This window comes from Roseofilum acuticapitatum BLCC-M154, from assembly GCF_030068475.1.
Classification (GTDB): Bacteria; Cyanobacteriota; Cyanobacteriia; order Cyanobacteriales; family Desertifilaceae; genus Roseofilum; species Roseofilum acuticapitatum.
The window spans coordinates 1-55886 of the sequence record NZ_JAQOSP010000147.1; the positions used below are offsets into that span (position 1 = coordinate 1).

The window sequence follows — 55886 nt, forward strand, 5'->3', positions numbered from 1 at the left end:
GGCAAGATGCCCGCACTCCTCGAATTCTTTGATCTGACTGGAGTGGGAGCATCTTGCTCCCTGGATTTTTAATTAGGGTATTTCCGCTTCGCGGACATGAATAAGCGAACTTGATATGAAGAAGCGGGCAAGATGCCCGCAATCCTAGAATACCTTGATGTTAATGGAGTGGGAGCGTCTCGCTCCCTAAATTTGGAATTGGGGATGATCGGTTTATTGCTTATGTACATAAATACAGTGGCGCGTGGCTTGGCTTAAGGGTGTGACAAAGGCATCAATCCCGGTTAATTTTCCCTTTAAACTGCGTAAAGTTTGCTTGAGAATTTTTTCTTCTTCGGGACTCCAACGGCCTCGATATAAAATAGCTAGACCTCCTGATTTTAAAAAGGGAAAAGCATACTGCAAACAAATTTCTGCTTTTGCAACGGCTCGGATTAAGCAAAAATCATACTGTTGATTGTAGGCGGGTTGATGGGAGATTTCTTCTGCTCTACCGACCTGAGCTTTAACGTAGGGTAAATGAAGAGTGGCGATCGCCTCTTCGAGAAATAAAATCTTCTTTTGGGTACTATCGAGCAATGTTAACTGCAAGTGTGGATAAACCGGTTGCAACGCAAAAGCCACTGGAAGCCCCGGAAATCCTCCCCCTGTACCAATATCCAGACCTCGCAGGGGGCGATAATGCTCCGCATCGCTGGCGCGATCGCATGGCCAAGGTTTGAGAGCTAGATCCGACAGTTGAGAGGAAGAGAGACAAAAGGCTAGAGGGCGAATGGAGTCCCATAAATGCTTTTCCCAAAACTCCGTTGGTTCTGTAATTCGGGTTAAATTCATGTGGCGATTCCCCGCCAAAATTAAGCCATAAAGCTGTTGAAATTGATTAAATTGGCTGGGGGTGGGTTGCCAATTCATCGTCTGTTGCCAAATCTCCAGAGAAGGAGGTAGGGAAGGAATAGATGGAGAAACCTCTAAAACCACGATCGCACTATACCTAAACGTTTTGCTCTGTTCAACAGCAGCTTATCACAGCTTCTAGATCTTGACTGCCGTTAATTCTCCCTGGTTTAAGTGCCAACAGCGATCGGCTAAACTCACTAACTCATCAGGATCGTGGGTAACAATGATCAAAGTCCAATGGGTCTTAATCTTAGCCAATAATTGCACCAACTGCCGACGCATCGACCAATCTAAACCTGCGGTTGGTTCATCCAACATTAAAATACTCGGCTGACGAATAAGTTGCACTGCTAAAGCTAAACGGCGCTGTTGACCTCCACTTAAAGCATGGGGAGAAGTTTGCAATGAGAGATGATCTAACCCCACTTCCATTAATGCTTCCTTGACTCGCTCTGAATCTAACTCTGGATGACCCAAGCGCAACTCTTCCAGAAGGGTACTGCCGCAAAAATGCCGTTCGGGAAACTGAAATACTAATCCCGCCAATTGTTGCATATCCTCCGCGATCAAGACTTGCTCGCGCCAGCAAATTTCTCCGGTAGTGGGATAGACTAAACCGGCTAAAATTTCCATTAATGTACTTTTGCCGGAGCCACTTGGGCCGATAATTAATCCCAATTCTTGGGGGCCGAGTTCTAAATTAATGGCTTTGAGAACTGGATCGGGAATGGCTGGGGGATGATAGGTGAGGTTTCGCAGATAGAGCATGGGACATGGGGGAATGGGAACTTTTGATTAAAGATGCAACATCATATCGAGTATACTATCCGACTAGAATACAACTGACTACTGTTCAGTTAAACTGCTATGAAAAACCGGCTTAATCTATTTCAATTTTGCTCCAGCTTGGCGATCGCCAGTTTCCTGCACTTAAGTTTATTCACTTCTGCTCTACAAGCGGGCGATCCCTTCCGCCCACAAAATCCCCAAGCCATTGGCGAGCAGACGGAAGCAGCATTTAAGGCAATTTTCATTGGTGGAGATTATCCCCAAGGGCAACAGTATTTACAACGAGCGAGACAGACAGAAGCCAACGATCCCTTAGTTTATGCAATGATGGCTTCTATGGCTTATATTGAGCAAGATTGGGAGCAGTTTGGAGATTATGCCACCCAAACCCGTGAAGTAGCAAAGGCTTTAGTGCAGCAGAACCCTTTACGAGGTAATTTGTATATAGCAGTGGGTCATTTTCTGGAAGGGGGCTATGCTGTCGCTAAAGATGGGCCAGTGAGGGGTGCGACGCAAGCGTTAGGCAAGTTACAAGACGTTCTTAAATTTATCAAGGAAGCGGAAAAGATCCAGTCCGACGATCCAGAGTTGAATTTAATTAAGGGGTATATGGACTTAATTTTAGCCGTAAATTTACCCTTTGCCGATCCTCAGCAGGCGATCGCCCGTTTAGAAAATCTAGGCCATCCCCCCTATCTCACCTATCGGGGCATTGCCATGGCTTATCGGGATTTAGGCAATTATAACAAGGCTCTTGAATACGCCAATTTAGCCCTAACGGCCACCCCGAATCATCCCGAAGTTCATTATCTCAAAGCCCAGATTCTCAAAGAACTCGAACAATGGCAAGCTGCCCAAAACTTTTTTAATCAAGCCCTAGCTCGGCCGCAAATTTTACCCAAATATTTAGTTGCCCAAATCTTTTTTGAATCTTGCCAAAATCAGCGTAAAATTGACCAAAAACCGCGCAATTGTGATGCTCTGCGCGATCCCATCAAAGAAGGTAATCAAATTTGGGGCCCAGAACGCTTACCCTCTTTAGATTAGTATTGCTGTTGGGGATGGGGCATAAACCCCAAACCCCATAGCAGAGAAAACTGCTGGTGTTAAAATAGGGCATTAGTGTAGGGTGGGTTAGGCGGCTAAAACCTGGACTATGATAGCAATCTATCAATCCGCCGTAATATCAAGTTCGCTTATTCATGTCCGCGAAGCGGAAATACCCTAATTAAAAATCCACGGAGCAAGATGCTCCCACTCCAGTCATATCAAAGAATTCGAGGAGTGCGGGCATCTTGCCCGCTTCTTAACAAATTTTCATGTCCGCTTGCGGAAACCGGACTTGATATAACCCACCATTTTAGGGTTGTCACCGCACTTAAGCCGATTACCCATCCTTAGAATGTGCCACCATTCCAACCCCACATACTACGTTCAGCACCAGCAAACTCAATATAGGTGCGATTTGGGGGGACTCCTAATTCATCACTGATGGTTTGGCAAAAATCCTGACTCATACTCTTGCTTTGAGCCGCACTCATGCCGCCAATATTCTTCACTTCAATGTAGCATACTGGGTCTAACGTGCCCGCAAATGTCATCGGCACATCCGATTCAAAGGCCGTCATCACATAGGATTCCGGTTTACCCAAATGTTTCGCTAATTTAGCCGATAGGGTTTTGAGCAAGTTATCGATGGTTTGGCGCTCTGGAGATGGAGCAGAGGTTTTAATTTTGATTAAGGGCATAATTTTAACTTAAGCTTCTCTGAGGATTGCGATCGTCATAATGCGTTTAACCGCCATAATTCCAACCCGTGGTTTCGAGTAATAGGGGTTCACCTTCCCGGTGAATTCCAGCCGCAATCACCTCCCCTACAAATACCGTATGATCGCCTTTTTCCACCGATCCGACAACCTGACATTCAACATAACCTAATGTATCGGTAATAATCGGACATCCGGTTTCACCCAAATAAAATTCGACAGATTCAAACTTATTTCCCACTCGACGTTGAGGCTTAAAAAATTGCTGGGCTAAATCCTTTTGTCCCGCTTCCAGAATACTCAAAGCAAATACCCCACTCGATTGAATCATGGCATGGGATTTCGAGCTAGTATTCACACAATTGACCAGCAAAGGAGGTGTAAAAGAGGCTTGCATCACCCAACTGGCAGTAAAACCATTGACTTCTTCCCCATCTTTTACGCCACAGATATACAATCCATGGGGGATTTTCCGTAACATGGTTTTTTTAGCCTGTTCATCTAACACAGCAATTTCTCCAAATATGTTGTCTACCCCAGTTAGTTTAACAAAAAGTAGGGTCGTAAGATTTTCGGGAGTGGGAGCGTCTCGCTCCCTAGTCAGGAACAGCGAGGTTGAGATTTTTGGGAGTGGGAGCGTCTCGCTCCCTAGTCAGGAACAGCGAGGTTGAGATTTTTGGGAGTGGGAGCGTCTCACTCCCTACCAGGAACAGCGAGCAAGATGCTCGCATTCCTAAAGCACCAAATTAGATCAAACGGTAAGGAAAGGGAGCAAGATGCTCCCACTCCTCGCATTGCCTCAAATTAGAGACTAAGCACTGAGGATGGAGTCTTGAATTGTCTTATTAAAGATGATCCGACCGGGAGTGGTGCGAATATACTGACAAATTCGTTCCCCTTTGGCTGTTTCTCGCACTCGACGATAGCGGTAAACACGGGTTATAGTTCCGTCTTCTAGCTTTTCTTCAGAAACGACTTCATCATCCTTTTCGGGGGATTCCACTTCCCCATCATAACGCACCCAAATATAGGCATGTAGGTCTACCTGGCTTTGATCGTAGGCGCGAATGACATCATCTAAAGAGGCAAAATAGCGATCGCCTCCTTTCTGGGCCCAAGGATTTTCCGCCGTTAAATAGTAACATCCCAATACCATATCCTGAGACGGCGTAATAATCGGCCGTCCCGTCGCTGGAGACATGACATTATTAGACGCTAACATCAACAACCGCGCCTCAGATTGGGACTCCAAAGACAACGGCACATGCACCGCCATTTGGTCACCATCAAAGTCAGCGTTAAAGGCTGGACAAACCAACGGATGTAACTGAATCGCTCGCCCTTCCACAAGCATCGGTTCAAAGGCTTGAATCCCTAACCGGTGCAGTGTCGGAGCGCGGTTGAGCAATACCGGGTGACCTTCAATCACCTCTTCTAGAACATCCCAAACACTCGGATCTCCCCGTTGAATTAGCTTTTTAGCTGCCTTAATATTATTGACCAATCCTTGACGAATTAAGCGATGAATCACAAACGGTTGAAACAATTCGATCGCCATTTCTTTCGGTAAGCCACACTGATGAATGTGTAACTTGGGCCCGACCACAATCACAGAACGACCGGAATAATCGACCCGTTTTCCTAACAAGTTTTGCCGGAAACGACCCTGTTTTCCTTCAATAATATCTGACAGAGATTTGAGCGGTCGGTTATTCGCTCCCACCACCGTGCGACCGCGCCGACCATTATCAATCAGAGCATCCACCGCTTCTTGTAACATCCGCTTTTCATTACGGACAATAATCTCCGGTGCTAAAATTTCTTGCAATCTTGCCAACCGGTTATTGCGGTTAATCACCCGACGATAAAGATCATTTAAATCGCTAGTAGCAAACCGTCCTCCATCCAACTGCACCATGGGGCGCAAATCGGGCGGAATCACCGGAAGCATACTTAAAATCATCCATTCCGGCTTAGAACCCGTGGCAATAAAGTTATCAATGACCCGCAAACGTTTAATTAACTTTGCCCGTTTTTGCCCCTTAGAATTGAGGATATCTTCCCGCAGTTGTTCCGCTACCGTTTCCAATTCTATATCTGCTAATAATCGCTCAATAGCTTCTGCACCAATGCCGACTTCTACACCAATTAATTCTGAATCTTCAGAATACAACTGGTCTTCAATATCCATCCACTGGTCTTCATTCAGGAGCTGTTTATAACTGAGGGATGGAATTTCTTCATTAGTCTTTGCAACCTCTGGAGTATTACCCGGATCGAGGACAACATAGGCATTAAAATACACAATTTGTTCCACATCCCGCAGGGGCATATCCAGCAGAATCGCCATATAACTGGGTATGCCTTTTAAGTACCATACATGAGCCACTGGAGCGGCTAATTGAATATGACCCATGCGATGGCGACGGACTCTTGATTCGGTGACTTCTACGCCGCAACGCTCGCAAACAATCCCCCGATGACGAACTCGTTTATACTTTCCACAATGACATTCCCAATCTTTAGCCGGCCCAAAAATCCGCTCGCAGAAGAGGCCATCCATTTCGGGCTTGAGGGTACGATAGTTAATGGTTTCCGGTTTGGTCACTTCCCCAACCACTGACCCATTGGGAAGGGTGCGCTCTCCCCATTGCCGAATCCGGTCAGGAGAAGCAATACCAATTTTGACGTAATCAAACCGTTGTTGCTGATTTTTCATTGCTGCTGCTCAATGAGGGTGAATAACGCTGCCTTGAGAAACTGGACTAGCCCAATCTGCTATTATAGCGCTTCGTGGTAGGAATAGCGAATGGGTAGTGAATCGCCTAAAATAGCTCTATAGAACCCCAATCTGTAGGATACAGAGAGGTCAAAATGGTACAGACACCCGCCAAACTCGAAACCGAAACGCTCTTGCTGACATTACCCACAACTTTAAAGCTCTATGTCACGCAAGCACAATTTGAAGCTCTAGCTGCGAGTAATCGAGACTTACGACTGGAAAGAACTGCAAAAGGAGAATTAATTGTGAATCCACCTACAGGTTGGGAAACTGGAAAACGTAACTTTAGTATTATTGGACAGTTGGGTCGTTGGTATGAAGAGAATGGTAATTTGGGAAAAGCATTTGGTTCTTCTACCGGATTCATCTTACTCAATAGTGCAATTCGTTCTCCTGATGCATGTTGGATAAGTCAAGAGCGGTGGGATACTTTGACGGATGAACAAAAGGGAACATTCCCCAATATTTGTCCCGATTTTGTGGTGGAATTACGCTCAAAGTCGGATACTCTCAAATCCTTGCAAGAGAAGATGCAAGAGTATATGGAAAATGGGGCAAGATTGGGTTGGTTAGTCGATCCCCAAAATCGAACTGTGGAAGTTTATCGAGTGGGTTTAGAAGTAGAAATATTATCGAATCCAACCGAGTTATCTGGTGAGGAAGTTTTACCCGGTTTTGTGTTAGATTTACGCCGAGTTTGGGGTTAGAGTTTAGAATCAGATAAAATAAATCCATAGGATACAAGAGGTCAAAATGGTACAGACACCCACCAAACCGGAAACCGAAACGCTCTTACTGACATTACCCACAACCCTAAAGCTCTATGTCACGCAAGCACAATTTGAAGCTCTAGCTGCGAGTAATCGAGACTTACGACTAGAAAGAACTGCAAAAGGAGAATTAATCGTGAATCCACCTACCGGTTGGGAAACTGGAAAACGTAATTGGAGTATTTCAGGCGAATTATATTTGTGGTGGCGAAATACCGGCGAACCGGGACAAGCATTTGATTCTTCTACCGGATTCATCTTACCCAATGGCGCGAATTTCTCTCCTGATGCCTGTTGGATTAGTCAAGAGCGCTGGGATGCTTTGACAGATGAACAAAAGGGAACATTTCCCAATATTTGCCCGGATTTTGTGGTGGAATTGCGTTCAAAGTCCGATACCCTGAAATCCTTGCAAGAGAAGATGCAAGAGTATATGGAAAATGGGGCAAAATTGGGTTGGTTAATCGATCCTAAAAATCGAACGGTGGCAGTTTATCGAGGGGGTTTAGAAGTGGAAATATTATCTAATCCAAGTGAGTTATCTGGTGAAGAAGTTTTACCTGGTTTTGTGTTAGATTTGCGCCGAGTTTGGGGTTAGACGCATTAAGGGGAGATTTTTAATAGTTTTCAAGCAAGCAAAGGGCTGTATGCAAAAGTTAAATAGATCGAGTTATGGCTAAGTGGAATCGGGTAATTCAGATCCTCAAAAATCAATTACGAGCCATATTGCCAAATCCTACTCCTCGTCGGTTTCTCAATCCCTATTATCGGTTTCAATCCCTGGAAGAAGTAGCTTTAGCGGCTCAATGTGGGGTAACTATTGATGTTAATCAAGCTACGGTGGATGATTGGTTAAGATTGCCCTTTTTTTCGATTCATCAAGCCCGGTTTTTGGTGAGTCTCAGGCAAGCTGGAGTGCAGTTTTACCGCTTAGAAGATCTGGCGGCTGCTCTGGAATTGCCGGTAGAAAAATTACGCCCCATTGAGCCGATTTTGCAGTTTTGCTATTACGATTGGGATTTATGTTGGGATGTCAATCAAGTTTCTTTACCGGAACTTTTACAGGTTCCTTTTATGGAGCGCTCTCTAGCTGAAGCTATTATTACCCAGAGAAATCAGCAGGGTGAGTATCAAGATTGGCTGGATTTTCAACGGCGATTGGGTTTATCGGGAGAAGAAATTAGCGCTTTGCTTCCCTATTTACGCTTTGTGGTCTCTCCTTCAATCAATGATGAATAAGGTCTAGACGGTTGAGGGGCCAAAAGCGAAATGCAGCACGACCGATGATATTTTCTTGGGGTAAAAAGTTCCAAATATGGGAATCATTGCTATCGTTGCGGTTATCTCCCATGACAAATAGTTGTCCTTCGGGGACTTTTTCCGGCCCCCAATTATATTCTGGGGGTTCAGCAATATAGTCTTCTTGAATGGGTTCATGATTGAGGTAGACTTTCCCTCCAGAGACTTCCACGGTTTGACCGGGTTGACCAATGACTCGTTTAATAAAGGCTTGATCTTGGCGGTATCCTTGTGCTTGCAGTTGGGGAGGGGGTTCAAAGACGATGATATCGCCGGTTTCGGGGGGGTGGAAATGATAGGAGACCTTTTCAATGACGAGGCGATCGCCGACTGCTAAGGTAGGAAACATAGAATCTGAAGGAATAAACCGGGGTTCAGCAACCGCCATCCGCACCACAAGAGCAATAATTACGGCGATCGCGATAATGATCGCATTTTCCCGATTTTGATGCCACACTTTCCCCAAACCTGAAGGTGAGGACTTTGAAGGGTCTGTCATTTCAACTCAATAGGTCACAGACTGTTCATTGTACCCAACTGTGGGTTATTCTCGCAATTATTCACCTTCCCCTCCATTTCAATAACGAAAGGATCGGGGTTTGAACCTCCTTTTTGGGAAAGTGACAGAAGAGGGTTATGGTGTTTCCCGGACTTGATAGGAGCGCTTTATGAATTCAAATCCCGATCGCATACTGATTGCGTCCTTTATGTTTCGCTTCATACAAGGCTCGATCCGCTAAATCGAGTAATCTAATCAGAGGAGCATTGAAAGTAGGCGTGGTACAAGCAATCCCTAAACTAATGCTAACAATCGGTTCAGATAACTCTGTGCCGATATGGGGAATTTGCAAGTTAGCGATCGCCTCTTGCATTTGTTTGGCGACAGTAATCGCTCCTTGTAGAGGCGTATTCGGTAAAATGGCGGCAAACTCTTCCCCCCCATAACGGGCAATCAAATCAGCCGGGCGCTTGAGAGCTGAAGATAGGGCTTGGGCGACTTGTTCCAGACAGCGATCGCCAATTAAATGGCCATAAGTATCATTATATTGCTTGAAATAATCAATATCACAGATAATCAGAGACAACGGCAGCCCTTCCCGTTGCAGTCTTCGCCATTCCTGTTCTAAATAGCGATCGAAATAGCGACGATTCGCCACTTGGGTTAAGGCATCCACATTCACCAGACGCTCTAGTTCTTGATTGGCTTGTTGTAGCGCATGATACAATTGGGACTGTTGGATGGCGATCGCAATTTGTTCAATAATCTGGACTAACATCTGATATTCCCCAGAATTCCATCCTTGGGAAGCTCGATGGCGATCGACAATCAACACCCCCCAAACTCGATCCTGTTGATAAATGGGGACACTCAATTGGCTTTTAGTCTCCTTTCTCTTCCCCTCTGTTGGATCGTCAATCCTCGTCTTCTGGCGATCGGATTCTGGATCAGCTAACAGTTGTATTTCCAGGATTTCACCTATCGGTAAAGTTTGGCGATCGGCAAAAGGGGCGATCGCCAAAACTTCATATTTTCCCTCCGATACAAAACGACAAATCATCACCCGACTCGCACCAAGCAACCCCTGAAGACTCGCCACAGTCGTATTTAAAATTTCCTCTAAATTCAGAGAGTAATGAATTCCCTGAATAATTTTAACTAAAATCAGCTCCTTTTCCGCTTGGCGTTGACTTTGTTCCCGTAAGTGCTTCAACTCCAAATGAGTTTTCACCCGTGCCAACAATTCCGGAGGATGAAACGGTTTAGTCAAATAATCAATCGCTCCCTTCTCAAACGCCTGGAGCAAATGATCGATATCTTGACTTGCTGTTAAAAAAATAATTGGAATATCTTTAAATTCTACATCTTTTTTCAGGATATCACACACCCCAAAACCATCCAAATCCGGCATCATTAAATCCAGTAAAATCAAATCAGGTTTTGCCGTTTTTACTCGCTCTAGGGCTTGTTGCCCCCCCATCGCAAACGTCAGCTTATAGCCAACCGGAGATAACAAGCCTCGCAAAACTTTCAGATTACTGGGATTATCATCCACAACCAACAACAAACAATCCTCCGGCTTCATTAATTGAGCTTCAGAATTAGGGAGTATCATCAAAATTCCTGTACCTCCTCTGCCATATTCTCTAAAAGAGTTTTAAATTCCAGCACCGTTTTGGGGATGATATCCCAATCAAAGCTATCCAGTTGTTGCTCTAAATTTTGAATATAATTGATCAAGGGAAAATAAGAATATTGTATACTAATATCCTGTAACTGACCAACAAACTGCTCAACTTCTTCAATTTCTAAAGTTTGGCATAAGCTTACCCAAGACTGCTCTTCAAGAATTCGTAAATTTTCTAACAATTCAGTCAGATTAACTGAAACCCCCTCAGCCTGAACTCGATCGAGGACTGGAGTGACTGAAGCTATATTTTCAGACTCCGAAGCACCAACCAACTCTTGAGTCAGTGGCAGCAGGGACTTAAGTACCTTAACTAAATCCACTTTCCTAACCGGTTTGAGTACAAATCTTTCACAAATAGCTTTGAGTTTTTGTTCATCTTTAAACTCAGAAGAAGCAGTAACCATAACAATCGGAATATCTTGGGTTTCTTCATGAGATTTCAGAAACTCGCTAACTTCTCGACCATTCATATGAGGCATTCTTAAATCCAGTAAAATGATATCCGGTAAGTATTGAAAGGTTAGCTCAATTGCTTTTTCCCCATCTTCAGCAAACCATAAAGTATGATGACTCTCTCTAAAATATCCTCGAATTAATTCTCGATTCGATTCAATATCATCAACCACTAAAATAGTCGAGGGCTGAAACTGATTTAAGTCACTGTCCATATCTTCCTTCGTACTTCCGGCCGGACTGGAACTAATCGGAACATTAGGGAAACGAAAAATAAACAAACTTCCCTGACCCAATTCGCTCTCTAATTCAATAGTTCCCCCCATCATATCCACTAAACGACGGGTAATCGCTAATCCTAACCCTGTACCGCCAAACTGACGGTTACTTTGCCCTTGACTTTGGGTAAAGGCATCAAAAATCCGTTGTCGATCGTTTTGGCTAATGCCAATTCCCGTATCTCGAACGCTAATTTCTAAGTGGATAGTATTTTGGTCAGGGTTAAAAGAGTGTTTTGAAGTAATTTCAACCCGTCCTGATGCAGTAAACTTAAGAGCATTACCAACAACATTAAATAAGATTTGTCGCAAGCGAACTTCATCAAAAATCACTGCATCAGGTAACTGGTCATCCAGATAAATTTGGAGAGTAATCCCTTGGACTTGGGCTTTATGCAGGAAAATATGATAGACATCCTGAAAGATGTTTCTTAAATTCGTCACTTCTGGGTTAATTTCGAGCCTTCCCGCTTCGATTTTAGAGAGATCGAGGATATCATTAATCAGAGAGAGTAAGGTTTTGCTACTGGCAGAAATCGATTGTAAGTATTTTTGAGCAATAGGTTCTTGGATTAAAGGTTTAAGCAGTTCGGTAAACCCCAAAACCGCATTCATGGGGGTGCGAATTTCATGGCTCATGTTCGCGAGAAATTCACTCTTGGCGCGGTTGGCACTATCGGCTATGATTTTTGCTTCTTCTAACTCTTTATTTTTCTGAATCAGTTCTTCTCGTTGTCTGACTTCTTGTTTGAGTAACGAGGCTTGAGCAATGGCAATACCAACTTGTGCAGCTAAGGCTTCAATAAGTTCGATCTCCTCTTTTGTCCAATGGCGATAACGATCGCATTGATGTAAACCAATGACTCCATTCATTTTCCCTTGGTAAAATGTCCCCACAGTCAGCATAGATTTAAGCTGAATTTCTTCGCACAGATCGCTCAAATTCTCAAGCAATGGATCGGTATAGACATTATCAGAAGCGATAGCCTCTTCCTGACTCATCAGGTGTGCCATGTGGGGATTCCCTTCTACGGGAACAGAAAAGTTTTTTAGAGAAGCATAATCCCCTTGCCAATATTGAGCTAAAACCGGTATAGCGATAGTCCATTCAGAGTTATACAAATGAATTAAGCAACGATTTACTTTAAAGGCTTGACCAATTTTTTGGGCAGCGACTTCAAAAATGGTTTCAATATCTAGACTTTGGCGAATAGCCGTGGTAATATTTTGCAGTAATAGAACTTTGTTCAGTTGATAAACCAGAGCGGCTTGTTGTTCTTTGCGCTGGGTAATATCGCGAATGACAGCCAACACGCTCTCGCGATCGAAGGGAATCAAGCGACATTCTTCAGAGTAAACCTGACCTTTAAGGGTGATTTCATATTCATAACTGTGAATTTTTTGGGTATCGAGGGTTTTTTGAATATAGTTAATTCTCTCTGGATTCGCTAGTTGAGGAAGGAGTTTGATTATATGCATTCCTGGAAATCGATTTTCCGGTTCTAAACTATTGAGGTTGACATTCATCACATCCAGGAATTCGCCCTTTGCATTCAAGCGGAGCATTAAGTCAGGAATGGCATCCATTAAAGCACGATTAGTGGTTTCGGTTTTCCTGCGCTCTGTAATGTCTGTGACTGTACCGAAATAACCGGTGATTTCTCCATTATCGTTGCGAACGGCGATCGCATTTCCCCAAACCCAAACCACTTGACCATCGGGTTTCTGAAAGCGGTATTCGAGATCAAATGGACGCTCTTGTTCCGTAGAAGCCACCCATTCTTGAAAAATCATTTCCCGATCCTCTGGATGTAGCGCCTGTTGCCAGGCATCTCCCAAATAGCTCTCCGGTTGATAATGTCCTGTAATTTCAGCCCACTGAGGATTGACATACAGACATTTACCGTTAGTATCCGTTTGAAAAATACCCACCGGAGAATGGGATACTAATATCCGAAATCGTTTTTCGCTATTTTCCAGAGCAATTTGGGCAAGTTTGCGATCGCTGATATCTTGCACCAGATAGCAAAATCGGGGACGCTCTGGCTCGATACAGCCAATAAAACTAACGGTAGCCAACAAGAAATAGGAGCCATTTTCCACCTGATGTTCATACTCAAATTGCACTGCTTTTTGGGTTTCCATGGCTTCTTGGTAATGCCCTATCCAGGTCTGAATATATTCGGGTGAAGCACCCATAATACTGGCTCGCTGATTCGCCATTGCTTCTGGTGTTGTACCAAAGAAATCAGCCGTTGCCTGATTATCCGACAGATGTAAAATATCATCTTCGAGTAATTCAACAACACCCATCATGATGGGAGAACTGTTATAAAAACTACGGAGCATTTTTTCTCGTTCTTCCAGTTTTAATTCTGCTTGTTTGCGCTCAAAAACTTCTTCATGCAGTTGCTGATTAATCCCTTCAATCAAATCAAGTTTGTCTTTCCGATTCTGGAGGATCGCGATCCCCATAGCTATAGTCCAACTGGTTAATAGGCCTCCGGCTAAAAATTGAGTAGGGAAAGGAGAATGGAGTTGTTGAATCCACCATTTTTTGGGATACAGTCTAAATTGAAGCGTTTGACTATAAAGATCGATGGTTTTGATGGCTTCATAATCGGTATCAACTGGTTGAGACAGGGGTTTTTCGTAGATGATTCGATCCTGGTCGGCAATAATTAATTGATAATGCTGATGACGGAGGGGGAGCAAAAGATGATCGAAAAATAATTCTAAATTCAAAAGGGCAACGATATATCCATTAAATTGACTATATTCGCCGGGTTGTTCATGTTCTAAAAATAGCGGATCAATAATTAAAAATCCCTGGTCTCCTTCAGGAAGCAAATAGAGTTCTGTAAGGGTCATTTTTTTGCGGTAGTATGAGTCCTGTAGAGTGAGGTAATAATTGGCAGTTTGATTTTGAGCAGTCTCGGCTATCAGTTCGGGGTTTTCTGGGCTGATACTCCAACGGATCTGATAACTAGAATCTACCCAGGCGAGGGCTTGTAGACCGGCAAAATCTTGAATATAATTGAGAGCATCTTTTTCCCACAAAACTTGAGCGGTTCCCCCCGCCACTTCCCAACGCTCTCCCATGCGCTCTAGGGCTAAAATTTGTTCTTTGAATTTGGATTCGAGATGGGTTTGTAAACTTTCTGCTTCTTCTAGAATAGAGTCTTGAACGAACTGCCGGTCTTGAGTTTCTAATTTTGACCAAATGCCTAGGACTCCTAGAGATAGGAGACAACCAACGAGCCACGGTAATTTTAACTTGAAATATTGCCCAGCCACATTATCAGAGAATTGAAGCTAATGATATATTCAATAGCTTATCGAATACCACACCCAATGACAACTTTGGAACCTGGGTGTGGGTAGGACTCAGAGTTTTTTTATGGGGATACGGTGTCTAAATACCCGCGAGAGACAAAGGGGAGATCGAGGAGGGTTGCAGATTGGTCGGCAACTTGGACGGTGAGGCCTTTTCCTCCAATTTTGGTGCGAATATAGGCTAGGGCGATCGCTCCTTCTGAAGTAGCAATACAACTGGTAATTTTTCCGGCTTTTTGGTCTCCGACTTGGATGGGGGTTCCAGGATCGACGGGTTGAGCCAGTTGCAGACCCCAAAGCTGTTGTTTTACGCCTTGATAGGTGTTTAAGCGGGCGATGGTTTCTTGTCCGATATAACAGCCTTTTTCAAAGGATATGGTGTTCCATAATCCGGCTTCGAGGGGGTTGTAGTCTTCGGTTAATTCGCGATCGGGTGCGGGACGGCCGTTTTGAATGCGTAGGGTTTCCCACTGTTGATTGTTGATGGGTTTTGCGCCCTGTGCGATCAGTTTTTCGGTTAAATTCTGACCTTCTTCCAGGTCAAGGATGAGGGTATATCCAGGGGTGGCTAATCCACTGCCTACGGCGATTCTGAGGGGGATGTCGCCTAGGGTGACTGGCTGGTGGGTTCCTGGGGGAGCATCGCTTAAGGGGGGGATTCCTACGGCTTCTAAGAGGCGATCGCTCTCGGTTCCGATTAAGCTTAAACAGGCAGTCTTATCCGTAATATCAACCAGTTCTACTTGATCCATAGGAAAAATATACCGATCCATCCATTGCAGAAGTTTTTGGCGGCGATCGGCAGAAACCAGTAAAATAACGCTTTCTTCGGTTACATAAGCAGTAGCTAAATCCAGGGTGCGAGCGGTGGAGGTCACAAAAACACTATCACAGCCTTGTCCGGGTTGTAGCCGTTGGAAATCGTTGGTGCTTTGGTTGTGCAGAAACCGCAGGCGATCGCTCCCTCTGACTTCAATTCTACCCCAATGGCTGCGATCGTAGAGTAAAATTTCTGTTTCTTCAGACATCATCATTACGGATACTTCTTCAAAGGTCACCTTTCATCATAATCAAATAGGGCGGGTTCATCACAGTTATTAAGGGGTGTTCTAGATCTGGGAAAAACCCGCCGCTACAGCGTAATTAGGTCATCTTAGGTAAATTCTCAAACATTTCTGCAATCACTTGCTTGGTTTTCTCTTCCAATGTCGTCCAATCCACATTTCCCGTATCATCAATTAAGCTCGTATCAATCTCGACTTCCTGTGCATCGTAGGGAGAATGGGTCATGGCATATTCTAGAAAACAAATGCGGAAACATAGCTCCCACAAATTCACGCGCACTTCTTCACCCTGATATTTTAAGCACAGCACATGACCCGGATAGGGGTCTTGAACCTCTTCATAGGTTCCTTCCCAGGTTGAGCTTTCCAGAGCCTGACGCAGATTATCCACCACCCTCAACAGGGAGGGTTGCATCAGCAGTTCGGCTTGTTGCCAGGCGATCGTATCCTTAAACTTAGGTCTCATGAAATCGGCTAAAGGCTTTTGATTATTGTTGAGGACTCCAGGCTCAATTGTCAATCAGTGGGGTGATTCAGGTTCGTTCATATTGTAAATTGATGTTAAATGCACTACACTCCTATTAGGAGGGAGATTTGACGATGGAAATAGAAAAATATAGAACACTCATTCAGTCAATTGTGAAAAAACATAGTCTCTGTAATAGGGACGATCTGGAAGTAGAGGCTCAACTTGCTTTCGATATTGAGCGCGATCGTTATATCATGTTTCATGTTGGATGGTGTGGAGAAAGACGAGTTTTTGGATGTGTTATTCACACCGAGATTAGGGAGGGAAAAATTTGGATTCAACGAGACGGAACTGAAGTCGGTATAGCCAACGAATTAATTGAATCAGGAGTACCTAAGTCTGATATCGTCTTAGGCTATAGATCTCCATATATGCGTAAATTTACAGGATTAGCAGTGCGGTAGTGATGAAGAATGAAACCTAAAAATCATTTTTTTTGAAGCTATCTTATAATGAAAATAAGGGAAATAGATTCAAAATTGCCCTAAATACACATTAATCGGAGGTTGTCATGCTAAGTATAGAATTGGATAAGGAAACGGAAGCTTATTTAGTGGAAATTTTGGGAAAGGAAAAAACGACCAGCGATGAATTGATTAAACGCTTGGTTAAAGAACGTTGGCTGACTTTGCAACCGCGCCAAACTATTGTCGAAAGACGTGGGGGACATCCCGAACATTTGCTAGAAGATGCGCCACCTGATTTGTCAGAACGGGCAAATCGGAAAAAGGCAATTGCTAATTATTTACAGAAAAAATATCCTCAATTCGATCCACAATGACTTATCATCCTCTAATTATTGTAGATAGTGGCATTTTAGTAGCTTACTACAGTGCCAGAGATCGCTATCATCAACAGGTACGAGTCTTCTTTGAGAGATGTACCAGTCACCTCGTAACTACAACGGCTTGCGTTACTGAAGTGGTATGGCTTTTAAGTCCTAATTGGCGTACACAAAATGAGTTTCTTCGGGATATGGCTAGGGAACTTTATGAATCTATTCCACTGCTTCCTGAAGATTTTTTGCGGATTGCTGAACTGAATGAACGGTATGCAAGTTTGCCGGGAGATTTTGCAGATTTGTCTCTGATTGCTATTTCTGAAAGGCTGGATATTCCGGCTATTGCTACTTTGGATAGCGATTTTGATGTTTATCGGCGTTATCGAAATCAAGCTTTCGATCGGGTGTTTAGACCTGAATTGTCCTAGCGGATGAATGAATGGCGATCGGAGAAACTGGCCTGCAACCTTTGGCGATACTTTAAGGTAAATGATGTCAGAAAACATAATTCATAATTATTGTAAGAATATATCTTTGAACTTAGCAAGGTATCCTCGACCTTTCAGCCGTTGGAAACGGCTGAAAGGGCAATCAATACAAACTCCCCTTCTGTTTCCATTCTAAACTAGCAGAACTATCCAACACTTACCAGGGTCTTAACTCATTCTCACTATCTAAGCAGAGAGGCTTAACGAAATTTTTCTGTTCTTGTGCCCAAATCGTGTTAAAATCTGGCTCAAGCTAGGGGTGCCCGATCGCGAATCGGGCTGAGAGTACACCCTTAGAACCTGAGTCCGGCTAGTACCGGCGGAGGGAAGCTGTCACTTCGAGGACTTATACATATGCGAACTGAATGGGTAGCCAAACGGCGGGGACAAGCTAATGTCACGCAGATGAATTATGCGCGTCAAGGCGTGATTACCGAAGAGATGCACTATGTAGCTCAACGGGAAAATCTGCCCCCTGAGTTGATTCGGGATGAAGTTGCGCGGGGACGGATGATTATTCCGGCCAATGTGAATCACACCAATTTAGAGCCAATGGCGATCGGAATTGCTTCTAAATGTAAGGTGAATGCTAACATTGGTGCATCTCCCAATTCTTCCAATTTACAAGAAGAAGTTGATAAGCTGAATCTGGCCGTTAAATATGGTGCAGATACGGTAATGGACTTGTCTACAGGAGGCGGTAACCTAGACGAGATTCGCACCGCCATTATTAAAGCTTCTCCAGTTCCCATTGGTACAGTTCCCATCTACCAAGCCCTAGAAAGCGTCAACGGTAGAATTGAGAAACTCACCCCCGATGACTTTCTGCATATCATCGAGAAACATGCCCAGCAAGGGGTGGATTATATGACCATTCACGCGGGCATTCTAATTGAACATTTGCCTTTAGTGAGAAGTCGAATCACCGGTATTGTTTCCCGTGGTGGTGGTATTATTGCTCGCTGGATGTTACACCATCATAAGCAAAATCCCCTCTATACCCATTTTGATGATATTATCGAAATCTTTAAGAAACATGATGTTTCCTTTAGTTTAGGGGATTCTCTGCGCCCCGGTTGTACCCATGATGCCTCCGATGAAGCTCAACTAGCGGAGTTGAAAACCTTGGGCCAACTCACCCGTAAGGCTTGGGAACATAATGTACAGGTCATGGTTGAAGGGCCCGGTCATGTGCCGATGGATCAAATTGAGTTTAATGTGAAGAAGCAGATGGAGGAGTGTTCGGAAGCTCCCTTCTATGTGCTGGGGCCCTTGGTGACCGATATTGCCCCCGGTTATGATCATATCACCTCAGCCATTGGAGCGGCGATCGCCGGTTGGCATGGAACCGCCATGCTCTGTTACGTCACCCCTAAAGAACATTTAGGACTTCCCGATGCCGAAGATGTACGCAACGGCTTAATCGCCTACAAAATCGCCGCCCACGCCGCCGATATTGCCCGCCATCGTCCGGGAGCCAGAGACCGAGACGATCAACTCTCCGCGGCTCGGTATAATTTCGACTGGAATCGTCAGTTTGAACTCTCCCTTGACCCCGACCGCGCAAGGGAATATCACGACGAAACCCTACCCGCAGACATCTACAAAACTGCCGAATTCTGCTCCATGTGCGGCCCCAAATTCTGCCCCATGCAAACCAAAGTCGATGCAGACGCACTCACCGAACTAGAGAAATACTTAGCTCAAGAAGCGCAAAAGAAAGAAGTCGCTTCAGTGTAAGTGTAAGTTGAGCTGAAATTTAAGTTTTCACCCCCATACCCCCAGTTGCTACAACCTGGGGGTTTTTTAGTTTTAAGGGACAAGGCAATAGTCATTTTATAAATTGATCTTATGTCATATCAAGTCCGGTTTCCGCAAGCGGACATGAAAATTTATTAAGAAGCGGGCAAGATGCCCGCACTCCTCGAATTCTTTGATATGACTGGAGTGGGAGCATCTTGCTCCCTGGATTTTTAATTAGGGTATTTCCGCTTCTTTGATATGACTGGAGTGGGAGCATCTTGCTCCCTGGATTTTTAATTAGGGTATTTCCGCTTCGCGGACATGAATAAGCGAACTTGATATAACTCTATGAACCTACTGAATTCACTCCATCCTAGAATTTTAATCTATTACTCTGGAAGATAATCTTCATCCAGGAGATTATCTAAAGTCAACTCTGGTTCAGCCGGAAATAATTCCGGATCTAGTTCATACTTTCTAATAATATCCTTCCTCGAATTTCCATAACATTCTGTCCAGACCTCAAATAACAAAACTTTCAGGCTAGGACTATCTTCTAATAAATATTGAATTTGCCTACGTTGCTCTACAACCGTTTGTCGCCATCCCCTGGCATTGTTCGCTTTTTCCGATTCCCAGTATTTCAGCTTTAAGAGATGTTCGATTAAAGTAGTTAGCCTGCTTTTTAACTCCTTTTTCTCTCGCTTCCCCATGCTTTCCACTTCTTCAATCAAACTCTCAAAATCAATCTGATCGAGCTGTCTTTCTTGGAGTAACTGCACTGTCGTCTGTACCCACAAATAGAAGTCTCGATCATAAAGTTCAGATAGATTAGAATCAGGTTTTACCTGTACCTCTGAATCCATAAACCCCTATGTCTAAGCTTGAACGGTTTGACTGGCGAGTTCTTCTAAACGCAGTTGCTGATCTTGGGTAATGCAAGCCTGAATTAAAGTTTCAATGTTGCCTTCTAAGGCACTTCCGAGGGAGAAGTTTTGACCCAGACGGTGATCGGTAATCCGGTTATCTTTGTAGTTGTAGGTGCGGATTTTTTCCGATCGCGAACCCGTCCCTACCTGCGATCGCCGCATATCCGTAACTGCACTTTGCTGTTCTTGCAGTTTTATTTCATACAGCTTTGCTCGCAGAATCTGCATCGCCCGTTCTCGGTTTTGCAACTGCGATCGCTCTTCAGTACAAAACACCCGAATCCCCGTCGGCTTATGGAACAAATCTACCGCCGTTTCCACCTTGTTCACATTTTGCCCACCTGCACCGCCGGAACGAGCTGTACTAATTTCTACATCTTTAGCATCAATTTCTACTTCCACCTCATCCACCTCCGGCATGATCGCCACCGTCGCCGTTGAAGTATGAACTCTTCCCCCCGTTTCCGTCACCGGAACCCGTTGCACCCGGTGAACGCCTGCTTCAAACTTGAGCTTACTATAAACCTGCTCTCCTTTCACCTCTAGGATCGCCTGCTTAAAGCCCCCCATTTCTGCCGGGGACTCACTCACCAGTTGCACCTTCCAGCCTTGCACTTCTGCATAGCGGGAATACATTCTCACCAAATCTCCCGCCCAAATACTGGCTTCATCTCCCCCCGTTCCCGCACGGATTTCCAACATAATATTCTTCTCATCATTGGGATCGCGGGGCAGCAACAAAATGGTCAACCGATGCTCTAGCTGATCGATTTTCATCTCCAACTCTTGCACTTCCAACGCAGCGATCTCTTGCAGTTCGCGATCGCCACTTGAATCCTTATAAATCTCCCTCGCTCCGATCAACTCCTCCTGAGCCTTCTTCCAAATCTCATAGGTATTCACCACCTCCTCCAGAGACGAACGAGCCTTTGCCACCTTTTGCACCTCATCTGGGTTGGTAGCAATATCTGGATCGGCTAACCGACGAGTCAATTCATTAAACGTCTGTTCAACAGAAGTTAGTTTGTCAAGAAGATATGCTTCAGCCATTGTTCAGGTGTCCAAGATTGAGGTTGTTTACGGTTACCGAGCGGAGTCGAGGTACAGCAGGGAATAATACATGGACTGTAGGTTAAACCCCTACAACCCACAAAGACCAATCGCAATGGCTGCTACTTCTTACTTCCCATCCAGTTATACCGTTTCTGGAACCGTTCCACCCGTCCTTCGGTGTCAATAATCTTCTGAGTTCCCGTAAAAAACGGATGATTTCCAGACCAAACATCTACATGAATTTCCGGTTGAGTCGAACCCACCGTCATCACAAATTCGCCATTACAGTATACTTTGGCTTCCGGATACCATTTAGGGTGAATATCAGATTTAGGCATGATGATTACACTTTCAAAAAAACAATTAACTTTAAGTGGGTTTAAACCCTATTATACCTCGAATTTCAATTACTCCCCTCCCACAGGAGAGGAATTCTCTCCCCTTCTCCTGCCAGAGAAGGGGTTGGGGGATGAGGTAAAAACCATACCTACCCTTACCGTTTCGAGTATTGGGGAGCTTTTCTAGCTTTGCGTAAGCCATATTTTTTCCGCTCCTTTGCCCTTGGGTCACGGGTCAGATACCCTTCAATTTTCAAGGGTTGGCGATTATCTGGATCGAGTTCACACAAAGCTCTCGCCACACCCAAGCGAATCGAATCTGCTTGTCCCGTTAATCCACCCCCTTTCACATTCACCAGAACATCATAGTCATTTTCCAGACCCAAGGTTTCCAAAGGAGCTTTAGCTGCTCCCAGATATTGGGGATTAAACTGGAGATATAAATCTCCCGGTTTACCATTAATTTTCAATTCCCCTTGACCGGGAACCAAACGGACGCGAGCAACAGAGGATTTTCTCCGTCCAGTTCCCCAATAAACAGCCCGATCTTTTTGACTCTCAGTAGCTTGCATTAGTTATCTTCTCCGGGTACAGTTTTCAATTCTAAAACTTCTGGCGTTTGTGCCTCATGGGGATGTTTGGGCCCTGCATAGACTTTTAACTTGGTAAAGAGCTTGCGTCCTAAAGCATTTTTCGGCAGCATACCTTTGATTGCTTTTTCCAAAATTCGCTCTGGAATTCGCCCTTGCAATTTGGCAAAAGTTTCCGTTTTCATCCCTCCTGGACGGCCAGAATGGCGGCGATAGAGTTTTTGCTCCCGCTTTTTACCGGTCACCTGAATTTTTTCAGCATTGACAATGACGACAAAATCGCCAACATCCATATGAGGGGTAAAGGTAGGCTTATTTTTGCCCCGCAAAATATTGGCCACTTCTGTGGCTAAACGGCCGAGACGTTGGCCCTCGGCATCGACCACATACCATTTGCGGTCTAGACTCTCTTGGGGAGGTAAGTAGGTTTTAGTCATAATTAATCGTTTGTGTTCATAGAGAGCGATTGGGTTTAACCCAATTTAAACTGGGGTTGGGTGTCAAACCAAACCTCTGGGGGAAACGGAGGGTCTGGGTAGCCGACGCGCAGCAAACATAAGCCTTGGGCTGGAGCTGCATATTTGACTAAATCTCGCCGTTCTTCTTGCCACAGATGGGTAAATTCTGTGGGGGTGATTTCTGCTGTCCCGACTTTGACCAGTAATCCCACCAGAAGCCGCATCATGCCATAAAGAAATCCATTGGCTTGGACTTCGATCGCCAGAAATGGCTCTTCGACAGTGCATTGGGCCGTTTGGATATCTACCCAGGAGTGTTTGCGACTCGATCCAGCCCGATGAAAGGCGGATAGGTGATGACGACCGAGTAAAGGGTCGAGGGCGGCTTGAATTCGGTTGGCATCCAGGGATTGATAATAATAATGCCAAGTTAGATGCCGCACAAATAGGTTAGGGTTAGCTTGGGTATAGAGGGTATATCGATACCGTCGCCAAAGGGCAGAAAACCGGGCGTGCCAAGTGGGAGGAACCTCGGTAGAACCGCGAATCAGGATGTCTTCGGGTAAGCGACTATTGAGAATGATCGCCCACCGTTGGGGAGGAATGGGCCCAGAGACATCAAAGTGGGCCACTTGAGCCGCAGCATGGACTCCGGTATCGGTACGACCTGCTGCTACAACGGGAACGTACTGGCCAATTACAGAGGCGATCGCCTTTTCTAGTTCCTCTTGTACGGTTCGTTCTCCTTTTCCTTGACGCTGCCAACCTTGGAAATGGGTTCCCAGGTACTGAATCACGAGAGCAATCCGTTGACGCTCATCGGTCAAATTATCCGAATCTTTGAGTTGCCAACGGGATTTCATTCGTTTTTCCCTGTATTCCCCATCACCTAAATTGGGTCTGACTTAGACTAATTCGATAATCGCCATTTCTGCATTGTCCCCCCGACGAGGAACCGTGGGCAGAATGCGAGTATATCCACCTTGGCGATCGGCATACCGAGAAGGCACTTGTTCAAACAGCGCATGAACCAATTGCTTTTTCCTCAGCATATGTTCTTTGGGGTCTGAACTCCCACTTAGGTATAGATAGCCCAAAACCTGACGACGGGCCGCCAGGGTTCCACTTTTGGCCAAGGTAATCATTTTTTCCACTTCACTACGGACAGCTTTCGCCCTGGCTTTAGTGGTTGTAATCCGACCATGACGGATTAACTCAGTCGCTAAGGATCTCAGTAGAGCCTTACGCTGATCTGCGGGTTTTCCCAATTTGGGGACACGACAACGATGACGCATAACACTTTTCCACGTTTCAAAGTTTAGACAAGATTGAACCCATGACTGAAGTTAGGATTTTGCCTTTTCATGGGGCAAAGTAATTCCCAACCTCTGTTGCAGAGCTTCAATCACTTCTTCGGCTGATTTAGCTCCAAAGTTTTTGATCTCCAGCAAATCTTCTTGGGTGTAATCTAGTAGATCTGATACATTATTTATCTGCGCTCGTTTGAGACAGTTGTAAGCTCTCACCGATAACTGTAATTCTTCAATCGGAATCTGACTATTGGGATCATCGGTCAGTTCTGGTTCATCCTTGAGTGGCTCAAAGGTAATATCTTTGAGGGGACTAAATAAATCAACCAATATACTTGATGCTTGAGATAGGGCTTCTTGGGGAGTAATACTCCCATTGGTGGTTACATCAAGGATCAACCGGTCTTGTTCTAAGGAACCCCCAACCCGTGCATCTTCAATCATATAATTGACTTTAGACACGGGCATAAAAATTGCATCGATCTGGAGAAAGTCCAGGGAAGTTGGATCTTGGCGACTCCGGTCTACGGAGCGGTATCCGGTTCCGGTTTCAATCCGAAACTCCATCTCTAAGGTTGCTCCCTCCGATAGGGTGGCTACCTTTTGATGCCCATTGACTAATTCCACATCTGACGGTAAATCAAAGTCGCTTGCTTGCACTGTTTTTGGCCCCGCGGCCACTAAACGGCCAATTTGGGGTTGATTCGAGTGACTTTTAACAATGATTTCCTTCATGTTCAGTAAGATCTCTAAAACATCTTCCCGAACGCCTGGAATGGTTGCAAACTCATGATTTACGCCAGCAATTCTGACTGAGGTCACGGCTGCTCCCAACAGGTTAGAAAGCAATACCCGTCTCAGGGCATTGCCTACCGTGGTTCCTTGACCTCGTTCTAGGGGTTCTAGAATAAATCGGCTGTACTGACTTTGATCTTTTTCGGTATAACTTTCAACACATTCAACCTGAAACTGCCCCACAGAGCCACCTCCCTTCGCCTGCTTCCTAGGAGGGCTATCTTATGACCTTCCTAGCTGTTTTTTCTGTCATTGATGAGGCTCAGGCGCGCCCAATCTGCTCAATGTGCAGAGGCGATCGCCATTACCCTAGACTCGTCGCCGTTTTGGAGGACGACATCCATTATGAGGAATGGGGGTGACATCTCGAATGAGAGTAATTTCCAAACCTGAACCTTGTAGGGCACGGATAGCGGTTTCTCTCCCCGATCCGGGGCCACTGACCATCACTTCAATTTGCCGCATTCCTTGGTCGATTGCCCGACGAGCAGCGCTATCAGCGGCCGTTTGTGCCGCAAAGGGAGTTCCTTTTTTGGCTCCCTTAAATCCACTCGATCCGGCTGAAGCCCAAGAAATCACATCTCCGTTTGGAGCAGTAATCGAGACAATCGTGTTATTGAATGTCGATTGAATGTGGGCTACACCATTAGGAATATTTCGCTTTTGTTTTTTAGGGCCTGTTTTTTTCGGTCGTGCCATAATTGTGTTGCACTCTATTGGTCTTTATCTCAGAGTTTTTTGAGGCTCCCATAGGGGGAGTTCCATCAACAACAGACTATTTATTTCTTAGCTGCTGCTTTCTTCTTACCGGCTACCGTGCGGCGGACTCCACGACGGGTACGGGCATTGGTGCGGGTACGTTGTCCCCTTACGGGTAATCCCATACGATGCCGTCTTCCCCGATAGGTTCCAATGTCCATCAGACGTTTGATATTCATTGCCTCCCAACGTCTGAGATCCCCTTCGATTTGATATTGGGTTTCTACAGTTCCTCTTAGGGCAACAATATCTGCGTCCGTTAAATCTTTAACTCTAGTATCTGGATTCACTCCAGTTTCCGCTAAGATCTTCTGAGAACGGCTTAATCCGATCCCATAGATATAGGTCAGACCTATTTCTACCCGCTTATCTCGCGGTAGGTCTACACCAGCTATTCTGGCCACGCTTTTTCTCCCTCGTCTTGAACAACTTAACTAGGTTATCCCCCTGGGGGGAGGGTCGATCTGTTCTCCAACTCATTCCATGGGTCTTCGGTTTGAGTTAACCTTGACGTTGCTTATGTTTTGGGTTAGAACAGATAACCATTACCCGACCTTTACGGCGGATAACTCGGCATTTCTCACACATTTTACGGACGGAAGCTCGCACTTTCATGTCCTATTTCTCAATGTCTACAAATATAACATCTTATCAGTTTTACTTAGGTTTTGTCAAACCCAACAAGGGAGAGGGCCAGAAAAGTCTACTTCTTACGCAATCGATAAGTGATTCTCCCTTTAGTTAAGTCATAGGGAGTCAATTCTACTTTTACGCGATCGCCTGGCAGAATTTTGATATAGTTCCGGCGAATCTTACCCGAAATATGGGCTAACACATTAAACCCATTATCCAGATCTACCCGAAACATAGCATTGGGCAAGGATTCTGTAACTTGCCCTTCCATCTCAATTAAATCTTGTTTAGCCAATGTAATCCATCCTCAATTCAACAGGTCTTTAGTATAGGAATTCCATTCCCATGACTATGCCCCGAAAACAAAATTTCCGGGGTCTTTACATATCTTATCAAACTTTTTTTGTCAAACTCAATTTTGTGAGCGGTTATAGCCTAATGTCCCATAGTCAAAGCATGTTGTAAGTCTTGAGTCACCTTTTCCACCGGCTGATTTCCCCGAATCCGTCTCAGTTTACCACGAGCGCCATAGAACTCAATCAAAGGTTGAGTTTCCTCATGATAAACCTCCAAGCGATGGCGAATGGTCTCCGTTGTATCATCAGCCCGTCCTCTAGACAAAAGCCGCTCAATTAAAATCGCTTCTGGAACCTCCAAGAAAATGGCATAATCACAATCCTTATTTTTGGAATACAACATCTTTTGGAAGGTCTCAGCCTGGGAACTATTGCGCGGAAACCCATCTAGAATCCACCCGCTTTGGGCATCTTCTTGACTCAACCGCTCCTCTACCAAATCAAACACCAACTCGTCAGGAACCAAAGAGCCTTGATCCATATAGAACTTAGCTTTCAACCCCAAATCCGTTTGGTTGGCCACACTATTACGGAGGATCTCTCCTGTAGAAATATGGGGAATTTTTTCCCGTTTGGAGAGTTCAGCGGCTTGGGTTCCCTTGCCAGAACCTGGAGGGCCAATAAAAATCAACCTTGACATGACACTACTGTTTCACCATCCCTTCATAACGTTGAGAAATCACATAGGTTTGAATTTGCTTTGCGGTGTCGATCGCCACCCCAACTAAAATCAGTAAAGAGGTAGCACCTAAACCTTGAAATGTTGGGACGCGAGTCAAGCCTTCAACCACTGTGGGCACAATAGCCACAATGCCTAAAAACAAAGCGCCCAAGAAGGTCAACCGATTCAGAACCCGTTCAATATACTCACTCGTTGCTTTTCCGGGACGAATTCCAGGAATACTCGAACCCATTTTTTTCAGATTCTGAGCCACATCCACTGGATTCATAATCAAAGAAGCATAGAAATAGCTGAAAAACAGAATCATCGTCAAGTAGAAGGGAACATAAAACGTTCCTCCTGGACTCAAATATTGAACCGCATTCCGCAGCCAGGCGACTCCAGTTAACTCAGCTAGGGTAACTGGTAAAATGAGGACGGCTGAAGCAAAAATAATCGGCATCACTCCACCTTGATTCAAGCGCAAGGGGAGATAACTACTTTTTTCTAAATACAGCTTTCTACCTACCTGACGACGAGCGGAAATAATGGGGATTCGGCGGGTTCCTTCCTGAACAAAGACAATACCGACAATCATCACCAGAAAGACCATCACCAAAATAACAGTCCGTCCGACGATGCCACTATCTCCACTAGAAGCCAATTCAATGGTTTGTCCGATGGAGGTAGGTAAGGTAGAAACAATATTGACAAAAATCAGTAATGAAGCACCGTTGCCGATGCCTCGTTCTGTAATTACTTCTCCAAACCACATGACCAACATGGAGCCAGCGCTCAGGGCTAAAACGGTTTGGATAATAAACATGGGCCCTGGATTTAAGGCCACCCCAGGGGCATTATTGAGCCATAACCCAATCCCCACACTTTGAAGGATGCACCATCCTAGGGCAACATAGCGGGTAATTTGGGAGAGTTTACGCCGTCCGGCTTCACCCTCATTTTTCTGTAATTCTTCTAGGGTGGGTAGAGCAGCAGTCAGGAGTTGGATAATGATGGATGCATTAATAAAGGGAAGGATACCGAGGGCAAAAACACCCAGTTGGGAAATCCCTCCCCCAGAAAACAGGTCTAAAAATCCAATAATTGGACTACCTTCAATATTGCGGCTAAATTGATCTCGGTCAATACCAATGACGGGGATATAAACCCCTAATCTAGCCAAAATTAATAAGCCCAGAGTGACGAGCAACCGACCTCTGAGGCCGGCTGCTTGAGCCATCTGGATAAAGGTTTCTTGAGCGCTTGGGGTTTTGTCTCGACTAACGGTCATTAAGGGACACCTCGATGACGACGGTAAATAGGTGGGTGAGTTTTGGCGAAATCCTCTATACTCTGCATTGCTGACGGGATAATGATCCGCATCGCTTCGCGATCGCCAGTTGGAATGCAAAGTTTGACGAGATCTGCCTTATTCTAAAACCTGACAACTCCCTCCAGCACCTTCGAGTTTAGTCCGAGCATTAGCCGTAAATTGGGCTGCTGTCACTTGCAGGGGTACGCTAATTTCTCCGTCTCCCAAGATTTTCAAGGGGCCGTCATTGGTGGTCACAATCCCTGCGTCCATCAATGATTCTAAAGTCACTTCGGTATTTGCTGGCAGGGTAGCCAGTTGACGAATATTAATCGTAGTGTACTGTTGTTTGTTAATAACTGTAAAGTGCTTCAGTTTGGGGACGCGGCGATACAGGGGCATTTGTCCCCCTTCAAACCCAGGGCGAGTCCCCCGACCTGAACGGGACTTTTGCCCCCGCATTCCAAATCCACAACTGGCTCCCTGGCCGGCCGAGATTCCCCGACCGACGCGACGGCGACGTTTACGGGAACCTTCTTGAGGGGCAACATCTTCTAATCTCATGGTGTTTATCCTTGCGCTTACCGGTTTACTCTCTGGTGAGTCCCTGGTTGGGATCTAGATATAGAGCTTTTCGATCTCAATTCCCCGTTCTTGGGCCACCTCGGCAAAGGTACGGAGACCGGAGAGGGCATCAATGGCAGCCCTAGCATTATTTAGGGGATTATTGGAGCCGAGTTGTTTGGCGAGGGCATTCTGAACGCCGGCCAGTTCTAGCACGGTACGCACTGATCCCCCAGCAATTACCCCAGTACCTGGAGCGGCTGGACGCATCATGACTCTAGCACCCGTAGCTTCTCCGGTGGACGGATGGGGCAGGGAGTTAGATTTGGTCAGGGGAACGGTAATCAGATGTTTTTTGGCATCGGCAACTCCTTTTTTGACGGCTCCGATGACATCACTGGCTTTACCGACTCCGACTCCGACTTGACCGCGTTCATTGCCGACGACCACGATCGCCCGGAAGCTTAGTTTTTTACCCCCTTTAACGACCTTAGTCACCCGGCGGATTTGGACTACCCGCTCTTGCCATTCACTTTCTTTTTCCCGATTGCGGTTAGCTTTGCGAGATTTGCCTTTTTTTTCTTTTTCTTCCATGGTTTTTGTGGGTCTATCCTAAAAGTCTAATCCAGCTTCACGGGCCGCATCGGCTAAGGCTTTTACGCGGCCATGGTACAAATTTCCACCTCGGTCGAAGACCACTTTGGAAACGCCTTTATTGATGGCTCGCTCGGCGATCGCCTTACCCACTTGGGCAGAAGCCTCACAAGTTCTTCCCACATCATTCAAAGCGGCTTTAATTTCGGCCTCCAAGGTGGAGGCCGCCGCCAGGGTATGATGCTGAGTATCATCAATCACCTGAGCATAGATATGGTTGTTGGATCGAAAGACCGCTAACCGGGGGCGCTCAGGAGTGCCCATGACCGATTTGCGAATCCGATGGTGTCTACGCTGCCTGAATTCTTGTCTGGTTCGTTTCATGGTTATTTCTTACCTGACTTACCCGCTTTACGTCTGACGATTTCGCCCTGATAGCGAATCCCTTTACCCTTATAGACTTCGGGAGGACGGACATCACGAATTTTAGCGGCGGTATTGCCCACTGCTTCTTTGTCGATGCCGCTAATGATCACAAAAGTGCCTTGATTAACAGCTTTACCCGTATTATCAACGATGGCAAAATCAATCCCATCTGGGGGATCAAAATCGACCGGTTTGCTGTAGCCCACATTTAAAGTGAGAGCTTTGCCCTTAGCTTGGGCACGATAGCCCACACCTTGCAGTTCTAGGCGTTTTTCAAATCCTTTCGATACCCCTTCCACCATATTGAAAACTAGGGTACGGCATAAGCCATGGGCTGCCCGACATCTACGGGAATCATTACGCCGCTTAACCATCAAGGTATTGTTTTCTTGTTCAATTGTGACTTCTGGAGGCAAAACGCGCTCTAGCTGTCCTTTCGGCCCTTTGACAGAGACTTGTTGACCATCAAGGGTAACGGTTACTTTGTCAGGAATATTAATAGGACGTTTACCAATTCGAGACATAATCTTTTACTTGTTGTCCTTGTTCATGGGTCTAATCATTGATTCTTGCTCTGAGGCAAGGGTCAATGAGGAATTTACCAAACATAGCAAAGCACTTCTCCACCAATACCTTGGCGACGGGCTTCACGGTCAGTCATAATGCCATGGGAGGTTGAAATAATCGCTATACCAATGCCCCCTAAAACACGGGGGAGTTCTTTGCGATTTTTATAAACCCTTAAACCTGGACGACTGACTCGTTCTAGTTTGCTGATAATTGGGCTTCGGTTTTTGCCTTTATATTTGAGGGCAATCCGGAGCTGGGTTTGGACTCCTTCCCCCACTGTCTCAAACTCGGAAATAAAACCTTCATCTTTTAAGACTTGGGCAATACTCCGGGTGATCTTAGTGGCTGGAACTTGAGTGGTTTGATGCCGCGCTAAATTCGCATTGCGAAGGCGCGTGAGCATATCCGCGATCGTGTCGTTTACGGCCATCGTTTACTCTCTCGATAAAACTCCTTTAGTTTTCCCGGAAAGGCATTCCCATTTCCCGCAGTAGGGCGCGTCCTTCTTCATCGGATTGAGCGGTTGTGGTAATGGCCACATCCATCCCTCGAATTTGGTCAATTCTGTCATATTCTATTTCGGGAAAAATCAGTTGTTCCCGCAGACCCAGGTTATAGTTCCCGCGCCCATCGAAACTTTTAGGACTAATGCCTCGAAAGTCACGGATACGCGGTAGAGCCAAGTTGATTAACCGGTCTAGGAAGGCATACATCCGATCGCTGCGTAGGGTTACCATGACCCCAATGGGCATTCCTTGTCGAATCTTGAATCCGGCGATCGCCTTTTTGGCCCGAGTCACTACGGGCTTTTGTCCCGTAATCAGGGCCAGTTCATTCAGGGAGGCCTCTAAAGATTTAGCATTTTGAGATGCTTCTCCGAGTCCTCGGTTAACGGTTACTTTTTGAATTTTGGGTACTTGATGGATATTCGTGTACCCAAATTGCTCCATCAGTTTAGGAACAATCTTTTCTTGATATCGGGTTTTGAGGGGTTGTACCATAGCGATTTCCTGCCAACTTAATCAATGATTTCCCCAGTTTTTTTGAGCATCCGTACCTTCTTCCCTTCTTCATTGAAGGTATAAGAGATACGAGAAGCTACTTTTTCCTTGGTGGAATAGAGCATTACATTTGAGCTATGGATGGGCGCTTCAAAGGTCTTGATTTGTCCCGATTCTCCTTCTTGTCTCGGTTTAACGTGCTTAGTTCTAATATTCACGTTTTGAACCACGACTTTACTGAGTTTCGGGAGCGCTGCAAGCACTTCTCCAACTTTGCCCTTATCCTTGCCCGCAATGACTTGCACGGTATCGCCTTTTTTGACATGCATTTTCAAGGCAACTGATTTCTGTTTGGGTTTAGCCATTACAGAACCTCCGGTGCTAGGGATACAATTTTCGTGTAATTCTTATCTCGTAATTCACGAGCTACTGGGCCAAATACACGGGTTCCCCTAGGATTACCATCTTTGTTAATAATGACGGCAGCATTATCATCAAAGCGGATACTCATGCCACTGTCGCGGCGTAATCCTTTTTTGGTTCTCACAATCACAGCGCGAACCACATCGGATTTTTTAATTGCCATATTGGGGTTGGCATCTTTGACGACGGCCACAATTTCATCGCCAATGCAACCATAGGTTCGGTTGCCACCGAGAACCCGAATACACATGATCTTACGAGCGCCACTGTTATCGGCTACATTGAGATAGGATTCTTGTTGAATCATGGGTTTATTCCTGGATCAGAATAGGGAATCAACGCTCTGAAATATTGGGTGACTAACGAGACTCAAGGATCTCACTAACAACCCAACGTTTGGTTTTGCTCAGGGGGCGAGATTCTTTAATTAAGACGCGATCGCCTTCTTTACATTGGTTGTCTTCGTCGTGGGCTTTATAATGCTTAGTCTTGACCACGGTTTTACCGTATTTGGGGTGAGCGCTGCGATTTTCAATCGCCACGACCACGGTCTTTTGCATTTTGTCACTAATAACTGTGCCCACTCGTTCTTTGACGGCCATAGATTATGACTCCTATTTGTCCTCTACAGGTGTCTGACTCTCTTGAGTTTGAGCCAGTTGTCTCTGCCTCTCAATCATCAAGAGTTGGGACTGGCGGTGTTTAAGGTGTTTAAACTGATGAGGTTTAATTTCTCCCTGGCCGGTCGCTTGCTTGAGCCGCAACTGAAATAAATCTCGTTTAACGGCTACAATTTGCTCCCCCAGTTCCTCATCGGTAAGGTTTCTTACCTCGTCAATTTTAGGTAATGGCATCTTTTCTAACCCTGGGAATCACGCACCAAAAATTTAGTCTTGATCGGAAATTTATGGGAAGCCAGACGCATGGCTTCGCGGGCGGTGGCTTCGGGCACACCGGCAATCTCATAAATAATCCGTCCGGGTTTAACCACAGCTACCCAATATTCTGGGTTTCCTTTCCCGGAACCCATCCGGGTTTCGGCTGGGCGCATGGTTACCGGTTTGTCCGGGAAAATCCGAATCCAAATTTTCCCACCCCGCCGGATATACCGGGTCATCGCTCGACGACCGGATTCAATTTGGCGGGCAGTAATCCAATGAGGTTCTAGGGCTTGGAGGGCAAAGTCTCCAAAGTTAATGACATTCCCACGGGAAGCCAACCCTTGCATTCGACCTCGGTGTTGTTTGCGAAATTTTGTTCTTCTTGGACTTAACATGGCCAGAACTCAATTCAATAATGGGTCAACAACAACGATTAGTTCTCGTTGGAGCGGTCTTCAAACTGGGGCCGACGACGATTTCCTCGACGACGGTTGGGGCTTGGCCCAGGTGGGGGAGTTTCTTCTTGTCCAGGAATAATTTCGCCTTTGAAGACCCAAACCTTAATACCCAAGATTCCGTAAATGGTTTGAGCGGTGCGGTAAGCGTAGTCAATATCAGCCCGGAGGGTATGCAGGGGAACTCGTCCTTCTCTTGTCCATTCTGTACGGGCAATTTCTGCACCGTTCAGACGGCCACTGACTTGAATTTTGATCCCTTGAATGCCTGCCCGTTGGGCCCGTTGAATGGCTTGGCGCACGACTCGACGGAAGGATACCCGACGTTCGAGCTGTTGAGCAATATATTCGGCTAACAGGCCAGAGTCAGCATCTACACGGGTGACTTCAACGACGTTAATGCGAATTTGACGATTGCTGTCGCCAATTTCTTTTTGTAAGCTGGTGCGTAAGGACTCAATGCCTTGACCTCCTCGACCGACGACTACACCGGGACGGGCGGTATGGATTTCTAGGTCGATTTGATCGGCTTTGCGCTCGATGCGGACGTTGGAAATCCCGGCATTATTGAGTTGTTTTTCTACATATTTACGAATCTTAAAGTCTTCTTGTAAGATTCCTGGGTAGTGTTTGGCATCTGCGAACCACCGAGAACGGTGTTCTTGGGTGATTCCTAGCCGAAACCCAGTTGGGTGTATTTTTTGTCCCACAGAGTGAATCCTCTCGATCGATCAACGGTTGAGCTAACTGTTTGCCGCTTCAGGGGCAACAGCTACTGTAATATGACAGGTGGGTTTACGAATTTGATAAGCCCGTCCTTGGGCCCGAGGGCGAAAGCGCTTGAGAACTGGGCCAGCGTCAGCAACGGCTGTGCTAATCACTAGGCTTCCAGGGTCTAATCCTTGGTTATGTTCGGCATTCGCCACGGCCGAGCGCAACACCTTTAAGACGGGTTGACAGGCACGGTAGGGCATGAATTCGAGGATGATTAGTGCATCCCGATAGGTTTTTCCCCGAATTTGGTCTAATACTCGACGGACTTTATGGGGAGACATGCGGATGTACCGTGCGATCGCACGAGTTTCTACAGAAGTATCGATTGCCATCGTTTTTCTTTCATCCTGAGTCAATAAGGGGGAAACCGATGATTCCTAGGAGGAATATTCATTATCGGCGAGCTTTTTTGTCGCTCTTTGCATGGCCTCGATAGGTTCGAGTGGGGGCAAATTCTCCTAATTTATGTCCGACCATTTGTTCCGTTACAAATACGGGAACATGCTGGCGGCCATTGTGAACAGCAATCGTATGGCCAATCATCTGGGGAACAATGGTGGAGGCTCTTGACCAAGTTTTGATAACTTGTTTTTCGCCTTTATCATTGAGTTTTTCAACTTTAGTTAACAGATGGTCGGCAACAAACGGGCCTTTTTTTAACGAACGAGCCATAAGACTTTGAAGGTTATGTAATCAGGGGAGTCAATCAAAAGATTAAAAACCAAAACTAAAAACGATCATTTTTAATTTTTAATTTTTAATTTTTAATTGATTAGGCTTGACGACCTCCGCGACCGCGTTTGGAAGTCCGACGGCGACGGCGCACGATCAGGCGATCGCTGCCTTTATGTTTCTTCCGTGTTTTTGCACCCAAGGCGGGTTTACCCCAGGGGGTTACTGGGCCGCTGCGACCGATGGGAGCGCGTCCTTCACCACCACCATGGGGGTGATCGACAGGGTTCATGACGCTGCCTCGAACTTGAGGGCGGCGACCTTTCCATCGCGTCCGTCCGGCTTTACCGAGGCTGATATTACGGGCTTCCACATTGCCGACTTGGCCAATGGTGGCGTAACACTCTCGACGAACCATTCTGACTTCGGTGGAGGGTAAGCGCAGGGTCACATAGTCCCCTTCTTTGGCCACGACTTGGGCGGTCGCTCCAGCCGCTCGCACAATTTGCCCCCCTTTACCAGGAACGAGTTCGACGTTATGAACGCTGGTTCCCAAGGGCATGTTACCCAAGGGCATACAGTTCCCCACTTCGATGGGAACGGTTTCACCGGAAATCACGGTTGTACCTACGGCTAATCCTCTGGGATGGAGGATGTAGCGTTTTTCGCCATCGCTGTAAAACAGTAGGGCTAGGCGAGCGTTGCGGTTGGGGTCGTACTCGATCGCCGCGACTTTAGCGGGAATGTTAAATTTATTCCGCCGAAAATCAACGAGACGATAGCGCCGTTTGTGACCGCCCCCCCGATGGCGACAGGTGATCACCCCTCGGTTATTCCGTCCTTTGACCCGGTGGTTTTTCTGGATCAGGGATTTTTCTGGCCGATCTTTAGTGATCTCCGCAAAATCGGAAACGCTCTTCTGACGGGTACTTGAGGTATAGGGTTTGTAGGATCGAATGCCCATAACGGTTCATCAATTAAACTTCTGGGAACAAGGTGATCTGGTCGCCAGGGGATAGGGTAACTATGGCTCTTTTATATTGAGCTTTGTATCCCGTGAAGCGACCAACACGCCGTTTTTTACGGGGGGCGCGATAGGTGTTGACTTGGGTGACTTTGACCTCAAATAGGCTTTCGATCGCCGCTTTGATTTGGGGTTTGGTCGCCTGGGGTAGGACTTCAAAGACGTATTTGTTGTCTTCTAAGAGTCGGGTTCCTTTTTCGGTGACGATCGGACGGCGGATCAGGTCAGGTAGGGCGCGGTTGGCTTCGATGGTTCTATTGCTCACCATAGACCTCCTGAATTTTTTCGAGAGCGGAACCGGTAGCTATGATTTTGTCTGCATTGAGGATGTCGTAGACGTTGAGTTGTTCGGCCAGAATTAGCCGCACTCTGGGGACATTACGGGCAGACAAATAAAGATTTTCATGGCGTTCGGGGATGATGAGCAGCACTTTGTCTTCTGCTGCGGCTCCCCAACGGGCGATCGCCTCTAACAATTCTTTGGTTTTCGGCCGAGGTAAGTTATCGCCGAATTCTTCGACCACAATTAAGTCATCGGTTCTTCCCATTAAGGCGGTGGTTAAGGCCAAGCGCCGCTCTTTGCGGTTCATCTTGGTTTCGTAACTTCTGGGTTTGGGCCCGAAGATTACCCCACCTCCCCGCCACAGGGGAGAACGAATGGAACCTGCTCTAGCGCGACCGGTTCCTTTTTGCCGCCAAGGTTTGCGTCCGCCCCCTCTGACTTCAGCGCGGGTTTTGCTGCAAGCGTTTCCTTGGCGGGCATTATTAAGTTGACGCACGAGGGCGCGGTGGACAATGTGAGCGCTTGTTTCTTCTTTGGCGACCTTGAGTTCAAGGTCGGCCATGCCTACCTCTGACCCTTGCCAGTCTTTCCTTACGCAACTAACCATAGTTTCGATCTTTCCTTTTCTACTTGCTTTGATCCTTTGGATAGAGAGAAGCCCTCTCTTTCTTTATGGATCAGCCGCCCACTTGATTAGCTGGAGCAATACTCAGGAGCGTTCCGGGTTTGCCAGGAACTGAACCTTTGATCAGCAGTAAGTTGCGATCGGCATCTACCCGCACAACGGTTAGTTTGCGAATCGTGATTTGGGCATTACCTTTGCGCCCTGCCATTCTTTTTCCTGGATAAATTCTTCCAGGGGTGGTTCCTGCTCCTGTCGATCCAGGAAGGCGGTGATTTTTTGAACCGTGGGACATGGGCCCCCGACGGAAGTTATGACGCTTTTGATAACCGGTAAACCCGCGACCGATACTGTTCCCCACTACATCGACCAACTGGCCTTCTGTAAAGAAGTCGGCTTTGAGTTCTTGACCGAGTTCATAGCTGCTGACGGTATCGCTGCGATATTCTCGCAGATGCCGCAGTCCGGTTTCTCCTGCCACAGCGCCCGATTTTTCTAAGTGCCCGATTTCGGGACGGTTAAGCCGCCGTTTCGGTACAGTATCATAGCCCAGTTGGATGGCGCTATAGCCATCAGTTTCTGGGGTTTTGATTTGGGTTACGGTGCATGGCCCAGCTTGCACAACGGTGACCGGAATGGCAATTCCCTCTTCCATGTCGAAGATTTGGGTCATGCCGAGTTTGGTTCCGAGAATACCTACAGACACAGGTTGGGTAGTCTCCTTTTTGTTTACAGACAACGATTTAGTCCCACTCCAAGGGAATGGGAGCGATCTATAATTTTCCCTAACTGTTACTCAGACAAATGCCGGTCTCACTTCAACAGCAAGACTCAGGCAGTTGGCTGAATTATTTAGATTCGCATTAAGGGGATTAGCCTTAAGACTTTAGACAACCGGCTTTTTCATGACCGGTTCTCGTTTATAGCGCCTGGACTTAAGCGGGTTAAGGCTCAGTATCCTTTATGGAGACTTGAGTCTCCGCTAAGGGTGACTCATGAAGATGAGCAACCTTAATTTTGGCGACAATATACCACTATAGAGTATCTGGCGGTGTTTGTCTAGAGTGATTCGATCTTTTTTTTGGGGTGGGGGGCGATCGGCTATCTGCTATTATGTTCAATTTTACAATGAAAGCCAAACCCTACGATAAAGGTTGATTTCGTTAGTAAGCAAGGAATTGCCAACAGTCGGAACGGGTTAAGACGTAAATCTATTTTAGAATCAGCACAGGTAATTTATGGACTCAGTTTTCTTGCTCTGTAGTCTGTTCAGCCGCTTCTAATTGCTCTAATCGCCGTTGCACTTCTGCTAAGGATAATGTCCCTTCTCGTTTACCTCGTTGACGAGAGCGATCGAGATAGTCCATAAATTCTTGATTTTGTGAGAGTGCTAAGACTTCTCCTTGAAATTCATCGACTTCTCCAAAGAAATAGTAAGGTTTTCCATCCTTACAGATCACGACATTGTGGCGATCGCCTAACTGTGCAAAAAAATCTTGTACAGTGAGATCGCACTCTTCTAGATTAATGGTTTCAATCATAACTCGATCTCCTCCGTGCCAATAAACAGTTTATTATGGTCTTTGAATCCAATAGCAATAATATAGACAATTTTAACGCTGTTATCTTCAATATCATAAAATACTCGAAACTTTCCTACCCTCAATTCCCAAGTTGCCAGAGGATTGTCTTGTAGGGGTTTGCGGTTGCGAGTTTCCAGGTTAGGCTCATAGCAGAGTTGAGTCGATATTGCCTCCAAGATAATATTTCGGTCTCGTGCTGTAAACCCTTGCAGGTGTTCCCATGCATCAGGTGTAAACTCTAATTCAAATGCCATATCCATTATTCTATAAACCCGCATTCCCTAATCTTTGATTGTAGCGCCTGGCACTCTTCAGGAAGGGGGATACCCACTTTGGTGGCTAACGCCTCGGCTTGGTAACAATAACTCAGGGCAAGGTCTAGATTGCCCAATGCTTGATGGAGTAAGGCAAAGTTTTTGAGAATGTAGACTTTATTTTTAGCATCACCGATATCAGTAGCAATATTCAAGGCAGCTTGCAAGGTTTCCTCTGCTTCTGAATAGGATTCCAGTTGGATTAAAGCTTCTCCTAGGTTAGACAGTGCTGTTGCTTCTCCAGAGCGATCGCCAATTTCTCTAGTTATAGCTAAATATTGTTCAAAATACTGTTTAGCTTCTAAGTATTCTCCAAGAGAACCACAGACAGCCCCTAGATTACCAAATGCCCTTCCTTCACCGCAGCGATCGCCAATTTCTCTAGCCATAACTAAATGCTGCTGATGATACTCTCTTGCCTGTTGGTATTGTTCTAGAGCATAGTAGATAGCTCCCAAATTTCCCAGTGCCCCTTCTTCAGCATAGCGATCGCCAATTTCCCTAGTAATCGATAAACACTTTTGAAAATAGTCGTTTGCCTGTTGGTATTGTTCTAGAGAATAATATACAAGTCCTAGATTACCTAGGGATCTCCCTTCTCTAGAGCGATCGCCATTTTCCCTGGCAATGGCTAAATCCTGTTCATGAAAATCTAGTGCCCTGTCATATTGTCCTAGGGAATAGTACACAAGTCCGAGATTACCTAGCGCTTTCCCTTCTCTAGAGCGATCGCCATTTTCCCTGGCAATGGCTAAATGCTGCTGATGAAAATCTAGTGCCTTGTCATATTGTGCTAGATTGTAGTATGCAGAACCTAAATTCTCATAACAAATCATATCTTCTTTAGGGGTTAATTTTCCTAAGAGGCTTTTATAAACTTCTATTTGTTCCCAATAATATCCTAAATCTCCAAGTCTAGACCCTAAATTAATGATTTGCCAAGCCTTTTCCCAATCGCCTAGTTGAGAAAAATGATAAAAACTCTCCAAGTATCCTTGCAACTTTTCTAAATGACTTGCACCGGGTTTAGGTTGATACTCAGTTAACCACATTTGAGCAGCAGCATACTCTACTTGTTTCCAATTTTCCTCTTCTTGTAGAGATTCTACAGCAACCCCACGAATTAGATAATGTTGCTGCAATAGCCCCTCTGTCCGTGTTTCCTGCACCAATGCTCGCAACTGCAAGAGTTGCAATGCTTGCCACGTTGTATCCTCTCCCCACTCTCTTCCCATCGCCAAATAAAATGACTCTTCCACCGGTTTCCGATAGACTGCTCCTCGCACCAATAAGCAATAAGCAACTCTTTGATCTTTCTTCAATCGGGATAACACCTCTCTTACCCGTTCTTTTACACTTTGCTCCAACGTTTGATGTCGATTGTTAGAATCTTCCTCAGTAAAACTCTTACCAAACTTTCGCCAATACCGCTTGACATTCCCTTGAAACGGTTTAGCCAACAGTTCACTAACCACTACTTCAATAACTAAAGGATGTCCTTCAAACGCTCTCCCTATTTGCTGGAGATAGCCCAAACTCTCCTCATCTTCCGGGAAATCAATCCCCTTATTCTCAAACCACTGGCGAAATAACTGCTGCTGTTCCATTTCCTCTAACCCTTCCAAACATTCCTCCTGCCAAAAATGATGCTGTTTACATTGCTCAAACTGAGTTAACCTATCCTGAGACGTGATTATCACTCGACTCTCACAACTCTCCCCCACCAACAGCGCCTCAAACAACCGCCACCATCCCTCATCCGCAAACACACTATCCACCATTCGCCCCGTTTTCGACTGCAACAGTTTTTCCATGGAGTCAAACAGCAACAAATACCCTTCCTTCCGCAACTTCGCCACCACCTGATTAAACCCCTGTTGGCTTGGCGTTTGTGGGGGTAGGGGTTTCCCTGTCAACGTCTCCCAGAACTGGACTATAAAGCCGTCAAACCCCTGTTGCCAGCTCCCATCATCAAAATTGATCCGAATCGGTTTTAACCCCGTCTGAGCCAATTCTGTGACCGCTATACATTCCGCCAGCGCCGTCTTCCCCTGCCCCGTAATCCCGGTTACGATTAAAATCCGGCACTCTCCCCTGAGACTCTCCCCCAGTCTGCCACTCTCCTCCCGTCCCACCCAAGTCTGGGGACTGTAAGCATAGGGGTTGAGCCGAAACTCACGAGGCGCTGGCGTTTCTGTTTTGTTCTCTGAGCTTTCCCCAGTCTGTTCTGTCTTATATCCTGCCTCTTCCAACCAAGTTGGTATATCCTCCCAATTCTTCAGCACGCCCTCTTCTTTATCCAACATCACCTCAACATAGCGATAGAGTCCCTTAGATAAAGCATCTCTAACGGTTCCTACCTTAACCCCTCGCGCCTCAGCTATCTCCTCTGGAGACTTCCACAATAACAACCCTCTAAGGTCGCACTGCTCTATAGGCGTTAAAGTTTTGCGCTGATGAGGCAAATAGTTTTGCTTGGCTTCCCTCAATTTCTCACATAAAGTCTCTAGGTTCCACTGCTGCACCGCTTCTGTAAAGAGCTTATGGGATGGCGTTTTCGAGGACATCTTCTGAAAAACCCGATCAAAATCCTAACTCAAATCCTAACCTAAATTGAGGTAATCGACGAGAAAAGTTAGGAAATGCATCTGTAGATACCTTTTTTTATCGGCTTTAGGGTGGACATATCTAATCAATTTATGGACTCAAGCACCATGAAAAAAAGATCTGAAAAAATCGAAAGTCAACCTAAAGCACACCATCTGATACAATCGATGGAAGACGTGGAAACGGTGATGAGTATTGACCCCAAACGGCAAATGGTGCAAGCTGTATCCCCTGTTCCTTCAGGAGTTAATTCAGAATTATCTTTACTCCTACATCTAGAGTTTTTTCTGCTTCTTTGCTTACATTTGTTGGTTTTATGTCAATTGAAGCGGCGCTAAATGAGGGTCATAAGAAGCCGGTTTCTGTATCCTAAAAATGGAGCTGAAAGAGTGGGTATTTGAATCAGGGGACTGATGGCTGGGGCGATCGCTCCCCGGCTTGAATCCATCCCCCCACGGGAAAAATGCCGAACTCACGTTAAAATAAACCAGGATTACATCAGGTCAGGTGAGAGTATGGCACTAATTATCACGGGTAAGAAGCTCATTCGAGACTTAGAAAGCGAAGGCGCACTGGGCATGTATGTGCCACTAGAAGGAGGAGAGGAAGGACGCTATATCCGCCGCGTAAGAGCAGCAGGTTATACAGCACTATCCCTTGATGCACGAGGGTTCGGAGATTTATCAGCTTATTTAACGGGAGTGCATGGAGTACGGCCTGCCCATCTGGGTAAAAAGAGCAGTGGTAAAAAAGCGGCTGTGGGTGATGTCTATTTTATTCCACCGATTATTCAAACCCAGGTCGCTCAACTGCCTCCAAAGTCAAAAGGGCTACTGTTGTGGATTATCGAAGGCCATATTCTATCGTCAGAAGAACTCGGTTATCTAGCGACGTTGCCCAGTTTACAGCCTAAAGTAAAAGTAATTGTGGAATTAGGGGGCGATCGCGATGTTCGTTGGCTCCCCCTGAAACAAGCCCTATCAGGTTCCTAGCATTACCTGCTCATAACCCTATATCAAGGAGATCGCATCGATGGCAGAAGAGATTCTCAGAAACCGCGACTATACTCTGATTATCGATAAAAGTAATAGTATGTCGCTGCAAGATCAGCCTGAAGGTAAAAGTCGGTGGCAAGCGGCCCAAGAGTCTACATTTAAGGTAGCCCAATTCTGTGAAAAACTCGATCCAGATGGGATTACGGTTTATTTGTTTGCTGCTAACTTCCGCCGCTATGATAATGTCACGGCTAGTAAGGTAGAGCAAATCTTCCAGGAAAATACTCCTTCTGGAATCACTAAGTTCGATCAAGTGCTTGAACATGCTCTGAATAATTATTTTGAGCGCAAAAGTGCCGGTCAAGCCAAAGAGAACGGGGAAACCTTTTTGGTGATTACGGATGGTATTGAAGGGGAGGAAGAAAAGAAAGGGGCGATCGCCTTAATTCGAGATGCATCGACTAAAATCGATCGCGATGAAGAGTTGGCGATTTCCTTTATTCAAGTGGGCAAAGATCCCAAAGTGACGGAGTTTCTCAAGGCTTTAGATGACCGGATGATCGAAGTCGGTGCGAAATTCGACATTGTGGATACTGTTATCATGGAGGAAATGGAGTCCATGACCCTGACCGATGTGCTAATGAACGCTATTTATGATTAGGGTCAAGGGGAAAGTTTAATTTCCTAGAGTATTGGGGAGGTTTGGCAAACCATGGGTTCTATTGATGATTTCTTGAATGACTTGAAGGCTCAACATCAGCAGAAACAGTCCGGAGAGCGCCAACCTCCCCCTGCCGATCCCTCCCCTAAGCAGAGTCAAGAGAATGAGCCGATGGATGATGTGCTGGCAGATATTAAGTCTCAGTTTGTACGTGGGAATGATACAGAGGGAGAGGATGTTGGGTTAGATGAGCTTCGTCAACGGTATCAGCCAGAAAAAAACGCGCCTTCTGTAAAGTCTGAGGCTTCAGAATTAGATTTAGACCAGATTCGACAACGTTACAAGCCAGAAAAAAACGCGCCTTCTGTAAAGTCTGAGGCTTCAGAATTAGATTTAGACCAGATTCGACAACGTTACGAGGCGCAAAAAAAACAGGGTTCTGCACCGTCGAGTGGTGCAGAACCAGATTTAGAGCAAGTGCGTTTAAGGGCGATGCAAATGCGATCGCAACGGGAAGCGGCAAAAGCTTCGGCTGCTCAGACGGATGATGTTCTGGATAATATGCGCGATCGCTACATTCAAAATCGTGCCATTGAACGCCAAAAACGAGAAGCCGCAGAACGGGAGGAAAAACTCCGCCGTCAACAACGAGAAGCGCTCAAACCCCGCGCCAGGGAATGGTTGGCACGGCTCGATCCCTATTCGGATGAGGGGTTCTGGTTTGACAGTTTTGCCCAAGGATATGGCGATCGCCTGGAAGCTGCCGTAGATTATCTGCAAGCCCTGGAAGACACATCTCGGTAGGGATAGGGAGATGGGGAGATGGGGAGATGGGGAGATGGGGAGGATCTCTGATTAGCCATTACCCATTGCTTGTAATGCGTTGTATTTCTGTTATAATACAAAATAATCCAATCTTAACTTGTTACCAATGCCTATTCCCTATTCCCCATTCCCCATTCCCTAGCGCGAAGCGCTATATTTTATAGTGACTGTAAACCTCCCCATTTTGGCGACAAGGCCTTATCTTAAAAGGGTGACTCAACTGTACCCTGCCCTCAACTCAATCCGGGATCATCGCTGGTTCAAGCTCATTTGCGGAGCCAGTTATCAACATATCCCTGCCATTCGGAATCTGACGTTGGCTTATACCCTAGCGGGAGCCGACTGCATTGATGTGGCGGCCGATCCGGCTGTTATTGCTGTCGCTCAAGAAGCTATCTCTGCCGCTCGTCGTCTCAAAACCGAAACCTGGCAACGTCAACTCGGTCAACCCGGTAAAGACCACGATCCCCTAATCATGGCCAGCCTCAATGATGGAGAAGATCCCCATTTTCGTAAAGCCGAATTTGACCCATCCTGTTGTCCTTCAGACTGTCCTCGGCCCTGCGAACGGGTTTGCCCTGCCCAAGCCATTCAACTGGCAATTCATCCAGAGGTCGGTGTAATTGACCAACGCTGCTATGGTTGCGGCCGGTGTGTACCCGTTTGTCCCCACAACCGGATTGTGACTCGCTCCTACATTTCCACCCCTCAAATCCTTGTGCCTCAACTGATTGAACAAGGTATTGATGCGCTAGAAATTCATACCCAGACCTCCCATCATACAGACTTCAAACGTCTTTGGCAAGCGATTCAACCCCACGCGGCATCCCTGCGGTTAATCGCCATTAGCTGTCCAGACGGCGATCGCCTCATCGACTATCTTTGGTCTCTCCATGAACTCGTTCAACCCCTGTCCTGCCCTGTGATCTGGCAACTCGATGGTCGTCCCATGAGTGGGGACATCAGCTCCGCAACCACCCACCGCACCATCAAACTCGCCCAAAAAGTCATCGACTCCGGCTTTCCAGGAGCCTTACAACTAGCAGGTGGAACGAACGACTATACGGTTCCCAAGCTCAGAAGCTTAGGACTCTTGGGAACCCTAGAGACAAACAAGCTTGGATCGAACTCATACCCAGGGAACGATCCAAAATCCCCCATTATAGGTGTTGCCTATGGTAGCTATGCTCGCGTCCTACTCTCGCCCATTTTGGAACCCTTGGAACCATCCGAAAGCCCAACGGATCAATCCTCCCAGGGATTGGCCTATCCCCATCTAGAAGACCATCCTGACCTTCTGTGGGCAGGAGTTGAGTTAGCCCATACCCTAGTCTCCCAGCTCAAACCCCTGCCCTTGTAAGCCAATCCTATCCCCTTATCAAATCCTGATTTTATGAACGCTTTTGAACTGCCTCGGATGCCGGAATCCGCAAACCCTCAAATCGCCAAACAACCCTCAAAGGATATGGCCGACGACTTAAAACAATTGCTCGATATTTTACCGGTAACCATTCGCCAAACCTTAGAAGCCCATGAAAACTGCGCCCAACTGATTGAAATTGTCCTAGATTTAGGTCGGCTCCCCGAAGCTCGCTTTCCCAAACAAGTGGCTGAATATGTTACTGATACCCCTGTAACCCGCGAAGATATACAATACTGTCTAGATCGCGTGGGTCACTTTGGCGGGGATAACCGGGCAGGAATCGAACAAACTTTACATCGGATCAGTGCCATTCGTAACCGTACCGGAGAAATTATCGGCTTGACCTTGCGGGTGGGTCGAGCTGTATTTGGAACCATTGGCATGATTCGGGATTTAGTCGAGCGCGGACAATCTATTTTAATGCTCGGTCGTCCTGGTGTAGGAAAGACTACTGCTTTGCGAGAAATTGCCAGGGTATTGGCGGATGAACTCCATAAGCGTGTGGTGATCATTGACACTTCTAATGAAATTGCGGGTGATGGCGATATTCCCCATCCGGCGATCGGTCGCGCTCGGCGGATGCAAGTAGCTCGTCCCGAACTTCAGCATCAAGTGATGATTGAAGCTGTGGAAAACCACATGCCCGAAGTGATTGTCATTGATGAAATTGGCACAGAACTCGAAGCCTTAGCCGCTCGCACCATTGCCGAACGGGGTGTAATGCTTGTCGGCACTGCCCACGGGAACCAACTGGAAAACCTGATTAAAAACCCCACCCTTTCCGATTTAGTCGGAGGTATTCAGGCCGTTACCCTAGGGGATGATGAAGCTCGGCGACGGGGATCGCAAAAAACCGTTTTAGAGCGCAAATCTCCGCCTACCTTCGAGATTGCCATTGAAATGCAAGAGCGTCAACGGTGGATTGTCCACGAACAGGTGGATCAGATGATTGATGGACTCTTGCGGGGGCGACAACCCACACCCGAAGTGCGTACCGTCAATGAGCAAGGTGAGGTCGTCATTACCCATGAAACGACTGAGAATGGGTTAGCTATTCAACGGCCCACTGGTCGCCGTTCTGGGCCTAATGGCAAGTCTAATCCCCTGACTCCCATTCCATTATCGAGTAGTGGAGCAGGAGAAGGTCAAGGTTGGTCGAAGGCCCAGAATGTTAAAGGTTGGCGCAGTCAGGGGCATATGTTTCCGGTCTCCCATGACACTAAATATGCACCTTTTCCCCAAGCTGTAGTTCCCGAACAAGAATCCTTTGATCAAATGCTGGAAGATTCTTTAAGTCGTGCTGGAGGAACAGAGCGACCCGCAGGGCCTAATGGAGAGGATTGGCCGTTGCATATTTATCCCTATGGTATTAGTCGTCATCAATTGGAGCAGGTGATTCGCACGTTGAATTTGCCGGTGTTACTGACTAAGGATATTGATGGTGCGGATGCAGTGTTGGCCCTGCGATCGCATCTGAAAACCCAAGGTAAACTCAAGCAAATGGCCCGGTCTCGCCATCTTCCGGTACATACGCTCAAGTCCAACACGGTTCCTCAGATGATTCGGACTCTGCAACGACTGTTGGATCTCGATGCTTCCCATGTGAATCAGGCCGTCGATCTCAATCTATTTGCCCGCAGTGGTGCAGAAGATGAGTTAGAAGCCCTCGAAGAAGCTCGCTTGGCCGTAGAACAGATTGTGATTCCCAAGGGGCAACCGGTGGAACTATTGCCCCGCTCTGGAAAAGTCCGCAAGATGCAACATGAGCTAGTGGAGCATTATCGGCTCAAATCTGATAGTTTCGGTGAAGAACCGAATCGCCGTCTGCGGATTTATCCCGCTTGAAGCTTTAATACTTTGTGCCTAAGTGAGGGAGAAAAATTTTTCTCCCTTACTTGACCTAATCAGCTAACTTATGATATGTTTATGAATCGGTAGGTAATTAACCTACTTCCCATCAGTTTCACCTGGAGAGGTGGCCGAGTGGTTGAAGGCGCGACACTGGAAATGTCGTTTAGTGGTAACGCTAACGGGGGTTCGAATCCCCCCCTCTCCGTTCCCTGCTTGGGTGAGTACATCAGATTTAAAGATTATGGTCTCGACTATACAAATTGAGCATCAACCCAGCCGCGAACACCTCGATCGACTGGGAATCTGGGATTGTACCATCTGGGAGAAAGAAGTCTCTGAGTTTCCCTGGACATATGATTGCTCGGAAACCTGTTACTTACTCACCGGAGAAGTGATTGTTACGCCTGATGATGGGGAACCGGTACAATTTGCCCAGGGCGATTTAGTCACCTTTCCTGCTGGACTCTCCTGTACGTGGAAAATCCTCAAACCGGTTCGCAAACATTATTTTATGGAATAAAGGTTGATATGGTAGGAATATCGGATCTCTACACTCAGGTGCAAAACCCCGATTTCTGGAAGCAGCTCAATCCAGGTTTATCCATTGAAGAGTATTCCTCCAACCAACCCATAAAGGCGATCGCCTTTAACCCAGAAGCATTAGAAGAGCAACTTCTTTATCTGCAACAAGAAGGCTATTTTCAGCTCGATCCCGTTTTACCAGAAATCGAAGTCTTTCGCATGGCAGCCGGTATTGAATTGTTAGCTCTAGAAGGATGGCCGGCTGTTTTTGCCTTTGTCTATGATGAATTTTGGCTCATCTTGCACCGAATCTCTAACCTGATTGCAGCCATATTAGGCGAGAATTATCGGCAACTGCCTGCATTTTGGGAGTGGTATGTCGGCACAGATAACGATCAATCGGGATGGAGTCCTCATCGCGATCGCGGCGGAAATACCCTCAGACCCGATCGCCTCCCCAATGTTATCACCATCTGGATTCCCTTCACCGATGCCATACCCCTCAATGGCTGCATGTATGTCTTACCCCCCGATCGCGATCCCTATTACTCCATTTACGATAACCGTCCTGAAGATCCCTTCATCAACCCTCAAGATATCCGCGCTCTCCCGGCTGCGGCAGGTTCAATTTTAGGCTGGAATCACCGAATAATGCATTGGGGAGGACGCAGTAGCAGCATAGCCCCCCATCCCCGGATTAGCCTGTCGTGCGAATTTCAGCGAGGCGACGTGGAACCCTACGATCCCCCCTTACTCGATCCTCTGACTGTACCCAGTTTTCAGCAGCGTTTAGCTCTCATTGGCAAACAAATTATGCGCTATCAACATATGTATGATTTACCCCCGGAGCTAGTAGAAGTAGCAAGGCAAATCATTGATTGCAAGCTCTAGAAACTCTGACCCAACTTCTAACAACGCCAAATGCTCTGAATTGATAGCTATCAACAGAAATAAAGAGTTCAGGATTGAGCTAAGATCAAATCCTGAACTCTTTACACCGAATCATCCAGCAACAGACAAACGTCAGCAGCAACCAAACCGCAGCACACCCGAACCCAACAACCGGAGGAGCGGGAATCATCGGCTGGGTGTGACTGGGAACACTCACCCATTGTTGAATATGGGGGTCAACGAAGTTCGTTCCCAGGTTTTCCAGAGCTTCGCGTTGTCGAAATTTATCCTGTTGGTCTTCCATGATCAACCTACCTTGATTTGCTGTGTTGAGCGCATCATCGGTTTGGGGTAGGAGAGCGAAGCAAACGGTAGGTTACATTGGCTCAAACCTGGCTATAATGGGAGTTAAGCCGGTTTGGGGTAGGACGTGGAAATTGGAAACCCCCCAAACTTTTTGTTGAATTTTGATTGAGTGCAGCGATGCCGAGTAAAGATAAACTCACTTATGGGCCGACCGTAAAAAAACGTGCCAAACGGTTACTAGAGGCACTGTTGGCTTATGTTGATCGTGAATTAGAGGATGTTGATGGTATTGTGCTGGACTGTCGATGGAATGAGGAAAGGGGAGAGCAACCCCGGTTAGTTGTTGAGACGAAACTGAGAAAACTGGTTTATCTGACCGAAAAAGATAGCTATGAGGGACACTTAACTAAAGAGCAGATTCGACAGGCACTTAACGATCATTTGAAGGAATTTTTGCAGATTCTGGAGGATAATCGAGCTAAAACTCAAGGTAACGAAGATTGGAATTTTACGCTCAAATTGTGGAGCAAAGACAAGCAAAAAAATTTAGAAGAGTTTGAGCGAGTCTGGGAAGAAAAGCGCCCAGCTAAATCGAAGCAACAGGAAAAAATTGGACAAGACGAGATTAGTGTTGAACCCCCTGAAGAGGGAATCAACTGGAAAGACCTCTGTAACCGCGCCTTCTGGGAGGAGAAAACCCGGCGCAAGCGTGCCACGGAGAAGGGGCACGAAGTGCAGGTTTATGTGCCCTTGGGATTGGTGAAGCGCAAGCAGCAACCGCGACGGACGGAGGAAGAGATGCCGGAGGCGAAAGCGGGGATGCAGCAGTATCAACTGACGGAAAAGGAGATCGAAGAGCGCTACGAATACGAGAAATTTTTAGCACAAGTTATCGGCAATGCGGGGGAAAATTTGGCGATTATTGGGGAACCGGGTGCGGGAAAAACGACCTGGTTAGACCAGATTGGGCAGAAGTTGATTAACACAGAACGTTATCCGATTTGGATACCCTTGGCGCGGTTGCAGGGGATGACGCTGGAGGCGTTTTTACTGGAGAAATGGTTAAAGGAAAAATTGGGGGTTTTGCAGCCGACACCGGAACAGAAGGATGAGTTTATTGAGTGGTTTAAGACGGAGAAGGTGTGGGTATTGTTGGATGGTGCAGATGAAATGTCTGCGGCTAATCCCGTGGTGGAGATTCGCGAGTCGTTGACGGGATGGGTGAATCAAGCGCGGGTGGTGTTGAGTTGTCGGTTGAATGTCTGGGAAAGTAACCTGACGACATTACAGGAGTTTGAAACCTATCGCACGTTATGTTTTGAACGGGAGCAGGTGGAGCAGTTTATTACCGCTTGGTTTGAGCGGGAGGAAGAATCGGAGTTAGGGAAACAGTTGGCGCAGAGGTTGCAGGAAGCGGAAAGTGCCCGGATTTTGGATTTGGTGCGAAATCCCTTGCGGTTGTCTTTGTTGTGTCAGAGTTGGCGGTTGAATCCGGGGGAAATTCCGGAAACGAAGGCAGAGTTATATGAGAAGTTTTGCCGCAATATTTATGCTTGGAAACAGGATCGGTTTCCGACGACGTTTGTGCAGCAACGGCAGTTAAATCAACAGTTGGCAGAGTTAGCGCTCCGGGGGATGAGGGAGAATGTGCCGTTGCTCGAATGGTTGGTGCATGAGGTGTTGGGGGATTGGGTTGAGTTAGCCAAAAATGTGGGCTGGTTGAATGTGGTTTATCGGGATACTTGCACCGATGAGCCAGTTTATGCCTTTTTCCATTTGACGTTTCAGGAGTATTTTGCCGCTTGTGCAGTGGCAGATGGGCACTTTTTTCTGCCGTCGGATCATTCGCCCGAACAGCCTTCGAGCCAACCCTATCGGATTTTTGAATCTCGTTGGCGCGAGGTGATTTTATTGTGGTTGGGACGTAGAGATGTGGAGAAGGAGAAGAAGAAAAGGTTTATTGAGACGTTGGTAAGTTTTAATGATGGGTGTTACCAGTTGTATTGGTATCGCGCTTATTTTTTAGCGGCTGAAGGAATTGCACAATATTCTGATTTTGAAGCTGTTACTCAATTCTTTGATACAGAATACTCGCTCGTTGATCAAATTATTCAGCAGATCATCCAATGGGCGTTAGGATACTTTGACGCTAATCGTCAGCAATGGATAACGTATTTTCAGCCAATTGAGAAGACAGCAAAAACTTTTCTGGGCAAAACAAAACAGGATAAGGTGATTCAATTTCTCAGCCAGAATCTTGCACTCATGCTGACTGATCGTGAAGATTGGGAAAAACAAGTTAATCAAGAGTTGTCGGGTTATTCTAACATCAGTGAAACTGAGCAGATGTTAATTCAGCAAAGTCTCGCTTATCTGAATTGGTTACAAAGCTATTCAGGTAAAGAGAAACTAATCTGGCAATTCTCAAATGCTTTAGGAACTCTATCTCCAGGTAATGAGTTAGCGATCTCCGGGTTGCTCAAAGTGATCGCTACCACTGAGGATGAAAATACCCGGCGGACGGCGGTAGTGCATTTAGGGGAGATCGCACCAGGCAACCCAGAGGCGATCGCCGGGTTGCTCAAAGTGATCGCTACCACTGAGGATGAAAATACCCGGAGGATGGCGGCAGAGAGTTTAGAGAAGATTGCACCGGGCAACCCAGAGGCGATCACCGGGTTGCTCAAAGTGATCGCTACCACTGAGGATGAAGATACCCAGATGTGTGCGGCATGGAGTTTCGGGAAGATCGCACCGGGCAACCCAGAGGTGATCGCGGTGTTGCTCAAAGCGATCACTACCACTGAGGATGAATATACCCGGATGCGTGCGGCATGGAGTTTAGGGAACATCGATCCCGGCAACCCAAAGGCGATCACCGGGTTGCTCAAAGTGATCGCCACCACTGAGGATCAATTGACCCTATGCTACGCGGCAAATTGTTTAGGGATCATCGATCCAGGCAACCCAGAGGCGATCGCCGGGTTGCTCGAACTGATCGCTACCACTGAGGATGAATATGCCCGGAAGCAGGCGGTAGCGATTTTAGAGTACATCGATCCGGGCAACCCAGAGGCGATCGCCGGGTTGCTCGAACTGATCGCTACCACTGAGGATGAAGATACCCGGAGGCAGGCGGCAGAGAGTTTAGGGAAAATCGCACCAGGCAACCCAGAGGAGATCGCCGGGTTGCTCAAAGTGATCGCTACCACTGAGGATAAAACTACCCGGCGGCTGGCGGCAGAGAGTTTAGGGAAGATCGATCCAGGCAACCCAGAGGCGATCGCCGGGTTGCTCAAAATTATCGCTACCACTGAGGATGAATCTATCCGGACGGGGGCGATAGAGAGTTTAGGGAAGATTGCACCGGGCAACCCAGAGGCGATCGCCGGGTTGCTCAAAGTGATCGCTACCACTGAGCATGAATTTATCCGGAGGGAGGCGGTAGAGAGTTTAGGGAACATCGCACCCGGTAACCCAGAGGCGATCGCCGGGTTGCTCAAAGTGATCGCCACCACTGAGGATGAACGTACCCGGTGGCGGGCGGTAGGGAGTTTAGGGAAGATCATCACCACCAACCCACAACGCCAAAGTGTGGTCTCTGCTCTCCAACCTCACCTGAGCAATGAAACCCACAAAAACAACTTTGACCTCTTTGAAAACTGCTACAAACTCCTCTGGAACATTGCCCAAGACCTCCCCTACCCCGACTTCTACCGCGCTTGGCATCATCTCCACACTGCCCCCCATCCCGAAGTCGCCGATCAAACCCCCGTGGGCAAAACTGCCCTCACCGACACCCTCAACGCCCAACTCCTTGACCTCCCCAACCAACTGCACCCCACCCCCCACACCACTCCCGTCTGTGTCGATATCCAACACTTAACCACCATTACCGATGAAGATAAACTCGCCAAAGCCTTGAGTAACCGCATCTTTAAGCAGCTCTTCCCTGGGCAAACCCTGCCGAAAATTAGCGACTGTTTCGACCTGGAAACCGAACTGATCAACGCCCAACCCCGCCCCCACATTGCCCTAATTCTGCACAACGGCGACCCCCAAGAGTCCCTCCTGCATCTGTGCCAGTTCCTCGCTCCCACCGTCTCCATTGCCTGCATTACCCATACTCCCCTGGATGCTCCCCTGCGCGGCTTCCCCCCAGATCAGGAGAACTTGGTATCCGCGCTGCAATCTTGGCTGGAACAATTCAATGAACAATGAACAATGAACAATGAACAATTAATCTCAAATTTGATATAACAAGAGGGAAGCACCCTCCTCAATGGTAAAATCAAGCGCCTCTATATGGAATTTATCAATCCCAAAACCGATTTCGCCTTTAAGCGCATCTTTGGTTCCCAAGAAAGCAAAGATATCCTCATTAGCTTCTTAAATGCCCTCATTTATGCCGGAAATCCAACCATTCAAGACCTAGATATCATCGATCCCTACAATCAAGGGGAGAGTAGTGGACTCAAAGATAGTTATCTGGATGTCAAAGCCGTTCTAGGCAACGGTACAACCGTCCTGATTGAAATGCAAGTGCTAAATGTCCCCGCATTCAAAAAGCGAGTGTTGTACAACTGGGCAGAAACCTATGGCAATCAACTGAGCATGGGAAAACCCTATGTAGGATTGCAACCGGTTATTGCCCTAACAATTGTGGATTTTACCCTGTTTCCCAAGGCAGAAAAGATCATTACCCACTTTTCCTTACAAGAGAAAACCCTCTCCTTTGACTATCCTGACGAACAGAGCGAACTGATCTTTGTGGAGCTAAGAAAATTTAATAAATCCCTGGAAGAACTGGAAACACTGACGGAAAAATGGATTTATTTTATGAAGGAAGCGCCCAATTTACAGATGATTCCCAGTTCTCTCGAAGAAGTGCCAGAAATCGGCAAAGCCTTGGGAATTGCCAATCGAGCTAATTTGAGTCCGAAGGAAGCAGAAGAGTTAGAGAGAAAGGAACGGTGGCTCCTTGACCAGCAGGGTTATGTGGTGCAAGCGAGGATAGAAGGACGTGAAGAAGGACGCGAAGAAGGACGTGAGGAAGGACGTGAGGAAGGACGTGAGGAAGGACGTGAACAAGGTCGGGCTGAGGCCGCATTGGGATTAATTTTGCGTCTACTTGAGCGACGGTTTGGAGAGGTTCCTGAAGCGACTTTAGCCCAAATCCAACAGTTGTCTTTAGAGGATTTAGATGAGTTGGGGATTATGATCTTGGATTGGACGAGTATAGAGGATTTAAACCGTTGGTTGAGGGAGAGGGGGTAATGAAGGACGAATAAAAGGCGATCGCCCTCGCGCCTTAGCTCTGGTTACGGTAAAATCGAATTGATCGCCAGCCCTCCGAAGATTATGGCTCCAGTCTCCACCCTAGAAGACACCCTCAAACACTATTTTGGTTACGATCGCTTTCGCCCGGGCCAAAAGGATATTATTGAAACCACGCTACAGAACCAAGATGTCCTCGTGATCATGCCCACGGGAGGCGGAAAATCCCTCTGTTTCCAGCTCCCTGCACTGTTGCGTTCGGGGATAACGTTGGTGGTGTCTCCCCTCATTGCTCTGATGCAAGACCAGGTGGATGCCTTGCAGGATAATGGGATTGGGGCTACATTCCTTAATAGTACCTTGAGCGCTGAAGAAGTGCGATCGCGCCAAAATGCTATCCTCAACGGTAAAATTAAGCTCCTCTACATCGCCCCTGAACGCCTGATGGCCGACTGGTTTGGCCCCTTTCTCGCCAATATACAGGAAACCATTGGCATCTCTGCCTTTACCGTCGATGAAGCCCATTGCGTCTCCGAATGGGGCCATGATTTTCGCCCCGAATATCGGCAAATGGCCCAGTTTCGGCAGTGGTATCCCCAAGTACCCATTATTGCCCTCACCGCCACCGCAACAGATCGGGTGCGTCGAGACATCGTGCAACAGCTCCATCTCCAGCATCCCTACATCCATATCGCCAGTTTTAACCGCCCCAATTTGTTCTATGAGGTGCGAACCAAAACCCGCCAAAGTTACGCCGAACTGTTTCAATTGATTCGATCTGGAGGGTCGGGAATTGTTTATTGTCTCAGTCGTCGTCAGGTGAATGAGTTGGCCCAACGGTTGCAAAAGGATGGGGTTTCCGCCCTTCCCTACCATGCCGGATTAGAGGATAGCGTGCGTCAAAATAACCAAAACCGGTTTATCCGTGATGATGTGCAGATTATGGTAGCAACCATTGCCTTTGGTATGGGAATTAATAAACCCGATGTGCGCTTTGTCGTCCATTACGATATTCCCCGCAGTTTAGAAAGTTACTACCAGGAAGCCGGACGCGCAGGACGGGATAGCCAATCGTCCCAGTGTTTGATGTTTTTCAGCTATGGCGATGTGAAGCGGGTAGAGTGGATTATCGATCAAAAAAGTGATGAAAATGAACAGCGCATCGCCCGCCAACAGTTGCGCCAAGTGATTGATTATGCCGATGCCACGGATTGTCGTCGGTCTATTATTTTACGCTATTTTGGCGAGAATTTAGAAGGGAATTGTCAGGGGTGCGATAATTGTTTGAACCCGAAACCAACCCAAGATTGGAAAGTTGAGGCGATGAAATTCCTCTCTTGTGTGGCTCGGTGTAAGGAGCGGTTTGGCATGAATTATATCATAGATGTACTCCGGGGTTCCATGGGTGAGAAGGTGTTGCGTAATGGCCATGACAAACTCTCGACCCATGGTATCGGAAAAGACCGGAGTAAGGATGAATGGCGCTTGTTGGGGCGATCGCTCCTTAATCAAGGTTTAGTCAGTCAAACCACGGATGGCTACAGTATCCTTAAACTCAACCCTGAAAGCTGGGCCGTCATGCGTCGTCAACGGCAAGTTTTAATCGCTATTCCTCCTAAACGCAAGCAAGAACAAAAGGTGAGTTCTTTAGCCAGAGAAGCGGAACTCTTATTCCAAAACCTGAGAAAACTCCGCAAGCAACTCGCCGACGAACAAGGCATTCCTCCCTATGTTATCTTTGCAGATTCTACCCTCATGCAAATGGCTCAACAGCGTCCCCAAAGTCTCCAAGCCTTATCTCAAGTTTCGGGAGTCGGCAGTTATAAATTACGGCAATATGGCGACCGATTTCTAGGGGAAATTTGTCAATATTGTCAGGAACAAGGATTAACAGAAGCGTCCAAATCTCTACCCATTCCCCCTAGTGAAAATGAACCCTCAGAAACCCAAAAAGTCACGTTAGAATTGCATCAAGAAGGCTTAA

65 protein-coding genes, 1 tRNA gene and 1 riboswitch (1 of these 67 running past the window's edge) are annotated in these 55886 nt (G+C 46.6%); of the genes, 20 read left to right on the top strand and 46 right to left on the bottom strand.

All coding sequences use genetic code 11. The annotated features are described in order from the left end of the window. Positions 1–213: 213 nt before the first annotated feature. Both PMG71_RS22330 and PMG71_RS22335 read right to left on the bottom strand, forming a co-directional pair. Positions 214–978, bottom strand: coding sequence for a 16S rRNA (guanine(527)-N(7))-methyltransferase RsmG (locus PMG71_RS22330; protein ID WP_283755945.1), 765 nt, complete (start codon positions 976–978; stop codon positions 214–216). A gap of 54 nt (positions 979–1032) precedes the next feature. Beyond that, on the bottom strand, positions 1033–1665 hold the full coding sequence (locus tag PMG71_RS22335) for an ABC transporter ATP-binding protein (protein ID WP_283755946.1): 633 nt from the start codon (positions 1663–1665) through the stop codon (positions 1033–1035). A 99-nt stretch (positions 1666–1764) separates the two neighbouring features. Between PMG71_RS22335 and PMG71_RS22340 the strand changes: the two genes are divergently transcribed. Beyond that, positions 1765–2733 carry a Sll0314/Alr1548 family TPR repeat-containing protein gene (locus tag PMG71_RS22340; protein WP_283755947.1) on the top strand — a complete coding sequence of 323 codons (969 nt, stop codon included), beginning with the start codon at positions 1765–1767 and terminating at the stop codon, positions 2731–2733. Positions 2734–3083: 350 nt separating this feature from the next. Here the strand turns inward: PMG71_RS22340 and PMG71_RS22345 are convergent, their stop codons facing one another. The 3 genes from PMG71_RS22345 to PMG71_RS22355 form a co-directional block, all read right to left on the bottom strand. Next, entirely contained in the window at positions 3084–3434 is a 351-nt protein-coding gene (locus tag PMG71_RS22345; RefSeq protein ID WP_283755948.1) for a phenylpyruvate tautomerase MIF-related protein, read from the bottom strand. Positions 3435–3480: 46 nt separating this feature from the next. Then, on the bottom strand, positions 3481–3960 hold the full coding sequence (locus PMG71_RS22350; RefSeq protein ID WP_283755949.1) for a flavin reductase family protein: 480 nt from the start codon (positions 3958–3960) through the stop codon (positions 3481–3483). A 303-nt stretch (positions 3961–4263) separates the two neighbouring features. Continuing rightward, positions 4264–6171, bottom strand: coding sequence for a DNA-directed RNA polymerase subunit gamma (locus PMG71_RS22355; protein WP_283755950.1), 1908 nt, complete (start codon positions 6169–6171; stop codon positions 4264–4266). Positions 6172–6326: 155 nt separating this feature from the next. Here PMG71_RS22355 and PMG71_RS22360 point away from each other — a divergent pair, with 155 nt between their 5' ends. The 3 genes from PMG71_RS22360 to PMG71_RS22370 all read left to right on the top strand — a co-directional run bounded on the left by PMG71_RS22360 (position 6327) and on the right by PMG71_RS22370 (position 8243). After that, a complete protein-coding gene (locus PMG71_RS22360; RefSeq protein ID WP_283755951.1) occupies positions 6327–6941 on the top strand; it encodes a Uma2 family endonuclease in 615 nt (204 codons plus the stop codon). A gap of 46 nt (positions 6942–6987) precedes the next feature. Next, positions 6988–7602, top strand: a complete 615-nt coding sequence (locus tag PMG71_RS22365) for a Uma2 family endonuclease (protein WP_283755952.1) — start codon at positions 6988–6990, stop codon at positions 7600–7602. Positions 7603–7676: 74 nt separating this feature from the next. Next, the gene (locus tag PMG71_RS22370; protein WP_283755953.1) at positions 7677–8243 is read left to right on the top strand and encodes a ComEA family DNA-binding protein; all 567 of its coding nucleotides are present in this window, start codon (positions 7677–7679) and stop codon (positions 8241–8243) included. Here PMG71_RS22370 and lepB read toward each other — a convergent pair. From lepB to PMG71_RS22395, 5 genes are all read right to left on the bottom strand, one after another. Next, on the bottom strand, positions 8230–8802 hold the full coding sequence (lepB, locus tag PMG71_RS22375) for a signal peptidase I (RefSeq protein WP_283755954.1): 573 nt from the start codon (positions 8800–8802) through the stop codon (positions 8230–8232). The genes PMG71_RS22370 and lepB overlap by 14 nt on opposite strands. Positions 8803–8977: 175 nt before the next feature. Then, a complete protein-coding gene (locus tag PMG71_RS22380) occupies positions 8978–10417 on the bottom strand; it encodes a diguanylate cyclase domain-containing protein (RefSeq protein ID WP_283756034.1) in 1440 nt (479 codons plus the stop codon). Then, positions 10417–14520 (bottom strand): PAS domain S-box protein, encoded by a 4104-nt coding sequence (locus PMG71_RS22385; protein ID WP_283755955.1) that lies wholly within the window; start codon positions 14518–14520, stop codon positions 10417–10419. Before PMG71_RS22385 ends, PMG71_RS22380 begins: the two co-directional genes overlap by 1 nt. 101 nt (positions 14521–14621) lie before the next feature. Continuing rightward, positions 14622–15617, bottom strand: a complete 996-nt coding sequence (gene ygfZ / locus PMG71_RS22390) for a CAF17-like 4Fe-4S cluster assembly/insertion protein YgfZ (protein WP_283755956.1) — start codon at positions 15615–15617, stop codon at positions 14622–14624. 85 nt (positions 15618–15702) lie between these two features. Then, positions 15703–16089 carry a hypothetical protein gene (locus tag PMG71_RS22395; protein ID WP_347179374.1) on the bottom strand — a complete coding sequence of 129 codons (387 nt, stop codon included), beginning with the start codon at positions 16087–16089 and terminating at the stop codon, positions 15703–15705. Between the two features lie 134 nt (positions 16090–16223). Between PMG71_RS22395 and PMG71_RS22400 the strand changes: the two genes are divergently transcribed. The 4 genes from PMG71_RS22400 (at position 16224) to thiC (ending at position 19161) form a co-directional block, all read left to right on the top strand. Next, complete coding sequence (locus tag PMG71_RS22400; RefSeq protein ID WP_283755958.1) at positions 16224–16556, top strand: XisI protein; 333 nt, start codon at positions 16224–16226, stop codon at positions 16554–16556. A 107-nt stretch (positions 16557–16663) separates the two neighbouring features. Continuing rightward, the gene (locus tag PMG71_RS22405) at positions 16664–16933 is read left to right on the top strand and encodes a hypothetical protein (RefSeq protein WP_283755959.1); all 270 of its coding nucleotides are present in this window, start codon (positions 16664–16666) and stop codon (positions 16931–16933) included. Continuing rightward, positions 16930–17361, top strand: a complete 432-nt coding sequence (locus PMG71_RS22410; protein ID WP_283755960.1) for a type II toxin-antitoxin system VapC family toxin — start codon at positions 16930–16932, stop codon at positions 17359–17361. The genes PMG71_RS22405 and PMG71_RS22410 overlap by 4 nt, the downstream gene beginning before the upstream one ends. A gap of 305 nt (positions 17362–17666) precedes the next feature. Further along, positions 17667–17766: riboswitch (TPP riboswitch) on the top strand. 9 nt (positions 17767–17775) lie between these two features. Beyond that, entirely contained in the window at positions 17776–19161 is a 1386-nt protein-coding gene (thiC, locus tag PMG71_RS22415) for a phosphomethylpyrimidine synthase (RefSeq protein ID WP_283755961.1), read from the top strand. 392 nt (positions 19162–19553) lie between these two features. Here the strand turns inward: thiC and PMG71_RS22420 are convergent, their stop codons facing one another. From PMG71_RS22420 to PMG71_RS22590, 35 genes are all read right to left on the bottom strand, one after another. Then, entirely contained in the window at positions 19554–20030 is a 477-nt protein-coding gene (locus PMG71_RS22420; protein WP_283755962.1) for a DUF29 domain-containing protein, read from the bottom strand. 12 nt (positions 20031–20042) lie between these two features. Beyond that, a complete protein-coding gene (gene prfA, locus PMG71_RS22425) occupies positions 20043–21143 on the bottom strand; it encodes a peptide chain release factor 1 (RefSeq protein WP_283755963.1) in 1101 nt (366 codons plus the stop codon). A gap of 122 nt (positions 21144–21265) precedes the next feature. Beyond that, positions 21266–21484, bottom strand: coding sequence for a 50S ribosomal protein L31 (rpmE, locus tag PMG71_RS22430; RefSeq protein ID WP_283755964.1), 219 nt, complete (start codon positions 21482–21484; stop codon positions 21266–21268). A 155-nt stretch (positions 21485–21639) separates the two neighbouring features. Then, the gene (gene rpsI, locus PMG71_RS22435; RefSeq protein ID WP_283755965.1) at positions 21640–22056 is read right to left on the bottom strand and encodes a 30S ribosomal protein S9; all 417 of its coding nucleotides are present in this window, start codon (positions 22054–22056) and stop codon (positions 21640–21642) included. Further along, positions 22056–22511: a 50S ribosomal protein L13 gene (gene rplM, locus PMG71_RS22440; protein ID WP_283755966.1), complete on the bottom strand. Its 456-nt coding sequence runs from the start codon at positions 22509–22511 to the stop codon at positions 22056–22058. Before rplM ends, rpsI begins: the two co-directional genes overlap by 1 nt. Before the next feature lie 35 nt (positions 22512–22546). Further along, positions 22547–23395 carry a tRNA pseudouridine(38-40) synthase TruA gene (truA, locus tag PMG71_RS22445; protein ID WP_283755967.1) on the bottom strand — a complete coding sequence of 283 codons (849 nt, stop codon included), beginning with the start codon at positions 23393–23395 and terminating at the stop codon, positions 22547–22549. Between the two features lie 42 nt (positions 23396–23437). Beyond that, positions 23438–23827 carry a 50S ribosomal protein L17 gene (gene rplQ / locus PMG71_RS22450; protein ID WP_283755968.1) on the bottom strand — a complete coding sequence of 130 codons (390 nt, stop codon included), beginning with the start codon at positions 23825–23827 and terminating at the stop codon, positions 23438–23440. 51 nt (positions 23828–23878) lie between these two features. After that, on the bottom strand, positions 23879–24820 hold the full coding sequence (locus PMG71_RS22455; protein ID WP_283755969.1) for a DNA-directed RNA polymerase subunit alpha: 942 nt from the start codon (positions 24818–24820) through the stop codon (positions 23879–23881). Between the two features lie 126 nt (positions 24821–24946). Beyond that, a complete protein-coding gene (gene rpsK, locus PMG71_RS22460) occupies positions 24947–25336 on the bottom strand; it encodes a 30S ribosomal protein S11 (RefSeq protein WP_271938977.1) in 390 nt (129 codons plus the stop codon). A gap of 80 nt (positions 25337–25416) precedes the next feature. Next, a complete protein-coding gene (gene rpsM, locus PMG71_RS22465; protein WP_283755970.1) occupies positions 25417–25800 on the bottom strand; it encodes a 30S ribosomal protein S13 in 384 nt (127 codons plus the stop codon). Between the two features lie 97 nt (positions 25801–25897). Beyond that, complete coding sequence (gene rpmJ, locus PMG71_RS22470) at positions 25898–26011, bottom strand: 50S ribosomal protein L36 (protein ID WP_271938971.1); 114 nt, start codon at positions 26009–26011, stop codon at positions 25898–25900. 88 nt (positions 26012–26099) lie between these two features. Next, entirely contained in the window at positions 26100–26324 is a 225-nt protein-coding gene (gene infA, locus PMG71_RS22475) for a translation initiation factor IF-1 (protein WP_271938968.1), read from the bottom strand. 140 nt (positions 26325–26464) lie between these two features. Beyond that, on the bottom strand, positions 26465–27025 hold the full coding sequence (locus PMG71_RS22480) for an adenylate kinase (RefSeq protein ID WP_283755971.1): 561 nt from the start codon (positions 27023–27025) through the stop codon (positions 26465–26467). Positions 27026–27029: 4 nt separating this feature from the next. Then, the gene (secY, locus tag PMG71_RS22485; protein ID WP_347179375.1) at positions 27030–28337 is read right to left on the bottom strand and encodes a preprotein translocase subunit SecY; all 1308 of its coding nucleotides are present in this window, start codon (positions 28335–28337) and stop codon (positions 27030–27032) included. A 138-nt stretch (positions 28338–28475) separates the two neighbouring features. Further along, complete coding sequence (rplO, locus tag PMG71_RS22490; protein ID WP_283755973.1) at positions 28476–28922, bottom strand: 50S ribosomal protein L15; 447 nt, start codon at positions 28920–28922, stop codon at positions 28476–28478. A 54-nt stretch (positions 28923–28976) separates the two neighbouring features. Then, positions 28977–29516: a 30S ribosomal protein S5 gene (gene rpsE, locus PMG71_RS22495; RefSeq protein ID WP_283755974.1), complete on the bottom strand. Its 540-nt coding sequence runs from the start codon at positions 29514–29516 to the stop codon at positions 28977–28979. Between the two features lie 18 nt (positions 29517–29534). After that, entirely contained in the window at positions 29535–29900 is a 366-nt protein-coding gene (gene rplR, locus PMG71_RS22500) for a 50S ribosomal protein L18 (RefSeq protein WP_283755975.1), read from the bottom strand. Positions 29901–29902: 2 nt separating this feature from the next. Next, the gene (gene rplF, locus PMG71_RS22505) at positions 29903–30466 is read right to left on the bottom strand and encodes a 50S ribosomal protein L6 (RefSeq protein WP_283755976.1); all 564 of its coding nucleotides are present in this window, start codon (positions 30464–30466) and stop codon (positions 29903–29905) included. Between the two features lie 74 nt (positions 30467–30540). Continuing rightward, entirely contained in the window at positions 30541–30942 is a 402-nt protein-coding gene (gene rpsH / locus PMG71_RS22510) for a 30S ribosomal protein S8 (protein ID WP_283755977.1), read from the bottom strand. A gap of 25 nt (positions 30943–30967) precedes the next feature. Further along, complete coding sequence (rplE, locus tag PMG71_RS22515; RefSeq protein ID WP_283755978.1) at positions 30968–31513, bottom strand: 50S ribosomal protein L5; 546 nt, start codon at positions 31511–31513, stop codon at positions 30968–30970. 17 nt (positions 31514–31530) lie between these two features. Beyond that, entirely contained in the window at positions 31531–31878 is a 348-nt protein-coding gene (rplX, locus tag PMG71_RS22520) for a 50S ribosomal protein L24 (RefSeq protein WP_347179372.1), read from the bottom strand. Further along, positions 31878–32243, bottom strand: a complete 366-nt coding sequence (gene rplN / locus PMG71_RS22525) for a 50S ribosomal protein L14 (RefSeq protein ID WP_283755979.1) — start codon at positions 32241–32243, stop codon at positions 31878–31880. The genes rplX and rplN overlap by 1 nt, the downstream gene beginning before the upstream one ends. A gap of 52 nt (positions 32244–32295) precedes the next feature. Further along, the gene (gene rpsQ, locus PMG71_RS22530) at positions 32296–32538 is read right to left on the bottom strand and encodes a 30S ribosomal protein S17 (RefSeq protein ID WP_283755980.1); all 243 of its coding nucleotides are present in this window, start codon (positions 32536–32538) and stop codon (positions 32296–32298) included. Positions 32539–32550: 12 nt separating this feature from the next. Further along, entirely contained in the window at positions 32551–32790 is a 240-nt protein-coding gene (gene rpmC, locus PMG71_RS22535) for a 50S ribosomal protein L29 (RefSeq protein WP_283755981.1), read from the bottom strand. 5 nt (positions 32791–32795) lie between these two features. Beyond that, positions 32796–33212 carry a 50S ribosomal protein L16 gene (gene rplP, locus PMG71_RS22540; RefSeq protein WP_283755982.1) on the bottom strand — a complete coding sequence of 139 codons (417 nt, stop codon included), beginning with the start codon at positions 33210–33212 and terminating at the stop codon, positions 32796–32798. A gap of 38 nt (positions 33213–33250) precedes the next feature. Further along, positions 33251–33982: a 30S ribosomal protein S3 gene (gene rpsC / locus PMG71_RS22545; protein WP_283755983.1), complete on the bottom strand. Its 732-nt coding sequence runs from the start codon at positions 33980–33982 to the stop codon at positions 33251–33253. 33 nt (positions 33983–34015) lie between these two features. Further along, the gene (rplV, locus tag PMG71_RS22550; protein ID WP_283755984.1) at positions 34016–34378 is read right to left on the bottom strand and encodes a 50S ribosomal protein L22; all 363 of its coding nucleotides are present in this window, start codon (positions 34376–34378) and stop codon (positions 34016–34018) included. Between the two features lie 61 nt (positions 34379–34439). Next, positions 34440–34718 carry a 30S ribosomal protein S19 gene (rpsS, locus tag PMG71_RS22555; RefSeq protein ID WP_283755985.1) on the bottom strand — a complete coding sequence of 93 codons (279 nt, stop codon included), beginning with the start codon at positions 34716–34718 and terminating at the stop codon, positions 34440–34442. Between the two features lie 100 nt (positions 34719–34818). Then, the gene (gene rplB / locus PMG71_RS22560) at positions 34819–35682 is read right to left on the bottom strand and encodes a 50S ribosomal protein L2 (RefSeq protein WP_283755986.1); all 864 of its coding nucleotides are present in this window, start codon (positions 35680–35682) and stop codon (positions 34819–34821) included. Positions 35683–35695: 13 nt separating this feature from the next. After that, positions 35696–36010, bottom strand: a complete 315-nt coding sequence (locus tag PMG71_RS22565; RefSeq protein WP_283755987.1) for a 50S ribosomal protein L23 — start codon at positions 36008–36010, stop codon at positions 35696–35698. After that, positions 35997–36632, bottom strand: coding sequence for a 50S ribosomal protein L4 (gene rplD / locus PMG71_RS22570; RefSeq protein WP_283755988.1), 636 nt, complete (start codon positions 36630–36632; stop codon positions 35997–35999). Before rplD ends, PMG71_RS22565 begins: the two co-directional genes overlap by 14 nt. Before the next feature lie 70 nt (positions 36633–36702). After that, positions 36703–37353 (bottom strand): 50S ribosomal protein L3, encoded by a 651-nt coding sequence (gene rplC, locus PMG71_RS22575; protein ID WP_283755989.1) that lies wholly within the window; start codon positions 37351–37353, stop codon positions 36703–36705. A 538-nt stretch (positions 37354–37891) separates the two neighbouring features. After that, entirely contained in the window at positions 37892–38188 is a 297-nt protein-coding gene (locus PMG71_RS22580; RefSeq protein WP_283755990.1) for a hypothetical protein, read from the bottom strand. Then, positions 38185–38484, bottom strand: a complete 300-nt coding sequence (locus tag PMG71_RS22585) for a type II toxin-antitoxin system RelE family toxin (RefSeq protein WP_283755991.1) — start codon at positions 38482–38484, stop codon at positions 38185–38187. The genes PMG71_RS22580 and PMG71_RS22585 overlap by 4 nt, the downstream gene beginning before the upstream one ends. Before the next feature lie 5 nt (positions 38485–38489). Beyond that, on the bottom strand, positions 38490–41111 hold the full coding sequence (locus tag PMG71_RS22590) for a tetratricopeptide repeat protein (protein WP_283755992.1): 2622 nt from the start codon (positions 41109–41111) through the stop codon (positions 38490–38492). 147 nt (positions 41112–41258) lie between these two features. Here PMG71_RS22590 and PMG71_RS22595 point away from each other — a divergent pair, with 147 nt between their 5' ends. The 9 genes from PMG71_RS22595 to PMG71_RS22635 all read left to right on the top strand — a co-directional run bounded on the left by PMG71_RS22595 (position 41259) and on the right by PMG71_RS22635 (position 48319). Continuing rightward, complete coding sequence (locus PMG71_RS22595) at positions 41259–41489, top strand: hypothetical protein (protein ID WP_283755993.1); 231 nt, start codon at positions 41259–41261, stop codon at positions 41487–41489. Between the two features lie 177 nt (positions 41490–41666). Beyond that, positions 41667–42143 carry an NAD(P)H-quinone oxidoreductase subunit N gene (ndhN, locus tag PMG71_RS22600; RefSeq protein WP_283755994.1) on the top strand — a complete coding sequence of 159 codons (477 nt, stop codon included), beginning with the start codon at positions 41667–41669 and terminating at the stop codon, positions 42141–42143. A gap of 40 nt (positions 42144–42183) precedes the next feature. Then, positions 42184–42807: a VWA domain-containing protein gene (locus PMG71_RS22605; RefSeq protein WP_283755995.1), complete on the top strand. Its 624-nt coding sequence runs from the start codon at positions 42184–42186 to the stop codon at positions 42805–42807. A 51-nt stretch (positions 42808–42858) separates the two neighbouring features. Beyond that, a complete protein-coding gene (locus PMG71_RS22610) occupies positions 42859–43611 on the top strand; it encodes a salt stress protein, Slr1339 family (RefSeq protein WP_283755996.1) in 753 nt (250 codons plus the stop codon). 232 nt (positions 43612–43843) lie between these two features. Next, positions 43844–44992: a circadian clock protein LdpA gene (gene ldpA, locus PMG71_RS22615; RefSeq protein ID WP_283755997.1), complete on the top strand. Its 1149-nt coding sequence runs from the start codon at positions 43844–43846 to the stop codon at positions 44990–44992. A gap of 57 nt (positions 44993–45049) precedes the next feature. Continuing rightward, on the top strand, positions 45050–46900 hold the full coding sequence (locus PMG71_RS22620) for a R3H domain-containing nucleic acid-binding protein (protein ID WP_347179376.1): 1851 nt from the start codon (positions 45050–45052) through the stop codon (positions 46898–46900). 124 nt (positions 46901–47024) lie between these two features. Then, positions 47025–47111, top strand: a tRNA-Ser gene (locus PMG71_RS22625). 36 nt (positions 47112–47147) lie between these two features. Next, the gene (locus PMG71_RS22630) at positions 47148–47426 is read left to right on the top strand and encodes a cupin domain-containing protein (protein ID WP_283755999.1); all 279 of its coding nucleotides are present in this window, start codon (positions 47148–47150) and stop codon (positions 47424–47426) included. An 8-nt stretch (positions 47427–47434) separates the two neighbouring features. Then, entirely contained in the window at positions 47435–48319 is an 885-nt protein-coding gene (locus PMG71_RS22635; protein ID WP_283756000.1) for a phytanoyl-CoA dioxygenase family protein, read from the top strand. An 85-nt stretch (positions 48320–48404) separates the two neighbouring features. Here the strand turns inward: PMG71_RS22635 and PMG71_RS22640 are convergent, their stop codons facing one another. Continuing rightward, entirely contained in the window at positions 48405–48623 is a 219-nt protein-coding gene (locus PMG71_RS22640) for a hypothetical protein (RefSeq protein ID WP_283756001.1), read from the bottom strand. Positions 48624–48802: 179 nt separating this feature from the next. Here PMG71_RS22640 and PMG71_RS22645 point away from each other — a divergent pair, with 179 nt between their 5' ends. The 3 genes from PMG71_RS22645 to recQ all read left to right on the top strand — a co-directional run. After that, positions 48803–52846, top strand: a complete 4044-nt coding sequence (locus PMG71_RS22645) for a HEAT repeat domain-containing protein (RefSeq protein WP_283756002.1) — start codon at positions 48803–48805, stop codon at positions 52844–52846. A gap of 84 nt (positions 52847–52930) precedes the next feature. Further along, entirely contained in the window at positions 52931–53902 is a 972-nt protein-coding gene (locus tag PMG71_RS22650; protein ID WP_283756003.1) for an Rpn family recombination-promoting nuclease/putative transposase, read from the top strand. An 84-nt stretch (positions 53903–53986) separates the two neighbouring features. Then, positions 53987–55886, top strand: the 5' portion of a protein-coding gene (recQ, locus tag PMG71_RS22655) for a DNA helicase RecQ (RefSeq protein WP_283756004.1). The gene runs 281 nt beyond the window's last position; only the first 1900 of its 2181 coding nucleotides appear in the window; its start codon is at positions 53987–53989; its stop codon lies beyond the right edge, outside the window.

Excerpts from the sequence above, each read along its gene's own strand:
- PMG71_RS22335 (WP_283755946.1), bottom strand. The coding sequence starts at position 1,665 with ATGCTCTATCTGCGAAACCTCACCTATCATCCCCCAGCCATTCCCGAT.
- PMG71_RS22340 (WP_283755947.1), top strand. The coding sequence starts at position 1,765 with ATGAAAAACCGGCTTAATCTATTTCAATTTTGCTCCAGCTTGGCGATC.
- PMG71_RS22345 (WP_283755948.1), bottom strand. The coding sequence starts at position 3,434 with ATGCCCTTAATCAAAATTAAAACCTCTGCTCCATCTCCAGAGCGCCAA.
- PMG71_RS22355 (WP_283755950.1), bottom strand. The coding sequence starts at position 6,171 with ATGAAAAATCAGCAACAACGGTTTGATTACGTCAAAATTGGTATTGCT.
- PMG71_RS22360 (WP_283755951.1), top strand. The coding sequence starts at position 6,327 with ATGGTACAGACACCCGCCAAACTCGAAACCGAAACGCTCTTGCTGACA.
- PMG71_RS22365 (WP_283755952.1), top strand. The coding sequence starts at position 6,988 with ATGGTACAGACACCCACCAAACCGGAAACCGAAACGCTCTTACTGACA.
- PMG71_RS22370 (WP_283755953.1), top strand. The coding sequence starts at position 7,677 with ATGGCTAAGTGGAATCGGGTAATTCAGATCCTCAAAAATCAATTACGA.
- lepB (WP_283755954.1), bottom strand. The coding sequence starts at position 8,802 with ATGACAGACCCTTCAAAGTCCTCACCTTCAGGTTTGGGGAAAGTGTGG.
- PMG71_RS22380 (WP_283756034.1), bottom strand. The coding sequence starts at position 10,417 with ATGATACTCCCTAATTCTGAAGCTCAATTAATGAAGCCGGAGGATTGT.
- PMG71_RS22395 (WP_347179374.1), bottom strand. The coding sequence starts at position 16,089 with ATGAGACCTAAGTTTAAGGATACGATCGCCTGGCAACAAGCCGAACTG.
- PMG71_RS22400 (WP_283755958.1), top strand. The coding sequence starts at position 16,224 with ATGGAAATAGAAAAATATAGAACACTCATTCAGTCAATTGTGAAAAAA.
- PMG71_RS22405 (WP_283755959.1), top strand. The coding sequence starts at position 16,664 with ATGCTAAGTATAGAATTGGATAAGGAAACGGAAGCTTATTTAGTGGAA.
- PMG71_RS22410 (WP_283755960.1), top strand. The coding sequence starts at position 16,930 with ATGACTTATCATCCTCTAATTATTGTAGATAGTGGCATTTTAGTAGCT.
- thiC (WP_283755961.1), top strand. The coding sequence starts at position 17,776 with ATGCGAACTGAATGGGTAGCCAAACGGCGGGGACAAGCTAATGTCACG.
- PMG71_RS22420 (WP_283755962.1), bottom strand. The coding sequence starts at position 20,030 with ATGGATTCAGAGGTACAGGTAAAACCTGATTCTAATCTATCTGAACTT.
- prfA (WP_283755963.1), bottom strand. The coding sequence starts at position 21,143 with ATGGCTGAAGCATATCTTCTTGACAAACTAACTTCTGTTGAACAGACG.
- rpmE (WP_283755964.1), bottom strand. The coding sequence starts at position 21,484 with ATGCCTAAATCTGATATTCACCCTAAATGGTATCCGGAAGCCAAAGTA.
- rpsI (WP_283755965.1), bottom strand. The coding sequence starts at position 22,056 with ATGCAAGCTACTGAGAGTCAAAAAGATCGGGCTGTTTATTGGGGAACT.
- rplM (WP_283755966.1), bottom strand. The coding sequence starts at position 22,511 with ATGACTAAAACCTACTTACCTCCCCAAGAGAGTCTAGACCGCAAATGG.
- truA (WP_283755967.1), bottom strand. The coding sequence starts at position 23,395 with ATGAAATCCCGTTGGCAACTCAAAGATTCGGATAATTTGACCGATGAG.
- rplQ (WP_283755968.1), bottom strand. The coding sequence starts at position 23,827 with ATGCGTCATCGTTGTCGTGTCCCCAAATTGGGAAAACCCGCAGATCAG.
- rpsK (WP_271938977.1), bottom strand. The coding sequence starts at position 25,336 with ATGGCACGACCGAAAAAAACAGGCCCTAAAAAACAAAAGCGAAATATT.
- rpmJ (WP_271938971.1), bottom strand. The coding sequence starts at position 26,011 with ATGAAAGTGCGAGCTTCCGTCCGTAAAATGTGTGAGAAATGCCGAGTT.
- PMG71_RS22480 (WP_283755971.1), bottom strand. The coding sequence starts at position 27,025 with ATGTCAAGGTTGATTTTTATTGGCCCTCCAGGTTCTGGCAAGGGAACC.
- secY (WP_347179375.1), bottom strand. The coding sequence starts at position 28,337 with ATGACCGTTAGTCGAGACAAAACCCCAAGCGCTCAAGAAACCTTTATC.
- rplO (WP_283755973.1), bottom strand. The coding sequence starts at position 28,922 with ATGAGATTAGAAGATGTTGCCCCTCAAGAAGGTTCCCGTAAACGTCGC.
- rpsE (WP_283755974.1), bottom strand. The coding sequence starts at position 29,516 with ATGGAAGAAAAAGAAAAAAAAGGCAAATCTCGCAAAGCTAACCGCAAT.
- rplR (WP_283755975.1), bottom strand. The coding sequence starts at position 29,900 with ATGAAACGAACCAGACAAGAATTCAGGCAGCGTAGACACCATCGGATT.
- rplF (WP_283755976.1), bottom strand. The coding sequence starts at position 30,466 with ATGTCTCGAATTGGTAAACGTCCTATTAATATTCCTGACAAAGTAACC.
- rpsH (WP_283755977.1), bottom strand. The coding sequence starts at position 30,942 with ATGGCCGTAAACGACACGATCGCGGATATGCTCACGCGCCTTCGCAAT.
- rplE (WP_283755978.1), bottom strand. The coding sequence starts at position 31,513 with ATGGTACAACCCCTCAAAACCCGATATCAAGAAAAGATTGTTCCTAAA.
- rplX (WP_347179372.1), bottom strand. The coding sequence starts at position 31,878 with ATGGCTAAACCCAAACAGAAATCAGTTGCCTTGAAAATGCATGTCAAA.
- rplN (WP_283755979.1), bottom strand. The coding sequence starts at position 32,243 with ATGATTCAACAAGAATCCTATCTCAATGTAGCCGATAACAGTGGCGCT.
- rpsQ (WP_283755980.1), bottom strand. The coding sequence starts at position 32,538 with ATGGCCGTCAAAGAACGAGTGGGCACAGTTATTAGTGACAAAATGCAA.
- rpmC (WP_283755981.1), bottom strand. The coding sequence starts at position 32,790 with ATGCCATTACCTAAAATTGACGAGGTAAGAAACCTTACCGATGAGGAA.
- rplP (WP_283755982.1), bottom strand. The coding sequence starts at position 33,212 with ATGTTAAGTCCAAGAAGAACAAAATTTCGCAAACAACACCGAGGTCGA.
- rplV (WP_283755984.1), bottom strand. The coding sequence starts at position 34,378 with ATGGCAATCGATACTTCTGTAGAAACTCGTGCGATCGCACGGTACATC.
- rpsS (WP_283755985.1), bottom strand. The coding sequence starts at position 34,718 with ATGGCTCGTTCGTTAAAAAAAGGCCCGTTTGTTGCCGACCATCTGTTA.
- rplB (WP_283755986.1), bottom strand. The coding sequence starts at position 35,682 with ATGGGCATTCGATCCTACAAACCCTATACCTCAAGTACCCGTCAGAAG.
- PMG71_RS22565 (WP_283755987.1), bottom strand. The coding sequence starts at position 36,010 with ATGGTGAGCAATAGAACCATCGAAGCCAACCGCGCCCTACCTGACCTG.
- rplD (WP_283755988.1), bottom strand. The coding sequence starts at position 36,632 with ATGGTTAGTTGCGTAAGGAAAGACTGGCAAGGGTCAGAGGTAGGCATG.
- PMG71_RS22580 (WP_283755990.1), bottom strand. The coding sequence starts at position 38,188 with ATGATTGAAACCATTAATCTAGAAGAGTGCGATCTCACTGTACAAGAT.
- PMG71_RS22585 (WP_283755991.1), bottom strand. The coding sequence starts at position 38,484 with ATGGCATTTGAATTAGAGTTTACACCTGATGCATGGGAACACCTGCAA.
- PMG71_RS22590 (WP_283755992.1), bottom strand. The coding sequence starts at position 41,111 with ATGTCCTCGAAAACGCCATCCCATAAGCTCTTTACAGAAGCGGTGCAG.
- PMG71_RS22595 (WP_283755993.1), top strand. The coding sequence starts at position 41,259 with ATGAAAAAAAGATCTGAAAAAATCGAAAGTCAACCTAAAGCACACCAT.
- ndhN (WP_283755994.1), top strand. The coding sequence starts at position 41,667 with ATGGCACTAATTATCACGGGTAAGAAGCTCATTCGAGACTTAGAAAGC.
- PMG71_RS22605 (WP_283755995.1), top strand. The coding sequence starts at position 42,184 with ATGGCAGAAGAGATTCTCAGAAACCGCGACTATACTCTGATTATCGAT.
- PMG71_RS22610 (WP_283755996.1), top strand. The coding sequence starts at position 42,859 with ATGGGTTCTATTGATGATTTCTTGAATGACTTGAAGGCTCAACATCAG.
- PMG71_RS22620 (WP_347179376.1), top strand. The coding sequence starts at position 45,050 with ATGCCGGAATCCGCAAACCCTCAAATCGCCAAACAACCCTCAAAGGAT.
- PMG71_RS22630 (WP_283755999.1), top strand. The coding sequence starts at position 47,148 with ATGGTCTCGACTATACAAATTGAGCATCAACCCAGCCGCGAACACCTC.
- PMG71_RS22635 (WP_283756000.1), top strand. The coding sequence starts at position 47,435 with ATGGTAGGAATATCGGATCTCTACACTCAGGTGCAAAACCCCGATTTC.
- PMG71_RS22640 (WP_283756001.1), bottom strand. The coding sequence starts at position 48,623 with ATGGAAGACCAACAGGATAAATTTCGACAACGCGAAGCTCTGGAAAAC.
- PMG71_RS22645 (WP_283756002.1), top strand. The coding sequence starts at position 48,803 with ATGCCGAGTAAAGATAAACTCACTTATGGGCCGACCGTAAAAAAACGT.
- PMG71_RS22650 (WP_283756003.1), top strand. The coding sequence starts at position 52,931 with ATGGAATTTATCAATCCCAAAACCGATTTCGCCTTTAAGCGCATCTTT.